Annotated in this window: 55 protein-coding genes and 1 other RNA gene; 29 read left to right on the top strand and 27 right to left on the bottom strand. The window is 39.9% G+C overall.

Features of this window, described 5'->3' with window-relative positions; all coding sequences use genetic code 11:
- Positions 1-81: 81 nt before the first annotated feature.
- Positions 82-2,436, top strand: coding sequence for an aerobic respiration two-component sensor histidine kinase ArcB (gene arcB / locus ACFOHL_RS06800; protein ID WP_376919461.1), 2,355 nt, complete (start codon positions 82-84; stop codon positions 2,434-2,436).
- A 77-nt stretch (positions 2,437-2,513) separates the two neighbouring features.
- Here arcB and mgtE read toward each other — a convergent pair whose 3' ends face one another.
- The 12 genes from mgtE to ACFOHL_RS06740 form a co-directional block, all read right to left on the bottom strand.
- A complete protein-coding gene (gene mgtE / locus ACFOHL_RS06795; protein ID WP_376919460.1) occupies positions 2,514-3,875 on the bottom strand; it encodes a magnesium transporter in 1,362 nt (453 codons plus the stop codon).
- A 77-nt stretch (positions 3,876-3,952) separates the two neighbouring features.
- Positions 3,953-4,225 (bottom strand): HPr family phosphocarrier protein, encoded by a 273-nt coding sequence (locus ACFOHL_RS06790; RefSeq protein WP_376919459.1) that lies wholly within the window; start codon positions 4,223-4,225, stop codon positions 3,953-3,955.
- Position 4,226: 1 nt separating this feature from the next.
- The gene (gene rapZ, locus ACFOHL_RS06785; RefSeq protein ID WP_376919458.1) at positions 4,227-5,096 is read right to left on the bottom strand and encodes an RNase adapter RapZ; all 870 of its coding nucleotides are present in this window, start codon (positions 5,094-5,096) and stop codon (positions 4,227-4,229) included.
- Between the two features lie 31 nt (positions 5,097-5,127).
- Entirely contained in the window at positions 5,128-5,571 is a 444-nt protein-coding gene (ptsN, locus tag ACFOHL_RS06780; protein ID WP_376919457.1) for a PTS IIA-like nitrogen regulatory protein PtsN, read from the bottom strand.
- Between the two features lie 7 nt (positions 5,572-5,578).
- Entirely contained in the window at positions 5,579-5,866 is a 288-nt protein-coding gene (gene hpf / locus ACFOHL_RS06775; protein WP_376919456.1) for a ribosome hibernation promoting factor, read from the bottom strand.
- Between the two features lie 26 nt (positions 5,867-5,892).
- Positions 5,893-7,410: an RNA polymerase factor sigma-54 gene (locus ACFOHL_RS06770; RefSeq protein ID WP_376919455.1), complete on the bottom strand. Its 1,518-nt coding sequence runs from the start codon at positions 7,408-7,410 to the stop codon at positions 5,893-5,895.
- Positions 7,411-7,486: 76 nt separating this feature from the next.
- Positions 7,487-8,215 carry an LPS export ABC transporter ATP-binding protein gene (lptB, locus tag ACFOHL_RS06765; RefSeq protein WP_376919454.1) on the bottom strand — a complete coding sequence of 243 codons (729 nt, stop codon included), beginning with the start codon at positions 8,213-8,215 and terminating at the stop codon, positions 7,487-7,489.
- Positions 8,212-8,820 carry a lipopolysaccharide transport periplasmic protein LptA gene (gene lptA / locus ACFOHL_RS06760; RefSeq protein ID WP_376919453.1) on the bottom strand — a complete coding sequence of 203 codons (609 nt, stop codon included), beginning with the start codon at positions 8,818-8,820 and terminating at the stop codon, positions 8,212-8,214. The genes lptB and lptA overlap by 4 nt, the downstream gene beginning before the upstream one ends.
- Positions 8,792-9,349, bottom strand: a complete 558-nt coding sequence (gene lptC, locus ACFOHL_RS06755) for an LPS export ABC transporter periplasmic protein LptC (protein ID WP_376919452.1) — start codon at positions 9,347-9,349, stop codon at positions 8,792-8,794. Before lptC ends, lptA begins: the two co-directional genes overlap by 29 nt.
- A 3-nt stretch (positions 9,350-9,352) precedes the next feature.
- Positions 9,353-9,907, bottom strand: a complete 555-nt coding sequence (gene kdsC / locus ACFOHL_RS06750) for a 3-deoxy-manno-octulosonate-8-phosphatase KdsC (protein ID WP_376919451.1) — start codon at positions 9,905-9,907, stop codon at positions 9,353-9,355.
- Positions 9,907-10,866 (bottom strand): KpsF/GutQ family sugar-phosphate isomerase, encoded by a 960-nt coding sequence (locus ACFOHL_RS06745; RefSeq protein WP_376919450.1) that lies wholly within the window; start codon positions 10,864-10,866, stop codon positions 9,907-9,909. The genes kdsC and ACFOHL_RS06745 overlap by 1 nt, the downstream gene beginning before the upstream one ends.
- Positions 10,867-10,871: 5 nt before the next feature.
- The gene (locus ACFOHL_RS06740; protein WP_376919449.1) at positions 10,872-11,828 is read right to left on the bottom strand and encodes a calcium/sodium antiporter; all 957 of its coding nucleotides are present in this window, start codon (positions 11,826-11,828) and stop codon (positions 10,872-10,874) included.
- A gap of 381 nt (positions 11,829-12,209) precedes the next feature.
- Here ACFOHL_RS06740 and ACFOHL_RS06735 point away from each other — a divergent pair, with 381 nt between their 5' ends.
- Genes ACFOHL_RS06735 through murA form a run of 7 tightly spaced genes read left to right on the top strand, consistent with a single transcriptional unit; the run spans position 12,210 to position 16,844 of the window.
- Positions 12,210-13,007, top strand: a complete 798-nt coding sequence (locus ACFOHL_RS06735; RefSeq protein WP_376919463.1) for an ATP-binding cassette domain-containing protein — start codon at positions 12,210-12,212, stop codon at positions 13,005-13,007.
- 3 nt (positions 13,008-13,010) lie between these two features.
- On the top strand, positions 13,011-13,787 hold the full coding sequence (gene mlaE / locus ACFOHL_RS06730; protein ID WP_376919448.1) for a lipid asymmetry maintenance ABC transporter permease subunit MlaE: 777 nt from the start codon (positions 13,011-13,013) through the stop codon (positions 13,785-13,787).
- Between the two features lie 7 nt (positions 13,788-13,794).
- Positions 13,795-14,319: an outer membrane lipid asymmetry maintenance protein MlaD gene (gene mlaD, locus ACFOHL_RS06725; RefSeq protein WP_376919447.1), complete on the top strand. Its 525-nt coding sequence runs from the start codon at positions 13,795-13,797 to the stop codon at positions 14,317-14,319.
- Positions 14,320-14,322: 3 nt separating this feature from the next.
- Entirely contained in the window at positions 14,323-15,006 is a 684-nt protein-coding gene (locus tag ACFOHL_RS06720; protein ID WP_376919446.1) for an MlaC/ttg2D family ABC transporter substrate-binding protein, read from the top strand.
- Positions 15,006-15,311, top strand: coding sequence for an STAS domain-containing protein (locus ACFOHL_RS06715; RefSeq protein ID WP_376919445.1), 306 nt, complete (start codon positions 15,006-15,008; stop codon positions 15,309-15,311). Before ACFOHL_RS06720 ends, ACFOHL_RS06715 begins: the two co-directional genes overlap by 1 nt.
- 10 nt (positions 15,312-15,321) lie before the next feature.
- Complete coding sequence (locus ACFOHL_RS06710; RefSeq protein ID WP_376919444.1) at positions 15,322-15,570, top strand: BolA family protein; 249 nt, start codon at positions 15,322-15,324, stop codon at positions 15,568-15,570.
- A gap of 11 nt (positions 15,571-15,581) precedes the next feature.
- Positions 15,582-16,844: a UDP-N-acetylglucosamine 1-carboxyvinyltransferase gene (gene murA / locus ACFOHL_RS06705; RefSeq protein WP_376919443.1), complete on the top strand. Its 1,263-nt coding sequence runs from the start codon at positions 15,582-15,584 to the stop codon at positions 16,842-16,844.
- Positions 16,845-16,858: 14 nt separating this feature from the next.
- Here murA and ACFOHL_RS06700 read toward each other — a convergent pair whose 3' ends face one another.
- From ACFOHL_RS06700 to ACFOHL_RS06690, 3 genes are all read right to left on the bottom strand, one after another.
- Positions 16,859-17,923 (bottom strand): S1C family serine protease, encoded by a 1,065-nt coding sequence (locus ACFOHL_RS06700; RefSeq protein WP_376919442.1) that lies wholly within the window; start codon positions 17,921-17,923, stop codon positions 16,859-16,861.
- Positions 17,924-18,056: 133 nt separating this feature from the next.
- On the bottom strand, positions 18,057-19,397 hold the full coding sequence (locus tag ACFOHL_RS06695) for a DegQ family serine endoprotease (RefSeq protein ID WP_376919441.1): 1,341 nt from the start codon (positions 19,395-19,397) through the stop codon (positions 18,057-18,059).
- Positions 19,398-19,470: 73 nt separating this feature from the next.
- Positions 19,471-19,911: a ZapG family protein gene (locus ACFOHL_RS06690; RefSeq protein ID WP_376919440.1), complete on the bottom strand. Its 441-nt coding sequence runs from the start codon at positions 19,909-19,911 to the stop codon at positions 19,471-19,473.
- A gap of 144 nt (positions 19,912-20,055) precedes the next feature.
- On the opposite strand from ACFOHL_RS06690, the gene zapE reads away from it, so the two are divergent.
- From zapE to rnpB, 6 genes are all read left to right on the top strand, one after another.
- Positions 20,056-21,156 carry a cell division protein ZapE gene (zapE, locus tag ACFOHL_RS06685; RefSeq protein ID WP_376919439.1) on the top strand — a complete coding sequence of 367 codons (1,101 nt, stop codon included), beginning with the start codon at positions 20,056-20,058 and terminating at the stop codon, positions 21,154-21,156.
- 158 nt (positions 21,157-21,314) lie between these two features.
- The gene (locus ACFOHL_RS06680; protein WP_376919438.1) at positions 21,315-22,037 is read left to right on the top strand and encodes a YebC/PmpR family DNA-binding transcriptional regulator; all 723 of its coding nucleotides are present in this window, start codon (positions 21,315-21,317) and stop codon (positions 22,035-22,037) included.
- A gap of 225 nt (positions 22,038-22,262) precedes the next feature.
- On the top strand, positions 22,263-23,633 hold the full coding sequence (locus tag ACFOHL_RS06675; RefSeq protein ID WP_376919437.1) for a hypothetical protein: 1,371 nt from the start codon (positions 22,263-22,265) through the stop codon (positions 23,631-23,633).
- Complete coding sequence (locus ACFOHL_RS06670) at positions 23,630-25,618, top strand: sulfatase-like hydrolase/transferase (RefSeq protein ID WP_376919436.1); 1,989 nt, start codon at positions 23,630-23,632, stop codon at positions 25,616-25,618. Before ACFOHL_RS06675 ends, ACFOHL_RS06670 begins: the two co-directional genes overlap by 4 nt.
- Positions 25,619-25,666: 48 nt before the next feature.
- Entirely contained in the window at positions 25,667-26,785 is a 1,119-nt protein-coding gene (locus ACFOHL_RS06665) for an SMP-30/gluconolactonase/LRE family protein (RefSeq protein WP_376919435.1), read from the top strand.
- A gap of 82 nt (positions 26,786-26,867) precedes the next feature.
- An RNA gene (gene rnpB, locus ACFOHL_RS06660) (RNase P RNA component class A) lies at positions 26,868-27,232 on the top strand.
- Here rnpB and ACFOHL_RS06655 read toward each other — a convergent pair.
- Together ACFOHL_RS06655 and ACFOHL_RS06650 are read right to left on the bottom strand one after the other, a co-directional pair.
- Positions 27,227-27,871 carry a response regulator gene (locus ACFOHL_RS06655; protein WP_376919434.1) on the bottom strand — a complete coding sequence of 215 codons (645 nt, stop codon included), beginning with the start codon at positions 27,869-27,871 and terminating at the stop codon, positions 27,227-27,229. The genes rnpB and ACFOHL_RS06655 overlap by 6 nt on opposite strands.
- Before the next feature lies 1 nt (position 27,872).
- A complete protein-coding gene (locus ACFOHL_RS06650; RefSeq protein ID WP_376919433.1) occupies positions 27,873-29,009 on the bottom strand; it encodes a sensor histidine kinase in 1,137 nt (378 codons plus the stop codon).
- Positions 29,010-29,356: 347 nt separating this feature from the next.
- Between ACFOHL_RS06650 and ACFOHL_RS06645 the strand changes: the two genes are divergently transcribed.
- The gene (locus ACFOHL_RS06645; RefSeq protein WP_376919432.1) at positions 29,357-29,947 is read left to right on the top strand and encodes a hypothetical protein; all 591 of its coding nucleotides are present in this window, start codon (positions 29,357-29,359) and stop codon (positions 29,945-29,947) included.
- A gap of 58 nt (positions 29,948-30,005) precedes the next feature.
- Here the strand turns inward: ACFOHL_RS06645 and ACFOHL_RS06640 are convergent, their stop codons facing one another.
- Positions 30,006-30,404 carry a TerB family tellurite resistance protein gene (locus ACFOHL_RS06640; protein WP_376919431.1) on the bottom strand — a complete coding sequence of 133 codons (399 nt, stop codon included), beginning with the start codon at positions 30,402-30,404 and terminating at the stop codon, positions 30,006-30,008.
- Between the two features lie 219 nt (positions 30,405-30,623).
- On the bottom strand, positions 30,624-32,045 hold the full coding sequence (locus ACFOHL_RS06635; RefSeq protein WP_376919430.1) for an undecaprenyl-phosphate glucose phosphotransferase: 1,422 nt from the start codon (positions 32,043-32,045) through the stop codon (positions 30,624-30,626).
- A 454-nt stretch (positions 32,046-32,499) separates the two neighbouring features.
- Between ACFOHL_RS06635 and ACFOHL_RS06630 the strand changes: the two genes are divergently transcribed.
- The 5 genes from ACFOHL_RS06630 to ACFOHL_RS06610 are packed head-to-tail and all read left to right on the top strand — an operon-like array spanning position 32,500 to position 38,027.
- A complete protein-coding gene (locus tag ACFOHL_RS06630; protein WP_376919429.1) occupies positions 32,500-33,705 on the top strand; it encodes an outer membrane beta-barrel protein in 1,206 nt (401 codons plus the stop codon).
- Between the two features lie 25 nt (positions 33,706-33,730).
- Positions 33,731-34,264: a polysaccharide biosynthesis/export family protein gene (locus tag ACFOHL_RS06625; RefSeq protein WP_376919428.1), complete on the top strand. Its 534-nt coding sequence runs from the start codon at positions 33,731-33,733 to the stop codon at positions 34,262-34,264.
- Positions 34,265-34,288: 24 nt separating this feature from the next.
- Positions 34,289-36,547 (top strand): GumC family protein, encoded by a 2,259-nt coding sequence (locus tag ACFOHL_RS06620; RefSeq protein ID WP_376919427.1) that lies wholly within the window; start codon positions 34,289-34,291, stop codon positions 36,545-36,547.
- Positions 36,544-37,272, top strand: a complete 729-nt coding sequence (locus tag ACFOHL_RS06615; protein ID WP_376919426.1) for a tyrosine-protein phosphatase — start codon at positions 36,544-36,546, stop codon at positions 37,270-37,272. Before ACFOHL_RS06620 ends, ACFOHL_RS06615 begins: the two co-directional genes overlap by 4 nt.
- A 5-nt stretch (positions 37,273-37,277) precedes the next feature.
- Positions 37,278-38,027 (top strand): VpsP family polysaccharide biosynthesis protein, encoded by a 750-nt coding sequence (locus ACFOHL_RS06610; RefSeq protein WP_376919425.1) that lies wholly within the window; start codon positions 37,278-37,280, stop codon positions 38,025-38,027.
- Here ACFOHL_RS06610 and ACFOHL_RS06605 read toward each other — a convergent pair.
- The 4 genes from ACFOHL_RS06605 to ACFOHL_RS06590 all read right to left on the bottom strand — a co-directional run bounded on the left by ACFOHL_RS06605 (position 38,014) and on the right by ACFOHL_RS06590 (position 42,760).
- On the bottom strand, positions 38,014-39,141 hold the full coding sequence (locus tag ACFOHL_RS06605) for an O-antigen ligase family protein (protein WP_376919424.1): 1,128 nt from the start codon (positions 39,139-39,141) through the stop codon (positions 38,014-38,016). The genes ACFOHL_RS06610 and ACFOHL_RS06605 overlap by 14 nt on opposite strands.
- 330 nt (positions 39,142-39,471) lie before the next feature.
- A complete protein-coding gene (locus tag ACFOHL_RS06600; RefSeq protein WP_376919423.1) occupies positions 39,472-40,068 on the bottom strand; it encodes a hypothetical protein in 597 nt (198 codons plus the stop codon).
- A gap of 83 nt (positions 40,069-40,151) precedes the next feature.
- The gene (locus ACFOHL_RS06595; RefSeq protein ID WP_376919422.1) at positions 40,152-42,071 is read right to left on the bottom strand and encodes a bifunctional diguanylate cyclase/phosphodiesterase; all 1,920 of its coding nucleotides are present in this window, start codon (positions 42,069-42,071) and stop codon (positions 40,152-40,154) included.
- 23 nt (positions 42,072-42,094) lie between these two features.
- A complete protein-coding gene (locus tag ACFOHL_RS06590; RefSeq protein ID WP_376919421.1) occupies positions 42,095-42,760 on the bottom strand; it encodes a transglutaminase-like cysteine peptidase in 666 nt (221 codons plus the stop codon).
- A 145-nt stretch (positions 42,761-42,905) separates the two neighbouring features.
- Between ACFOHL_RS06590 and ACFOHL_RS06585 the strand changes: the two genes are divergently transcribed.
- The 7 genes from ACFOHL_RS06585 to ACFOHL_RS06555 all read left to right on the top strand — a co-directional run bounded on the left by ACFOHL_RS06585 (position 42,906) and on the right by ACFOHL_RS06555 (position 49,514).
- A complete protein-coding gene (locus tag ACFOHL_RS06585; protein ID WP_376919462.1) occupies positions 42,906-44,789 on the top strand; it encodes an acyltransferase family protein in 1,884 nt (627 codons plus the stop codon).
- Positions 44,782-45,480: an SGNH/GDSL hydrolase family protein gene (locus tag ACFOHL_RS06580; protein WP_376919420.1), complete on the top strand. Its 699-nt coding sequence runs from the start codon at positions 44,782-44,784 to the stop codon at positions 45,478-45,480. Before ACFOHL_RS06585 ends, ACFOHL_RS06580 begins: the two co-directional genes overlap by 8 nt.
- An 89-nt stretch (positions 45,481-45,569) precedes the next feature.
- A complete protein-coding gene (locus ACFOHL_RS06575; protein ID WP_376919419.1) occupies positions 45,570-46,451 on the top strand; it encodes a glycosyltransferase family 2 protein in 882 nt (293 codons plus the stop codon).
- A 68-nt stretch (positions 46,452-46,519) separates the two neighbouring features.
- Positions 46,520-46,966: a hypothetical protein gene (locus ACFOHL_RS06570; protein ID WP_376919418.1), complete on the top strand. Its 447-nt coding sequence runs from the start codon at positions 46,520-46,522 to the stop codon at positions 46,964-46,966.
- A complete protein-coding gene (locus ACFOHL_RS06565) occupies positions 46,966-47,454 on the top strand; it encodes a glycosyltransferase (protein ID WP_376919417.1) in 489 nt (162 codons plus the stop codon). Before ACFOHL_RS06570 ends, ACFOHL_RS06565 begins: the two co-directional genes overlap by 1 nt.
- A gap of 10 nt (positions 47,455-47,464) precedes the next feature.
- Positions 47,465-48,292 (top strand): hypothetical protein, encoded by an 828-nt coding sequence (locus ACFOHL_RS06560; protein WP_376919416.1) that lies wholly within the window; start codon positions 47,465-47,467, stop codon positions 48,290-48,292.
- Between the two features lie 7 nt (positions 48,293-48,299).
- Positions 48,300-49,514, top strand: a complete 1,215-nt coding sequence (locus tag ACFOHL_RS06555) for an O-antigen ligase family protein (RefSeq protein WP_376919415.1) — start codon at positions 48,300-48,302, stop codon at positions 49,512-49,514.
- Positions 49,515-49,520: 6 nt separating this feature from the next.
- Here ACFOHL_RS06555 and ACFOHL_RS06550 read toward each other — a convergent pair whose 3' ends face one another.
- The 4 genes from ACFOHL_RS06550 to ACFOHL_RS06535 form a co-directional block, all read right to left on the bottom strand.
- On the bottom strand, positions 49,521-50,483 hold the full coding sequence (locus ACFOHL_RS06550; protein ID WP_376919414.1) for a glycosyltransferase family 2 protein: 963 nt from the start codon (positions 50,481-50,483) through the stop codon (positions 49,521-49,523).
- On the bottom strand, positions 50,480-51,775 hold the full coding sequence (locus ACFOHL_RS06545; RefSeq protein WP_376919413.1) for a hypothetical protein: 1,296 nt from the start codon (positions 51,773-51,775) through the stop codon (positions 50,480-50,482). Before ACFOHL_RS06545 ends, ACFOHL_RS06550 begins: the two co-directional genes overlap by 4 nt.
- Positions 51,772-52,731, bottom strand: coding sequence for a polysaccharide pyruvyl transferase family protein (locus ACFOHL_RS06540; RefSeq protein ID WP_376919412.1), 960 nt, complete (start codon positions 52,729-52,731; stop codon positions 51,772-51,774). The genes ACFOHL_RS06545 and ACFOHL_RS06540 overlap by 4 nt, the downstream gene beginning before the upstream one ends.
- A 227-nt stretch (positions 52,732-52,958) precedes the next feature.
- The gene (locus tag ACFOHL_RS06535) at positions 52,959-53,564 is read right to left on the bottom strand and encodes a hypothetical protein (protein WP_376919411.1); all 606 of its coding nucleotides are present in this window, start codon (positions 53,562-53,564) and stop codon (positions 52,959-52,961) included.
- 616 nt (positions 53,565-54,180) lie between these two features.
- On the opposite strand from ACFOHL_RS06535, the gene ACFOHL_RS06530 reads away from it, so the two are divergent.
- Positions 54,181-56,076: an acyltransferase family protein gene (locus ACFOHL_RS06530; protein WP_376919410.1), complete on the top strand. Its 1,896-nt coding sequence runs from the start codon at positions 54,181-54,183 to the stop codon at positions 56,074-56,076.
- Positions 56,077-56,271: 195 nt separating this feature from the next.
- Positions 56,272-56,544: an IS66 family insertion sequence element accessory protein TnpA gene (gene tnpA, locus ACFOHL_RS06525; RefSeq protein ID WP_376919409.1), complete on the top strand. Its 273-nt coding sequence runs from the start codon at positions 56,272-56,274 to the stop codon at positions 56,542-56,544.
- The last annotated feature ends 14 nt before the right edge of the window (positions 56,545-56,558 follow it).

Raw genomic sequence — 56,558 nt, 5'->3', positions numbered from 1 at the left:
TTAATACGCGGATCTCCGATAATTTTCAGGTGCTAAAACCTGCAAGTTGAAGTGGAATGGGTATAAAAGGAGCTATTGAGCATGTTTCTAAAACAACCGCCTGAGTCCTGGGCGATTAAGTTTGCACAATTCATCGATAAGATGGGAACGGCAAAGGTGAGCATCTTGTTTGTTGTGTTCACCTTGTTTTTTACCATAGTGGGTAGTTACATAATTCGCGCGAGCCTAGGTAGCGATATCGAATTAGATGATTTTGTCAGTGCCATCGTGTTGACCTTAGTGAGCGCACCTTGGGTATTGTATTTTTTCAGTGAGTTGATCAAGCAATTAGAGCATTCTCGGATTAATTTAGAAGAGGCCGTCTCGCAACTAGAACGTCTGAGAAGGCACGACGTTATTCTTAACCGCGAACTGCAGAACAATATTCGACAGCTCAACTATGAAATTGAGCAGAGAAAAAATGCGCAATTAGAACGCGAGAAAATGTTTACTGAACTGGAACGCCAGATAAAAGAAAAATCGGAACAAGAGCTAGAGGCTCGTCGTTTGTCTACATTGACTCGCTCTATTATCGATGCTTCGCCAGATTTAATTTACTACCGGAACGAAGAAGGTAGGTTTGCTGGTTGTAACAAGGTAGCAGAGCAGCTTACCGGTAAAACGGAAGAAGAGTTGTTTGGTTTAACTCCTCACGAAGTGTATGACGAGGATCTGGCAAGCCAAGTTGTTGCTTCTGACCAACAAGTTCTTGAGAGCAATACCAGTATTACAGAAGAGTTATGGTTGCGCTTTGCGGATGGGCGTAAGCGATACTACGAAATGCGAAAGGTGCCTTTCTATGATGGTGATGGTCATAGACTTGGACTATTGGCATTTGGTCGAGATATGACAGATCGCCGCCGTTCACAACAAGCGATTGAGCAAGCAAGTAAAGATAAAACTAAGTTTATCGCCACCATTTCTCATGAGCTTAGAACACCCTTAAATGGGATTGTTGGCCTGAGTCGCATGCTGCGTGATACTGAATTATCCAGCGAGCAATTTGAATGGATCAGTACAATATATGCCAGTGCTATCACTTTGGGTAACATTTTTAACGATATTATTGACCTTGATAAGTTAGATCGAGACAAAGTCGAAATTCAATTGAAAACGGTTAATTCTGCTAACTTTATCAATGAAATTGCTTCAATAATCCGCTTACTTGCGGCTGATAAAAACTTGAACTTTGAGCACACTATTGTTGAGCCTTTACCCCTTGCTTTTGAAGCCGATGGGACACGCCTACGCCAAGTACTATGGAATATGCTGTACAACGCGGTCAAGTTTACTCAGAAAGGTATGGTAAGTTTGACCGTTTCTGCAGAACAAAGCTCAGCATCACTAGCGACAATGAAATTTACAATAAGAGACACAGGCATCGGTATACCGAAAGAAGACCTAGATAAAATTTTTGCCATGTATTACCAAGTGCAACGTGATGATTTCCAGTCCGCAACGGGTACGGGTATTGGCTTGGCCATATGCAAGCAGATGGTTGACAAGATGGGTGGCGATATCAAGGTCAATAGTGAACTTAATGTGGGAACCTGCTTTGAAATAACGCTACCAGTTACTGTTTCAGAGCAACGACGAGAGTCAGAAGAGCTTAAAGTGTCCGGACTCAATATATTGTTGGTTGAAGATATTGAGCTAAATGTCATGGTTGCAAAAGCTCTGTTGGAAAAACTGGGGCAAAAAGTCAGTGTTGCAATGACTGGTCAAGCGGCAATTGATATGGTCAAAGAGTATGATTATGATCTTATCTTACTTGATATACAGTTGCCCGATATGACCGGTTTTGATGTAGCAAGAACCTTACTTGAGGAAGATTTGGTATTACACACACCGATCGTAGCGCTCACTGCAAACGTGATCAAGACTCGCGAGGAGTATTTGCAAAACGGCATGGATGACGTAATAGCGAAACCGATAAAGAAAAGTCGAGTAATTAAAGTCTTCAATGAATTGTTTGCTGAGGACTATCTTTCTCAACAAACGCCCGTTATCGCAGATGAAGTGGCAATTAAAGAATCCGCGCCTCAAGTTATTGACTCAGAGTTGTTGACCATGTTGATTGATACCATCGGAGACACCATGGTCTTTGCTAGTTTGAATGTGTTTCAGGAAAAGATTCCGGAATACATGGAATTGTTGAAGGACTCACTGACTGCGGAGGACAAAGATGAGGTGTGCTCGCAAGCTCATAAAATAAAGGGAGCAGCTGGATCTGTTGGTCTGTCTAGGGTGCAAGCAACTGCAAATCATATTCAACAAGGTGATCATCCAGCATGGTGGGAGAATGTGCATGAATGGGTTGAGCAGCTCGAAATGGCGATAAGCCAAGATGTTGAAGTGTTGACGATTTGGTTAAAAGAGCAGCAAATAGACGATTAGTGTTTTTGCTGTCGGCGCAGTCAACTAAAATTTACTAAGAGGCACGCAATCAACCGTAGCTGCACGATTTATCTTTTTTATATTAAGAACACAGTTGCTGTGCCTAAAAATGCAAATATACCCACAACATCCGTGATTGTAGTCAAGATGACACTACCTGCTAATGCCGGATCGATTTTTAGTTTTTTCATTATTATGGGTAATGTAGCACCGGATAATCCGGCTGCAATCATATTCATCATCATAGCAAAAGCAATGACTCCACCCAGAACAAAATCCTGTTTCCATAGCGCAATCACGCTAGCAATAAGGATTGACCAAATCAGGCCATTTAAAAAGCCAATAGCTAACTCTTTTCTCACGAGCCAAAGGGAGTTACTTGTACTCACATGGCCCAAAGCCATGCCGCGTATAACCAAAGTCAAGGTTTGATTACCTGCCACCCCTCCCATGCTTGGTACTATCGTATTGAGTATGGCGAGTACGGCTAATTGACTGAGTGTGGTTTCAAAAAGATCACTGACTGCTGCGGCCAGTAAAGCGGTAATTAAATTAACACCCAGCCAAACCGATCTGCGTTTTGTACTTTGACCAACGGGGGCAAAGGTGTCCTCTTCGTCATCTAAACCTGCCATACTCATCATCGAGTGTTCGGCATCTTCACGAATAATATCTACAACGTCATCGATGGTTATTCTACCCACTAGTTTGTTTTCTTCATCAATGACGGGGGCAGAGAGCCAATTGTATCGCTCAAACATTTTCGCTACGTCGCTTTCCGCCATATCGACGTTCAGTGCTTCAGGCTCATCATCCATAATTTCATGCACGTTAACGTCTGGGTGACTGGTGAGTAGTCGAGACACTGATACTGTACCCAACAAAAGATCCTGTCGGTTGACGACATATAGCGTATCTGTGTTTTCGGGCAATTCAGCTTTTAATCGCAAGTAACGCAACACTACATCGACGCTGACGTCAGCGCGCAAAGTAATGGTGTCGGTATTCATGATGAAGCCAGCGGTATCTTCACCGTAAGAAAGTGCTTTTTCCGCACGTACTCTATCCTGCGCGTCCATTGACGCGAGAATAGATTGCAGTACATCCTCTGGCAGTGTACTGAGTGTCTCTGCCAAGTCGTCGGTATCCATATCCTCTAGCGCGTCTACGACGCTAGATGGAACCATTTTACTGATTATCCCGTTACGGACGTCTTCTGAAAGTTCTTCTAGAACATCACCATGAAAATCTGCATCGAGGAGCTGCCATAATTCTTGACGTGTTTTTGCTGGGCTAGATTCAAGTAAAAGGGCAACATCACTGGCGGGAAGTTCGAGTAACATTTTTCGAACACGCACAAAAGCACCTGCGTTAAGACGATAGGCGATAGCGTTCAGTCTTTCTTGCGTGTTGGTGATAAGTTCTGCGACTTCAGACATAGAAACCCTTTCTTTTCCCTTATCTGAGTATACCACCGAATCGGTGACAATTGTGTGAATCTTTGATTTTTAAGAATTTATTCGTCTTCGTCAAACTTATTTTCAATCAGTTTTACGACTGCATCCATGGCAGACTGTGCATCATCACCCGAGCACACGATATCAACGGTTTTACCTTGCGAGCTTTCAAGCATCATCAATGCTAATACACTGTTTGCGGGTGCTTGATTGTCATCTTGGATAAGTAGTATTTCGGCAGAATGCTGGTTAGCTAGTTGAACAAGCTTTGTCGCTGCCCTAGCATGTAAACCCAGTTTATTGACTATTGTTACCGAGCGTTCAAGCTTCATACTATTTGTTCTCAAGTTCTTGTTTGACACGTTTCAGTTCACGGTGTTTTATTTGCACGTCACCATGACTCGCTTTGAAAGCTTCTGATAAGCTTTGCGCAACAAACACTGAGCGATGCTGCCCACCAGTGCAGCCAATTGATATGGTCACATAGCTGCGGTTGTTGCGTTCTAGGTGCGGCAACCACGTTGCGATAAAATTTTGGACTTGCCAAATAAACTTCATCACTAAGGGTTGTCCAGACAAAAATACTTCAACAGGTCCGTCCAAGCCTGTTAGGGGACGAAGATCGGGATCCCAATGGGGGTTGGGTAAAAACCTCACATCAAAAACATAGTCTGAATCTTTGGGTAAGCCATATTTAAAACCAAAAGATTCGAATACAATGACCAAATCAGCCGTTTTCTTTCCTAGTACTCTCTCCCTAACTAGCTCCGCCAGTTCATGTATGGATAGCTGATCCGTATTAATTTTTAAATCGGCTTTTTCTGCGACGGGCCTTAATATTTCTTGTTCAGTTAAGATGGCATCCGTAAGTGAGTTACTCAATTTAAATAGCGGATGAAGGCGCCGAGTTTCGCTGTAGCGCTTAATTAATACGTCATCACTTGCGTCGAGGTATATTATCGTGATTTCGCAAAAATCAGGTAAATAGTCGAGTACTTCGCTCACTTCTTTCTGCGCACGAGGCAAATTTCGAACGTCAATACTGACTGCTACTTGTTCGTGTTCATCTGAAATAGCACTAACTAGTGTGGGCAGTAAATGAACAGGAATGTTGTCGACACAGTAGTATCCGAGGTCTTCGAGTGAGCGTAATGCTATTGATTTTCCTGAGCCTGATCTTCCGCTGATGATAAGTAGTTTCACTGATAACCTCTCGCTTGGATTGGGTAAGTTACTAAGCTAGCGCTGCCACAATCTCATTTTTATTTTGTGCGCGTCGAATCGCTTTCACAATTGATTTGTCACTGAGTTTTTGTGCAATTCCCGACAAGGCGCGTAAATGGGAATCTGCTTGTTCTTTGGGTACAAGTAATGCGAAAAAAATATCAACAGGTTGATTGTCTATGGCGTCAAAATCAATAGCATGGTCACTGGTAACAATGATAGCAATAACATTTGAGATACCCTCTATTCGCCCGTGAGGGATGGCAATTCCGTTTCCAATGCCGGTACTCCCCATGCGCTCTCTGCAGAGTAAGCTATTGAGCACGTCTACTTGATTGAGCGAGGGGTGCTGCTTAATAGCAATTTCGCTAATAATTTCAAAAATTTTCTTTTTGCTTTGGCATTCGACCGAACATTGCGTTCGGTCGAGCGAGATTATGTCAGAAATGATCATATTTGACTTAGTGTCGTTTTAGTTTCTCTTTATGCTTAATAACTTGTCGGTCTAACTTGTCAATCAAGCCGTCGATTGCTGCGTACATATCAGTATGCTCCGAATTTGCAAATATTTCACCTCCGCTTATGTGTAAGGTTGCTTCAGCTTTTTGGCTTAGCTTTTCCACATTCAAAATTACATGAACGTTGTTGATGTGGTCAAAGTGGCGTTCCAGCTTTTCAAACTTAGTGTCGACGTAATTACGCAGTGAATCTGTAATGTCTACGTGATGACCAGTTAAGTTAATTTGCATAATGCTAGGTCCTCTTTAGATTGAGTCTAGATAAGACTTTTACGTTGGTTGGAAGGGGGAATGTTTAACGATTCCCTATATTTTGCGATTGTTCGCCGAGCAACTTTAATTCCTTGATCGGCAAGCAATTGGGCAATCTTACTATCACTGAGGGGTTTAGCCGGTGGTTCATCGGCAATGAGCTTTTTGATAAGCGCGCGAATTGCTGTGGACGAGGCATTTTCGCCGGAGTCTGTCGCCACGTGGCTTGAGAAAAAGTACTTTAATTCAAATATCCCCCTGGGAGTATGCATATACTTCTGCGTCGTTACACGCGATATTGTTGATTCATGCATATCTACCATTTCTGCCACATCATTTAATACCATGGGTATCATTTTTTCTGGGCCTTTTTCAAAAAACTCTTTCTGTCTGGACACAATACAATGTGACACTTTGAGTAGGGTTTCATTTCTACTCTCCAGACTTTTAATAAACCACTTTGCTTCTTGTAAATGTGACTTAATAAATTGTGAATCGTTCTGATTTTTTGAAGTTTTTGCTATTTGAGCGTAGGTTTCGTTCACCGCAAGGGCTGGTAAGGCATCGTTGTTCAGTTCCACCATCCAGATACCTTTGTTTTTATATACATTGACATCTGGTACAATGTATTCAGGCTCTTTAGTTGAGATAGCGCTACCTGGTCGAGGATTCAAGGTTTTTAGTAAGCGCATCACCTCTTTTAACTGCTCTTCCTTTAACTTGGTTTTACGCATCAGAGTGCGATAATCCTTGCTCCCCAATAACTCTGCATACTCTTTAATCAAGTCTTTCGCTTCTTCTAGCCATGGCGTACCTTGAGCAAATTGCTTGAGTTGAATAAGCAGGCATTCTTGCACGTTTCTCGCACCTGAGCCGATAGGATCAAGTAATTGAATACGTTTTAGTACGCACTCTACTTCTTCGATTTCTACTTCTTCGTTGTCGAGTGACTCAACTATTTCTTCACAAGAACTTGTTAAGTACCCTGATTCATCAATCGAGTCTATAATGGCTATCGCAATACTTTTATCTACTTCTGTGAAATGGCTCATCTGTACTTGCCAAAACAAGTGATCCTGAATGGAGTCGGTCGTCTCGCCTTGAAAAACAAAATCTTCATCAGGGTTACTTCCGATCATTTTTACCGGCGCTGAGCTGGAGCCAAGATACTCGTCCCACGAACTGTCAATGGGAAGATCATTGGGTAAATCACCATTTTGAAGTGCATCGTGACTGTCTACCGCATCTTCCATACTGACAGATGTATCTGATGAGGCATTGGTTTCCCCATTGGTTTGCGTTTCTGCATTACTGCCGGTAGAACTGTCGTCACCTTTGCTATTAGTCGCATCATTTTGCTCAAAATTTGCTTCGGACAGTTCAAGGAGAGGGTTGGATTCTAGCGCCTCTTGAATTTCTTGTTGGAGGTCAAGCGTAGATAGCTGCAACAGTTTGATAGCCTGTTGAAGCTGGGGTGTCATGGTAAGTTGTTGACTAAATTTTAACTGTAACGAGGGTTTCATTACTTTCCTTTTTTTACATCTAAGCCGAAATTACATCTGGTTACAGAACAATAATTTAAAGCTACCATGCAAAGACCTACATCGAAAATTGTTCGCCAAGATACACGTCTCTAACTTCTTGGTTTGATAATACATCATCTGCACTACCTGAGGCTATTAGAGAACCATGGCTAACGATGTATGCGGTTTCACAAACGTCTAGTGTTTCTTTCACATTGTGGTCTGTGATCAGCACACCAATGCCACGATCTTTTAACTGATATATAATCTTCTTTATATCACTAACAGAAATTGGGTCAACACCTGCGAAGGGTTCATCGAGCAAAATAAATTTGGGGTTTGCTGCTAAAGCTCTCGCTATCTCTACTCTTCGCCTTTCTCCACCAGATAAACTCATGCCTAAATTATTGCGAATATGATTGATGTTGAAGTCGTCCAATAATTCGTCAGCTTGCTGTTCTCGTTGTTGGTTACTCAACTCTTTTCGCGTTTGCAATATGGCCATTAAGTTTTCAAATACAGTTAATTTTCGAAAAATAGAAGCCTCTTGTGGTAAATACCCGATACCATGCCGCGCGCGTTCGTGCATAGGCAATAATGACAGATCATTTTGGTCGATGGATATTTCCCCCTTATCGAGCTGCACAAGACCGACTATCATGTAAAAGGTAGTTGTTTTACCAGCTCCATTCGGGCCAAGCAATCCGACTATTTGCCCTGTAGACACTTCAATGCTTACATCACGTACTACTTGTCTGGATTTATACGATTTTGCGAGGTTTTTAGCACAAAGCGTACTACTCATTTTTCATTGCCTTTGTCTTCGCTATTGTCAAAATCGCCTACGCTAATGACAGTACTGACCGTTTTTTCACTGTTTCCATCTGTGCTTGCGATGATTTTTTGTTCAGTCATGTTGTATGCAATACTATCAGCGGAGACTGTAGAGTCATTTTGAGAAATTTGCGCGTTACCCGTCAGGCTGATCTCGCGTGTCGCCACGTCATATTTTATAGAACTTGCTCGCGCGGATACTAAACTACCATCTTCTAGTTTTTGTTGATATGTGGCTGCTTGACCAATAGCTGAGATGACTTCTTTGCCCTTGCCAGCAGCAGCATTCATTTCTACTCTATCAGCAGTTATTTTTAGGCTGCCCTGTAAAATCAATACCTCGTCCACAAGGACTGATGTTTTGCTTTTGCCGTTGAGCAACTGGTTTCGAGAACGAATTTTAATCGTCTGCTGAAAGTCTGTTGCAATATTGTGTTGCGTTTCCTCTGAGTCTGATTGCTCGTCAGCTTCTTGCGCGACTGCGGCGGTAAAAACAGCGAAAAGTAAGGCAGAAAGGGCTACCTTACTAGTTGTTTTTATGCAGTATCTATTGCGGAAAATACTGGCTTTGAACATGTTGCTTTAACTCGTATTGTTGTGTGGCTAAATTACCTTGGATACCAATGCTTTTCACTGAGTAATTGTCACCGAAAATTTCTACTTCTTGATCCGAAAATAAGGTCTTTTGGTCGAGGTTTATTTCTATGTACTCTGTTTGTATCTGCTTGACGAATTCAGTGGTATTTAAGTTGATAATTTTTACATTGTGTTCTAATTGAATTCTACTGCTGCCGTATAATGTGCCTTCTTCAGCGGTAATACGCCAAGGTTCGCCAGATTCAAGAAACACAGTATATACCGGATTGTCAAAAACCATAAACCCTAGTTGCTGATAATGCTCCATTTTGTCAGCAGACACTTGATGACTGAGTAATCCTTCGTCATCATAAAGCTTACTGTCCAAATTAATAGCTTCATACGTTGGGGTCATCGACAACTCACTGTCAGTTTGACTGGGGGGCTGTTCGTCATCGTATATAATGAACAAGTAAAGACCTAAGACGACAGAGAAAACGAAAGCGACACTCCAACCGACTCTATTCATAGGCTATACGCTCGCACTGTGTTGCTTGTATAAGGCTCCGCGAGCCATTAATATCAAATCGCAAAACTCTCTCACTGCGCCACGACCGCCTGCAAGCGAGGTAACAAAATCTGCTTGACCCAATATATAAGGATGGGCATCGTTGACAGCAACTTTTATCCCACTGTTGTCAAATAGCCCAATATCGGGCATATCATCACCGATACTTGCAACGGATGATTTTGTGCAATTTAATTCGGTCATAATAGCTCTGATGGCTTGGCTTTTATTTTCCTGCCCTTGTACTATGTAATTGACGTTTAGAGAGCGCATTCGCTGTTCAACGATATTTGACTGTCGACCCGTGATAACGGCAACTTTGACACCTTCACTTATCACTGCTTTGATACCATAACCATCTTTGGTATTGAATGCTTTTAGCTCTTCACCGCTATTGCCCATGAATACATAGCCGTCTGACAATACACCGTCGACATCAAGTACCAAGAGTTTTAAATCTTTACAGGCTGTTAAAATATGTGAAGGCACTTTTCCATATAATGTGTCGACTGTATTCATTAGATAACGCCTGTTTGTAAAAGCATGTGCATATTTAATGCGCCAACAGGTTTACCTACTTCATTGGTTACTATTAGAGCATTGACTCGTTTTTCTTGCATCATGTTCACTGCGTCCATGGCAAGTGCACTAGCGGGAATAGTGTAGCCAGGAGTTGTCATTACATCTTCAACGGCAACGGTATGCAAATCTACTTGTTTATCGAGAGTCCTGCGTAAATCGCCGTCAGTAAATACACCTATCATCACATCATCTTTTACTATTGATGTTAAGCCTAGGCCTTTTGATGATATTTCGAATAAGGCTGTTGAGAGCACATCATCGTACTGCGACACAGGTACTGCTGCACCCGTTACCATGACATCGGCTACGGAGAGCAACAAGCGTTTTCCTAACGAGCCTCCTGGGTGAGAAAAGGCAAAGTCTTCTTGTGTAAAACCTTTAGATTCAAGCAATGCGATTGCTAACGCATCGCCTAACACAAGTGTTGCTGTGGTACTGGTTGTCGGCGCTAAACCAAGTGAACAGGCTTCATTCTTAATGTTTAAATCCAAACTAATATCCGCAAATTTAGCTAGGTTGCTATGCTTATTATTGGTAATAGCCAGTATCGGGATTTTTAATCGCTTTATAGATGGCAGTATGTTGAGAAGCTCAGAGGTTTCACCACTGCTTGAAATCGCGACTACTACATCCTCAGTGCCAAGCATGCCTAAATCACCATGATTTGCTTCAGCTGGGTGCATAAAAAATGAGGGCGTGCCCGTGCTTGCCAATGTCGCGGCAATTTTATTGCCGATATGCCCCGACTTTCCCATACCGGTCACCACGACTTTGCCTTTGCATCTTTGTAGTAAGGTACATGCTTCTGAAAAGTCTTCATTTAGAGACTGACTCAATTCGATAAGGGCATTTACTTGGTTTTCAAAGGTACGCCTTGCGGATTCTAGATAGCTCATTGTTCTCACATGAATAAGAAGTATTGGTAAGCGAGAAAGCTAATAACAAAAATGCTACCTTCGATTCTTGATATTCGCCTTGAACCGCGAATATTGAAGCAAAAAATGAATAGCAGCACAGTTAAACCCAGCATGATCATGGAGTCTCTACTTGAAGCTGAGCCGTCAATTTCCGAAGGCATTATCAAACCAGGCATGGCTAATACAGCTAACAGGTTAAATATGTTTGAGCCGATAATGTTACCAAGTGCTAAGTCGTCTTCTCCTTTTAGTACTCCGGCTATACTGGCAGCCAACTCCGGTAAGCTAGTACCTATGGCAATAATTGTTAGACCAATCACCAAATCACTAATCCCAAAATATTTTGCGATAAAAACGGCAGAGTCGACGAGAAAGTTAGCACTTAAGGGGAGAAGTATCAGTCCGACTACCACCCAAAAAACCGCTGCTTGGGTACTAACGCCACTCGGTACTTCGTCTTCAGTTTCAGCTATGAGCGGATCGCCTTTGTCCACTTTAAATGATAGCAGTGCCATCCCAGCGATGACTAAAACGAACAAGGTGATAAGTACAATGCCTTCGATTCGAGAAAGGTAGCTATCATCAATAAAGTAAACGGCCAACAATGAAATAAGCAAGAGAACAGGTAATTCTCTTTTTAAGGTAGTGGATGATACAAGTAAAGGTTTAATAATAGCTGTGAAGCCCAATACTAAAGCAATGTTCGTGATATTGGAGCCGAGGGCGTTACCTACTGCCGTATCTGTTTTACCCGCTAACGAAGCTGTCGCGCTGACTACAATTTCTGGCGCTGAAGAGCCCATTGCAACAATAGTTAGGCCAATAAGCATAGGTGAAACACCTATATTCTTTGCCAGCGCAGAAGCACCATAAACAAATCTATCAGCACTCCAACTTAGTACTAATAACCCAATAAAGAAAATGACAAGATTTGTTATCACGTTTTTTGACTATTTTAAGTATGACTTACCAATTACGTCTAAATATGTTCTAACTAGTAGAAATTCAAGTTAGACAAGCACTTCTTTGAGCTTAACACAAGTTTTGCTGTTGTGATGTCGTTTTTCCGTGCTTTTATAAATGAACGCTTTTTTTGTAAACAAATCGCAATAATTTGGAATTTATGAAGCAATTCTCGAAAAGGCACTTTTACTTACGTAAAAAAATGCAGCCTTTTCTTACAATTTTTAACACTAAATTTCGGTCTATGTACTTGAAATAGGCTAGAATGAATCCATAAACAGCAGCCTATATGAAAAACCGGCCTGTAATTACCTGTAAAGTTACAAACCATTTCCCCGAAGGAACGTGTGCTAAATATTATGACCAACAACCTTATTTCTGTTGAAAATATGACTTTTAACCGTGGAGAACGTGTCATTTATGACAATGTTTCTTTAAAAGTCCAAAGGGGAAAAATTACAGCGATCATGGGGCCTAGTGGTATTGGAAAAACCACCTTATTAAAGTTGATAGGGGGGCAGTTGGCTCCAGACAGCGGGCGTGTTGAGTTTATGGGGCAGGATGTGCACGCGATCAAGCGCTCTGAACTCTACAATTTAAGGCGCAAAATGGGGATGTTGTTTCAAAGTGGCGCGCTCTTCACCAATATGTCTGTGTTCGACAACGTTGCCTTTCCGTTGAGGGAGCACACGCAAATGAGTGAAGCTTTGATCAAAACAGTTGTGTTGCTAAAGCTTGAGGCGGTTGGCTTACGAGGGGCAAGTCAACTTATGCCCAGTGAATTATCTGGTGGAATGGCGCGAAGAGCGGCACTTGCGCGTGCAATAGCACTCGATCCCGAGTTAATCATGTACGATGAGCCTTTTGCGGGACAGGATCCCATTTCCCTCGGCGTCTTATTAGAACTAATTAAATCGCTTAGTAACGCCCTAAAGCTCACAAGTATAGTCGTCACGCATGATGTAACAGAAGTGCTGTCTATTGCTGATTATGTATACATATTGGCAAACAAAACCATCATTGGAGAAGGTACACCTTCACAAATTCAGCAATCTGAGTCAGAACTTGTGCAGCAGTTTTTGGGAGGGAAAGCACATGGCCCTGTACCATTCCATTTTGCGGCTAAAGAATTAAGCGCAGAGTTTTTAGGAAGATAAATAGTGGAAATAATTCAGAAACTGGGGCGGAATACGATCGAAGTATGCGCTTCTGTAGGCAATGCAAGCTTAATGTTGTTTGGTGCGTTAGTAGCCTTACCGAAATGGAAAAACCTGCGTCTAACCATTGAGCAAATGTATGTTGTCGGTGTGCAATCTTTGCTTATCATCATGGTATCAGGTTTGTTTATCGGCATGGTTATGGCTTTGCAAGGCTACACGATATTGGTGAACTACGGTGCCGAAGGCAGTTTGGGGCCAATGGTGGCATTGTCAATACTGCGCGAGTTGGGGCCAGTGGTCACCGCTTTGTTGTTTGCTGGGCGTGCAGGCTCTGCATTGACGGCAGAAATAGGCTTAATGAAAGCGACAGAGCAGCTCAGTAGCTTAGAAATGATGGCGGTTGATCCACTTCGGCGCGTTATATCACCTCGCTTTTGGGCTGGCGTAATAAGTATGCCAATGCTCGCTCTCATATTTTCTGCGATTGGGATATTAGGTGGCCATTTAGTGGGTGTAGATTGGCTTGGCGTCGATGCAGGTAGTTACTGGTCTATTATGCAATCGACTGTTGAGTGGAAAGAAGACGTCGTGAATGGGGTGATTAAAGCCTTTGTTTTTGCTCTAGTCGTGGTTTGGATAGCACTTTACAAAGGGTATTCTTGCTTGCCGACTTCAGAGGGCATTAGCAAGGCGACCACAGAAACGGTCGTGTATTCGTCCCTAGCGATTTTAGGATTGGATTTTATATTAACAGCATTAATGTTTGGAATAAGTTAGAGACACTATGACCAATAGAAAAAATGAATTACTCGTCGGTTTTTTTGTACTATTAGCCATCGCTGCCGCCTTGTTATTGGCACTTAGAGTGGCTAACCAAGGCATGGCCGGAAATGGCGACACCTACCAGCTGACCGCGCGATTCGATAATATAGGTGGGTTGAAGTCTCGTTCATCCGTCAAGGTGGGTGGGGTTGTTGTGGGTAGAGTGTCAGATATCTATTTACATGAACAGGACCTTATACCTGTAGTGGTAATGGATATTTCTTCAGAATATGAACTAACTTTTCCCGATACAAGTACATTATCTATCTTGACTTCTGGACTTTTGGGTGAACAGTTTATTGGATTGCAGCCAGGATTTATTTTCCCAGAAGATATGGAAATGATTGAAGAAGACAAGGTCTGTGAAACCTCGCCTTACAGCGAGTGCCCATACTTGACCGATGGAGAAGAGGTGTTGGATACAAAATCAGCCTTAGTCTTAGAAGATCTAATTGGACAGTTTTTATTTAATCAAGGAAACGAATAAATTATGAAAGCCATAAAAATGTTAATTGCTAAAAAACTACTTATAGTCTCCTTATTCTTATCGTTCTTCAGTTTGCTGAGCCCTTCAGCAATAGCTGAAGAAGTAAGTAAGCTCGATCCCTATAAGATGGTAGAAGATGTTGCGTCAAAAACTTTTGAAAGAATAAAAGTAGAACAAGGCAATATCAAAGCAAATCCTGAGGTACTTAGAGTGATCATGGAAGATGAATTGATGCCTTACATTGATTATCGGTTTTCAGCATTTAAAGTCTTAGGGAAATATTCTCGAAACGCTGACAAAAAAGATTTATTAGAATTTATTAGCGTGTTTCGTCAATACCTGATTACTACCTATGCAGTCGCTATGGGCTACTACGATGATCAGTTGGTGGAGTTTGAACCAGCAAAAGACTATGCAGACCGGACAGATGTCACGGTGCGAGCAGTCATTAAAGATGAAGGTAAGCCTGATATCAAAGTAGCGTTTAAAGTAAGAAAAAACAGAAAGACCAACGAATGGGAAGCGTATGACATGATCGCCGAAGGAATCAGCCTTTTGTCAAGCAAGCAAAGCGAGTTTGAAGGTTTGTTGCGCAAGGGCGGTATTCAGGAGGTCATAACATTGATGAGAGAGAGCATTAGTAAACCTATTGAGCTTGAAAGTGATCAAGAAACGAGCGCTGACTAATGGAGTTTAAAACAAAAGTTGAAGACAAAGATGCTTATCTGACAATATCAGGTGCATTAGATCGTAATTTTTTAGAAAAAGACTTTTGGGTTTCTGACGAAGCACAGACAATCTTGAAGCGAGATATCAAAACCCTCGTTGTAGATATGGAAGGCGTGGATGATGTCGATACTGCTGGTATTGCTTGGATGCTGAACTTAGCTCGAGACGCAAAAACGAATAATGTTGGCGTCAAGTTCTTGCATATACCGCCATCTCTTGTCGCATTGGCCAAATTAAGCAATGTTGATTCACTGATTTCTTAAGGAGTAGTCAATGACAAATGAAGAAGTAGCTAGCTTAGTTAAGGATAAACTAGGCTTACAAGAAGTAAAAGTTAAGAGTGAGGGAACACATTATCAAATTATTGCAATTGATGACCAATTTGAAGGCATGAGCCGAGTAAAAAAGCAACAAATGATTTATTCCCCATTGTCTGAAAAGATTGCTGATGGCACTATTCACGCTATTACAATAAAAACTTTCTCTTCTACCCAATGGGAACGCGAGAAGTTGTTCAATTAAAAAGGTAAGTAATGGACAAACTGGTTATCAATAAAAGCCCTGCTCTGAAGGGCTCGGTGCGTATTTCAGGTGCTAAAAATGCTGCGTTGCCACTCTTAATAGCCAGTTTACTTACTGATACTCCCTGTACCTATACAAATGTACCGAATCTGAAAGACATCAAAACAACGTTGGCCTTGCTGAAAGATCTCGGCGCTGAAACCAGTCAAATTGATACGAACACCGTCGAAATTAATGCGAGTCAGATAGAAAGTGTCACTGCCTCTTATGATTTGGTTAAGACCATGCGGGCTTCAATTTTGGTCTTAGGTCCTTTATTAGCGAAATATGGTAGAGCCAATGTATCACTCCCTGGTGGCTGCGCTATTGGTGCTAGGCCAGTAAATTTGCATTTATCTGGTTTGGAAAAAATGGGGGCAAAAATTGATGTAGAGGAAGGATATGTCAGAGCCTCTGTAAATGGCAAATTACAAGGTGCTCGCATATACATGGATATAGTGAGCGTCGGAGCAACAGAAAACTTGATGATGGCCGCTGCTCTTGCTACGGGTACAACGACCATTGAAAACGCGGCACGTGAACCCGAGATTGTCGATTTGGCCAATTGCTTGAATGCAATGGGCGCAAATGTAAGTGGGGCAGGGACTGACTGTATTAGTATCGAAGGCGTTGAAAAGCTTTCAGGTTGTGAATACAGTATTTTACCTGATCGTATTGAGACTGGTACCTTCTTAGTGGCAGCGGCGGCTACAAAAGGGCATATCATTTGCGAAAATGCCGCTCCTCATTCCTTAGATGCAGTAATCAATAAATTAGAGCTCGCAGGGGCAAAAATAACCCTAGGTGATGATTGGATTGAATTAGATATGGAAGGTCGGGCGCCTAAAGCAGTAAATATCAAGACCGTGCCTCATCCAGGCTTCCCAACTGATATGCAGGCGCAGTTTGTTACCTTAAATGCAGTGGCTGAAGGCACAGGCGTCGTTACTGAGACAATTTTTGAAAATCGCTTTATGCATGTTCCCGAACTTCAACGCATGGGAGCAAATATTGAGTTACAGGGTAATACCGCCATCACTCCCGGTTCTTCACGCCTAAAAGGGGCGCAAGTAATGGCGACTGACTTAAGAGCATCAGCAAGTCTAATAATTGCAGGATTAGTCGCTGAAGGTGAAACAATTGTGTCTCGCATATACCACTTGGATAGAGGCTACGAAAACATAGAAAGTAAGCTTGGTAAATTAGGTGCTAATATTAAGCGGGTAGCGGATTAAGAGTAAGCGGTGATTTAGCTGCGAGCCACTAATTGAGGGTTTAACTTCCCAACCACTGCTTTTACTTCGATTAACTCGCCATTCCTGTTTATTTGCAATGTGATATTTGTGCCGGGTTTACTCTCGGCAATTACATCCATGATTTCTAAATCAACTAGAGGCTTGCCATCAACCGCTAGGAGTATGTCGTTGATTTGGATACCAGCGTATGCTGCGGGGCTATTTTTATCTATTTGCTCGACTAAAAATCCTGAACCGTCAAGTAAGTCTTGACCTGATACACCCAACTGCCCCCTTGTCACAGTACCACTTGTGATGATTTCGTCCATAACGCGTTTTGCTAAGCCGTAAGGTACGGCAAAATTAACGCCGTCAACCTTTGTGTTACGAGATTGAAAGCTAGCATTAGTGATCCCTACGAGATAACCATTGCTATCGATTAATGCCCCTCCTGAGTTACCTTGATTTAAGGCTGCGTCTGTCTGAATAAAATCAAAGTAATTCGCTAAGCCCTTGCGTCCTGTGCGACTAACAATACCTGAGGTAATGGTTTGCCCTAAGTCGAGTGGATTACCTACCGCCATCACTATGTCTCCAACTCTAAGTTCTGGTGATTCCATTTGTGGCATAACGACTAAATCTTGGGCATCTATTTTTAGTACTGCTAAATCAGTAACTAAGTCGAAGCCAATTAGCTGAGCAGGGTAACGTCGGTTGTCTTGTAGTTGAACATAGGTACTGTCTGCGTTTCTGATGACGTGATAGCAAGTAAGCAAGTAACCCTCGTTCGACATAATAACGGCTGAGCCTAAGGATATTCTAGAGTAGGAACGATTTCTGAAAATTCCTGTATTCTCAATGCTTTGACTATATATGTTGGCAACAGCAGGGGCACTGTGCGCCAGTGCTTCGTAGTAGGAGAGCCTTGGTGGTACTGGCTTTTCACGACTCAAAATGTTGATGTTTAGCCCTTCTCCTTCGCGAAACTGCGGAAAAAATATGAGCAAAATCGCCGCGACAATACAACCCAACAGAATAGGTTTTAACAAGGTGAGCAATATTTTATGAGATATAGTCATCAGTTTTTAATTTTGCTTATATTCAAAGAGCAAGTATAGCAATTTGGTTTTGACTATTGTAAGCGAATAGCGGGAATAAAAAAATCCCCAAGTTCAGCACTATGAACTCGGGGATTCGTGTTTAGTGAATCTTTTAGCGGATAATAATGAACAGCGAGCTACTGCCTCGTTTTACATTAAGTGCAATCACACCTTCACTGTCTTCTACTCTTCTCGAGAATTCCGCAATGCTGCTGACTCTGCGTCGATTTACACCAACAATTACGTCGTCTGCTCGCAGGCCAATTCTAGCTGCAGGCGAGCGTTCAGCCACTTCTGACACAATCACTGAACCTTCCGCACTCTCAAATACTGCGCCTTCAAGTGCTGGATGTATTTCTTTTGCTTCTGCCAGTATGTCTTCTGCAGCTCCAAGCACTACGTCAAACTCAAGTTTTTCGCCATTTCTGAATATTTCTAGTTTGACTTCTGTTCCTGCGCCTAAACTACCTACTTTACCTCGCAGTTCAGAGAAGCTCCCTACCTCATTGCCATCGATACTGACAATAATATCGCCAGATTGAATACCTGCTTTTGCCGCTGCAGAACCGTCAGTGACTTCGTTTACAAATGCACCTTTATTTGTAGGTGAATTCATCGCTTCAGCTAGACCTGCATCAAGATCTCCACCTTGGATGCCCAGCAATCCGCGGCGAACTTCGCCAAATTCTATAATTTGGTCAATGAGGCTTTTCATCATATTGCTTGGGATCGCAAAACCGATACCCACGTTCCCACCGTTGGGACCAAAAATAGCGGTATTGATACCAACTAGTTCACCACGAAGGTTGACCAAAGCGCCGCCTGAGTTACCGCGATTGATAGCTGCGTCGGTTTGAATAAAGTCTTCATAGCCACCAATATTTAAGCCAGAGCGGCCTAGCGCACTGACTATGCCGGAGGTAACAGTTTGGCTTAGACCAAAAGGATTACCAATAGCTACAACAAAGTCGCCCACTCGCAACTTATCTGAATTTGCTAAGGGTAGTTCTGCTAAGTCTTCAGCGTCTACCTTGAGCAAGGCAATATCACTTTGTTCATCCGCGCCTAGTTTTTCTGCTTTGAGTTCGCGGCCATCGGTAAGTTTGACAATTATTTTGTCAGCGTTATTGACGACATGGCTATTGGTTACCACATAACCTTCTTTTGCATCAATAATGACACCTGATCCTAACCCTCTAAAAGGACGTTCTTGTTGTTGCTGTTGAGGGTTACCAAAAAAATACCTGAACATTTCAGGCACCTGTTGACGAGATGTTTGTGTGCCTTCTACAGAAATACTGACTACTGCTGGGGTCGCTTCTTCTAGCATTGGTGCCAGAGAAGGCACGTCTTTTTCAGAAAAGAAGGGAATGCCAGCTGACGCACTGGCCGTTACTATGATCGAGCACGCCGTCACGGCGGCAAACAGTAATTTTCGGGTGTAGATATTCATTTAAGACTTTACTCCTGATACTAAATACCATCTAAAGACTAGAAGTTAGGGTCATTAGTTCAGAAACCAAGAGTTACTTGATTACTTTTTCTTCTCTTTCTTTGCCCACAAACAGACCAGATGAATCATTGGCGAAGTCTCTGGGTTGTGCGTTTTCAATTTCGCTTTTTGGTGGTTTGTTTACTTCAACACTACTGTTACGTAAGAAAATACTAGCCTGTTCACCGTAAAAATTAGATTTTTCGCCTCGTTGTGATGGTTGGCTAAGCGAGGTTTCATAACTGAGTATGGAGTTATTTAAGTGTTCTACTTGCTGTTTAAGCGTATTGATTGCACTCTTTGTGGTAGTAATGTGAGATTGCGCTTGCTGCGCTAGCAAAGCTTTTAACTCTGCCTCGGAACTGGCCATTTGTTGTGATTTGCTTGCGGCTTGGTTTTGACTAATTTTCCAAGCAACGGCTGCACCTACTAACAAACCGATTATTAAACCTATTAGTACACTTATAGCGTCCATCGTTAACTCCTTGATAAGCTGTTGCCCGAGATCATTCAACATTAGCCGAATTCATGCAAGTGGATATTATGTAAATTTGTATGAAGTGAGTATAATCGAGCCACGCTTGTTTTGTGTTTATGAAAAAGTTTTAGGTAAGTTAGTATGACGCCATGGGAAAAGTATCAGGACGATTTAACACGGATAGAATTTCAATACGACCCCGCGCAAGAGCAAGCGGTTAAAGAGTTACAAAGACTTTATGATGAGTTAACGCAACCTGCAAAAAAAATAACTTGGCGGGTAAAACTTGCTTCAACCTTTGGCAAGGGTATGTCAAAACCATCCATTCAAGGCATATATTTTTATGGTGGTGTGGGTCGCGGCAAAACATATCTGGTTGATACTTTCTACGATTGCTTACCTTTTGATAATAAGTTACGCGTGCATTTTCATCGTTTTATGCACCGCGTGCATAACGAGCTAAAAAAACTCGCCAAGCAAGCCGACCCACTTAAGGTTGTAGCGAAGCAGCTAGCCGCTGAAACGCGAATCATATGCTTTGATGAGTTTTTTGTGTCGGATATTACCGATGCAATGATTTTAGGTACCTTGATGCAATGCTTGTTTGAAGAGGGGATTGTGCTTGTTGCGACGTCGAACATTGTGCCTGACGATTTGTATAAGAATGGTCTGCAAAGAGCGCGATTTCTGCCTGCGATAGAACTAATCAATCAAAATACGCGAGTGGTCAACGTCGACAACGGTGTTGATTATCGGTTAAGAACCTTGGAACAAGCTGAGATATACCATTACCCTCTTGATGATGCTGCGCAACAAAATTTAGATACATATTTTATGCAACTTGCGCCAGAAGAAGGGCAAAGCAACACTGTAATCGAAGTCGAAGGGCGAGATATCCCGGTGCTGAAAGTATCGGAAGGAATTGCTATGTTTGACTTCTTTGCACTCTGTGATGGACCACGCAGTCAGACAGACTATATTGAACTGAGTCGTGAATTCAATACGGTATTGCTGGCAAATGTCGCGCAAATGGGAGAAAGCACAGATGATATTGCGCGCCGATTTATTGCCATGGTCGATGAGTTTTACGAGCGTAAAGTTAAACTGATTATTTCAGCAGAGGTGCCTTTGGAAAAATTGTATTCAACAGGACGTTTGTCATTTGAATTTAGGCGATGCTTGAGTCGTCTGCAAGAAATGCAGTCACATGATTATCTGTCGTTACAACACTTAGCGGGCTAGCGCACAAGCTACTCTTAGTGCAGCTTAAAAGGCTGCAACAAAGAGTAGATATGCTATGATTGTACATTAAACCCTTTAGGCAGGGCTTGCGCGCGGTTTTTGATGATCGGCGAGTTAGTTAAACGTCTCCGCAGCGGGATAGGAAATAAGAGAAAGCAATGGGAAGAAAATTTGAAGTAAGAAAAGTGGCAATGGCAAAAACTGCCGCCCAAAAAACCAAAGTTTATTCTAAATATGGTAAAGAGATATACGTTTGCGCTAAGAACGGCGGTGCTGATCCCGAAGCAAACTTGTCATTGAGACGCTTAATTGAAAAAGCGAAAAAAGACCAAGTGCCAGCGCATGTAATAGACAAAGCTGTCGACAAAGCGGCAGGCGGAACAGGTGAAGATTTTGCTCCTGCGAGATACGAAGGCTTTGGTCCTGGTGGTTGCATGGTTATCGTTGATTGCTTGACCGATAATGTCAATCGAACAATTACCGATGTTAGAAATTGCTTCACTAAAACAGATAGTAAACTTGGCGCGCAAGGCTCTGCTGCGCATATGTTCGATCATCTTGCTATTTTTGGTTTCAAAGGTGATGACGATGAAGTCGTGCTCGAAGCCCTCATGGAGGCTGATGTTGATATTCATGATGTAGAAGTCGATGGTGGCGAAGTCACGGTATTTGTGCCTCATACCGAATTCTTTAAAGCAAAAACCGCTCTCTCTGAATCCTTCGACGGTATTACTTTTGACGTGGAAGAGATCACCTTCGTACCGCAAACAGAAACTGAAATTAATGAAGAAGCGAGACCCATGTTTGATAAATTCATGGACATGCTAAATGATTGTGAAGACGTGCAAAACATCTATCACAACGCAATCCTAAACGATTAAGTATACTCGCTCTTTGCTAAATATGCCCTAGCTCTGAGGAGCCTAGGGCCTCCCTCCAATGGCAGCTTACGGTTCCTGTCGACCACCAACAAAAGTATGGCTTTCCCATAAAGACCCTAGGGAAAATAAATTCCTTTACGCACAACTCAATTTACATAATATTTTTGTTAATTACATTTTGTTAACGTAATTTCATCTCTACAAACATCCTCAATGGTGAAAGCCATGTCTCATCAACCGTTTAATCTTATCTCGCGCAGAGCATTTATGCGTTCGTCCTTGGGGTGTGGTTGTTTATTTTTAGCCTCGGCATATACCCAACCAGCCCGAGCCCTTACGCTGCAGCCCTCGAGGCATGCATTATATTTACCTGACAAGCCCATGATAGCCGTTGATCCGAGCAATCCACGTTGGTTGCGTTGGACCAATGGAAAACCCTTTTTTATGAGTGGTCCTGGCGATCCTGAGAGTTTCTTGTTTCGTGGTGAGCGGCAGTCAAATGGTACTTATGAGGGTGATCAAATTGCACTCATGAATAAAGTGGCAGAAGCAGGCGCGAATTGTTTGTGGTGGGTGGGCATGCGAAGTCACGGAGGTGATGGAGGGCCGTTGGAAAACATGTTTGTAGATGGCAATCCGGACAAAGGTATCAATCATGCGGTACTTGACCAATGGGAAGGATGGTTGGCTCATGCCGAAAAACTCGGTTTGGTGGTTTCATTTTATTTTTATGATGATCAGGTGGAGGTTGAGCTTGGCGAAAACAGCTTGTCTTGGCAGCTCGATGTGTCGGGTAACTTGCATCCTCAAGAAGCACAGATGATAAATGAAGTCGTCAAGCGTTTCTCTAAATATGGAAACATTATCTGGGGAGCGATGGAAGTCGCAGACAAAAGAGGAGCCAGATTTATTCCTCATCTAAAAGCATTTTCTAAACATATTCGCGATGTCGATCCGTACTCACACCCTATTGCGATGAGTGTGGGGTTTGCCGGTGATAGTTTCGCCGATTATGCCAACGATCCTAATATTGATATCTACAGCATCATGAAACTAGAGCGTTTAAGTGCAGATGAAATTAATCAACGTGGGCTCGGTTACTACGCAGCGGCTGAAGGCCGTTACGTATGTAATTTTGCGGAAACGCATGGTTACGGTAAAGGTGAAACCGCAAGAATAAAGAATTGGGCAACCGCTATGTCAGGATGCTACCTACAGGTACATGGGCATCACGTTCACAACAATACTTTGCAGGATCTCAAAGACTGCGCGTTGGTGAGCAAATTTTTTGAACAATGTGACTTTTACTCGATGCAACCCAACAACCGACTCGCGCGAGACAAGACCAAATACGTCATGGCAGAAATAGGAAAACAGTACATTTTGTATGCTAGAGAATCAGATAAGGAAAGTACGCTCGCTTGTCTTGAAATACCTGATGGTGATTATCAAGCGTTGTGGGTCGATTGTATTTCTGGTGAGTTTTATCGAGAAAGCATGGCCCTTAAAAAAGCCAAGCGAGGCATGACCAGAATCACTAAACCCAAGCATTTTGGCGCGGAAGTCGCCGTGTATTTGCTGAGGGAATCAATATGAGATTACATCTAACGCAATGCATCATATCAGGGTGCAAACAATCTAGTGGTAAAAAGGCCTTAAGGTCTGGGTTCAAGGTAGGGTTAATTGTTTGCAGTTTATTCTTACTAGTATCAAATGCGGCAGCTAAACAACCCAATGTGCTTCTGATCATGGCAGACGACTTGGGCTTTGAAACGGTAGAAAGCTATGGAGGACGCTCATATAAAACGCCAAATTTGACGCGTTTAGCCCAAGAAGGGATCCAATTTAATCAAGCTTATGCAACGCCATTGTGCACCAACACTCGAGTACAGTTAATGACGGGGAAGTATCAACACCGTCATTGGACAGGCTTTGGTTTATTGAATCCAGATTTGAAAACCTTTGGTCATCTGATGCAAGAAGCCGGATACAGCACCGCTATTGCTGGAAAGTGGCAGCTCCAGAGTTACGATCCACCTGAATATCCTGGGGCGGAGAAGCGCCGCGGGATTGGGATGAAAATACAAGAGGCAGGATTTGATGAGTACAGCTTATTTCATGTTGCGCATACCGAAGACAAAGGCAGCCGCTATGCCTCACCTAAAATTTTTCAAAACGGCCAATTCATAAGTAATACTGAAAATAGCTATGGCCCGGACATTTGGGTAGACTTTATCGCTGATTACATGACGCGCAAAACAAATGAAGAGCGTCCTTTTTTTATGTACTACGCAATGTCTCTTCCACATGGACCAATAAATCCAACACCGCACAGCGAGGATTGGAAGGATAAGAGTAAACGTCACCTACAAGCATTAAAGTACTTTCCAGACATGGTCGAATATGCCGATTATTTGGTAGGGAAACTCATCGATAAAGTTGACGAGCTTGGCATCCGAGAAAACACTATCATTATTTTTTATAGTGACAACGGCACGCAATGGAATATCTTGTCTGACTTGGATGGAGAGTGGGTACAAGGCGGTAAGGGCTTGACTAACAATCTGGGGATTAAAGTGCCGATGTATGTGAGTTGGAAGGGGACATCACCAGAGGGAAAAACAAACAATGATCTCGTGGAATCAACGGACTTTTTCCCCACTTTGTTGGATATTGCAGGAAAACCGGGTTTAGCTAGCAATGAAAAAGTAGATGGGATCAGCTTTTATCCCCAAATGGTAGGGAAGAAAGGAAAAACACGAGATTCAGTCTATGTGCACTACGAGACTCGGCCTGGTGTAGAAAAAGACCGTTTTCATTTAGAGAGACTGGCACTTGATAAAGATTTTAAGCTCTATCACGATGGACGCCTGTATAAACCAAGTGAAGACATTTACGAAGAATGGGCGATTCTACCGGAATACGATAGCGCAGCATCGTATGCCGCTAGGGTAAAGTTGCAAAAAGTATTAGACAGTATGCTGCCCTACCAGATTTTCGACCCCGATGCAGTGCCTCGCGAAGATACGTGGCTTTCATATCAACAGGGGTTTTCTTTTGACGACAACAGTGCATGTATCGTGATGGAAGCAGAAAGCGTCGCTTACCCACGAGATGAATCTTGGATTGCTCAAAATAGTATTTCAGGGCATACAGGTAGTGGGTATATACGGGCTTTGCGTGAACAACATGAGCAACCTACAAAGGGCATCATGACTTTTGTGCTGAATATCGCAACGCCAGGGGAATGGATTATCGATGTACGTCACAGGCATGATCACTATGACAGTGCTAAAGAAAACGGTTTTTGGATGAAAATTGGCGATCAAGCATGGAAAGCGTATCACTCTGATCAAAGTGAAAAAGCAAAAGGCTGGGAGTTTGGTATTCATGAGCACAATAAACCGAGCCTACCAGTTAGTGCTCATCTCAACATGAGCGCACAAAAAATTCAGATTGCGCCCATGTTTGAACATTTTAAACTTGATCGTATTGTCGCGTATAGAAGTCACCGCACTGACTGTGCATACAACCTTTCCACACCACAAGCTAAGTTTCATCCTTGGTTTGATTATAACTAAAGGACAAGACGTACTCATATTTATGCCTTTGATACGAGGATTGAGGCTATGAAAAATTTATACATTTTCTTATGTGTAGCAGTAAACACTTTTGTTCTGTTCGGGTGTGCAAATTATATTGTTGATACAACAGAGGGAGTAAAAAACATCCCAAGTAAGCATGCAAACGACGCCAATTTAGTCAATAAATTTGATGGGCGCGAAATGCTAGCAGTGGGAGAGCATATCGGGTTTATCGAGATATTATCTCCCAAGGCAAAGGATTACTTGCGCGCCGATACACCCATTGTAATAGAGGCAAATAACTTCAATTGGATAGAGGGGCCTGTCTGGGTAGAAGCAGAAAACTTCCTGTTGTTTTCTGATGTCCCCGAAAACAAAATTTACAAGTTCAGCCCAGAGAACGGTGTATCGCTGTATATACAACCCTCTGGCTACAACAAACTTTATCCCAATGATGAAAAGAAAGGCTCAAACGGCTTAGCTATCGATAATAGTGGGCGGTTAGTGTTAATGCAGGTGGGAGATCGCAGAGTAAGCAGAATGACAGCTACGCTGAGTGACCCGCGTGCTGATTATGAAACGATTCAGTCGCACTATAACGACAAGCGTTTTAATGGCCCTAATGATATTGTTTTTCACAGTAGTGGCATGTTTTTTATGACTGATCCGCCCTATGGCCTTTCTGGAAAGTTAAGCGATCCAAAGAAAGAACTGCCGTTTCAAGGGGTGTTTCGAGTCGAGCAAAATGGTGAGGCCATATTACTTGACGATACCTTGAGCTTCCCTAATGGCATTGGCTTGTCTCCTGATGAGCGAATATTGTACGTGGCGGTTTCAGATGGACGTAAACAGTTTAAAAATGCTGCTATTCACGCTTATGATTTGAATTCTATTGGTGATGTCAGCAATAAACGTGAATTAGTAAACGGAAGTCACTTGATTGATTTACCCGGAGAACAAGGCAATTTTGACGGGATGGATGTGCATTCCAGTGGAGTTATTTTTGCCACGGCTCCCGGCGGTGTATGGCTAATAATGCCGACAGGAGAAGTGATCGCTAAGATCAGGACAAAGCAGAAAAATGGTAACTGTACCCTAAGTGCCGACGAAAAAATGCTCTACATCGCAGCCGATGGCTACTTATTGAATGTGGCATTAAAATGAAACGCGCATATACTTTAAGTATTTAGCGATGATAGAGAACTATTCGTGGGAGACTAATCAGAATTTTGTTATACTCTGCGCCGAAGTCAGCCAGACAATCGCTGCTATTAGGATATTTGTCTTAGTAGGGGAGGAAAGTCCGGGCTCCATAGGGCAGAGTGCCAGATAACGTCTGGGCGGCGTGAGCCGACGACAAGTGCAGCAGAGAGAAGACCGCCATGTTAGCCGTAAAAAGCGCTTGGTAAGGGTGAAAGGGTGCGGTAAGAGCGCACCGCGTCACTGGTAACAGTTGATGGCCAGGTAAACTCCACTCGGAGCAAGACCAAATAGGTTTCCTTCAGGTGCGGCCCGCACCGGAAACGGGTAGGTTGCTTGAGCCAGTTAGTGATAGCTGGCCTAGAGGAATGATTGTCCAAGACAGAACCCGGCTTATGGCTGACTTCAAATCAAACCCTGTTCGATAGCTTTTAATACGGCCCGCGTACGATCCCTTACACCTAACTTCGATAAGATACTCGATACCTGATTTTTTATTGTTCCCTCAGAACGAAACAGGCTGGAGGCCATTTCTTTGTTACTACAACCCGCTGCGATAAGACGCAAGATTTCTATTTCGCGTTTGCTCAGGGCTTCAGGTAATTGAGCCGAATCAAAATTATTTGCTACGCCTTGCAATCCCTTAAGTAGTTGCTCGGTAATAGTTGGCTGTATCAATGTGTCACCCTTGTGTACCTTGACTATGCTTTCCACAAGTGTTTCCAAAGATACGTCTTTTAATAGGTAACCTTTTGCACCCGCTTGAATAGCTTGGATAACTGATACGTGATCATCAAAAGTGGTAAGTATTATTGCTGGCGTGTTCAATCCTTTTTGTTTTATGGCTTTTAGAGTCTCTATACCGTTCATTTTAGGCATTCTAATGTCGAGCAAAATCACGTCGACCTCAAGGCCTTGGGAGATAGAGTCGAGCGCCTCTTCTCCATTACATGCTTCCGCTGTCACCGTGACTTGATCTGACAAAGAAAGCAGACTCTTTATGCCTTGGCGTATCAGCATTTGATCATCAACTAGGAGTACTCGAATCATCTTACTTTACCGGCACAGTGAGCGTAGTTAAAAAGTGCTGAGTATTGACGTCAAAATTGATTTCACCGTTTAGGTTCAAAACGCGCTCTTGCATCCCTCGTAAGCCATTTCCCAATGTGATGGTTTTGGGCAAATAGCCATCATTGCTTATTTGCATTTTTACGGAATCGTTATCCTGAGAAAGCGTGACCTGCATTTTTGTTGCTTTTGCGTGTTTTAGGGTATTCGTAATGGACTCTTGAATACATTTGATTAGGCAATCGGCAATTTCAATATTGTCGAGTACGACATTGTTGTCTACGGATGCCTGAATATCTAAGCTAGGAAGATGACTTTTGATCATATCAATTGTGGTTTCTAAATCGACTTTACTTTTTTCTCTAATGTCACTGACTGCGTCTCTTACATCGCTCAATAGTAATTTCGATAATTGGTGGCATTGATCGATATTGTCTTTGACGCTACCACTGGTTTTTCTACTCGCAACTTGCAGATGAATAGACAAAGCGGTTAAGTGATGGCCCAGCAAGTCGTGAATATTGCGGGCTATTCTAAGTCTTTCTCCTTGCTCAACAGCTTGCTTTAATAAGGTTTGCGTACTGATTAGTTCTCTACTTGCTCTTTCTGCTTGTTCCTTGGCTTGTTTTTCTTTTTTCAAGGCATTGATCATAATGAATGAAAATAAATTAAAACTCCAAAATAGTATTGCTGAAATGACGACGTTGTTGAATTGCCAGTAGTAGGTATAGATCAAATACAAAGGGGTAGACCACAGAGCGACGACGATTAGCCCGACTTTGAAACTAACAAAAAAGGGTAATATGCCACAAATCAAACCCATCAATATACTATTGTAGGTAAAGGGCACCAAAAAATAGATGGCGATGACAGTGACAAATAATAGGGCTAATCCAAAGCCACTCATTCGTTTATTTTTCACTAGGTTTTCTTCGGTAGTGAACACTATCCAAACGAGTAAGTAAAAAACGTACAGCGCGATGATTCCGAAAAGTTGTATGGCTGGGATCGTATGATGCTCAATGAGTAAAAACACTGAGGAACCTGAGACAGCTAACCACGTTAAGATACCGGCAATATTTTCTGCAGCGATATAGGGTTTGCAAAGCTTTGGTTTCATGCCTGTGAGTTGCTATTTTTTAGTGGACGCATGCAAAGAGTAACACAGGCACTTGCAGCATAGGTATAGGTAAAAAGTCACGTTAAATCTAATGACTAATGGCACTATGGGGCACAAATATTTACTCCTAAGATCGCCTCTCTATTGATTGTTGATATGGCTACGTTAGGGAAAATAGCCATCAAAATTTGTCTATACGAGGAGTTTATATGGTAGTGCTGCATTCGTTATTATTCTGGTCTCATATACTATTTGGTAGTTTGGCGTTGATTCTATTTTGGGTGCCGGTTTTTACACGTAAAGGATCTTTGCCTCACCGAAATTTAGGCACGTACTATAAGTACTGTATGTATTTAGTTTCCTTGGCTGGTGGCTTGATGTCTGCAATGGTAATTGTTTGGCCAACAGTCATTAAAGCCAACTACATTGTCGGCAATAATGCCGCTTTGATTGTGGAAAACATCCGGGTTTTTTGGGCATTACTGGGCTTATTGTCACTGCTTACGTTTGTTACCACTCGACATGGTATTGCTGTTTTACACGTCAAAGAGAATCGCTCCAAACTGAAACGTTGGTCATATTTAATGCCGGTCGTTGTACTCTCTGTTCTTTCACTGGTAGTTTTTAGCTTGGGTATATACAAAGTTAAGCCATTGCATATGGCTTTTGGTGTCTTAGGCGTACTGATTGCACTGGGTATCATTCGCTACACTTTCAAAGCAGAGATATCGAAAAAAGAATGGTTGTTTGAGCATATTGGCAGCACTATTGGCTCTGGAATTGGTATTTATATTGCATTTTTAAGTTTTGGTGGAAGGAGGATTTTGCAAGTCGGTGGTTGGGAAATTATGTTTTGGATCACACCTTTTGTTATCGGTATTTCTGCTTCATTTTTGGCAACTAGAAAGTACCGACGACAAATTGAGGGTGAAGCATAAAATCAGTCAAACAATATTTGCGAGTAGAAGGAGAGAATATACTCTCCTTTTTTACCATTTATGCGACAAGTCCCCGACCAAGTATGCGGTTCGACAACAAAGAGAGCAGTTCTAACTCTTCCTCGCTGCGCTTACCGTCAACTTCTGTTATTTCCATTGCCACTTCAAAGGCTCGCGCAGGATCAATGTTTAGATCTTTTCCAATTGCTCTCAAATATTGACTGGATTGCTGAGTATCTATTGCCTGACGTGACTCATGTATTGCTTGACTAATAAAAGCAGGGAGCACGACACCACTTCGCCACGGGATGTTTTCAACTAAATTACTGAGATAATCTTGCTCCGTTAGGGTCACTTTGCCATCGATTTGATAAAGCAGAACGGTCATCCGAATAAGCGCTTCATTAAATAATTGTTCTTGTTCTAATTGATCCATAAGTTTTGTCTCGATTACCATGGGCACACCCTCTTTACGGTATATATGACTTAATAGACCGAATATCGTTCACAAAAATTTTACAGAATAATTGAATAGATATTTCCATCTCTTTGGTCGAAGAGACAACAGGCAAACAGAAGAGTTCAAATTGTATGGGTGTGTTGAATTGAAAAAGCCTTTAAATTTGACAGTGCAAGGCTTCAATCGACGAAATAAAAAAGGTGGATTACTGAAATTCTAATAGGCATTTTTGTTTATGAAACCCTTGAATACCGTGGCGAAAATTATTTTTACATCAAGCCAAACTGACCATCGATGAATATAGTCTAAATCGTATTCAACTCGCTTAACCATTTTGTTGACAGTCTCAGTTTCCCCCCTAAATCCATTTACTTGTGCCCACCCAGTAATACCGGGCTTCACTTTATGCCGTAACATGTATCCTTCAATGAGTTTTCGGTATTGTTCATTGTGCGCAACTGCATGTGGACGAGGGCCAACAATAGACATACGCCCCTGCAAAACATTAATAAATTGCGGTAGCTCGTCTAAAGATGTCCTTCTTAAAAAGCCTCCGAAGGGTGTAATACGTGCATCATTTTTTGTTGCTTGTTTAACGACATCACCGTTGTCTTGCACCGTCATTGACCTAAACTTATAAACTTTGATTTTTTTACCGTCTAAGCCGTATCTGAATTGTTTAAAAAATACAGGTCCTTTTGAGGTTAGTTTGACACCAGCGGCAATAATTAACATGGGGATACTTATCATTGCTAGGATAATCGTAGAGAAAACAATATCTTCGATGCGTTTAAGTACATTGTTAGCGCCTTGAAAAGGCGTATCAAAAACACTGAGCGTTTGCACTGAGCCAACAGTTTGCCAACGCGCGTTCAAAAGATTGTAAATAAAGAAGTTGGGTATGATGTATACGTTACAGGTAGTGTCACTGCACTGATTCAGAATTTGCATTATCCTTGCTTCAGCACTCATTGGCATAGCTACGTATATGTAATCAATCTTACCTTCTTTTGCCGCTTTCACGACGTCTGCAATGGTACCAGCAACTTGGTTTTGAAATTCGTGAGGGAGTCGTTTGTCATCCCTATCATCAAAAATACCAAATAGTTGAATACCCAATTGATCATTATCTATCAACTGGTTCATTAAATTAAAACCAGAAGACGTCGCGCCAATTATCGCTGCACTGCGTGTATTCCGCCCTTTTTTTCGAACTGAAAACAATATTTCTCTAAATATTAAGCGCCATGACATAAGTGTCGGGAAACAAAGTCCAAGCCATGTTATGAGTAAATTTTGAGGTAAATTTAGAAGTGTAGGGAAGAAAAAAGAAAACAATATTATCGCTAAGAATGTTATCCCCCAAGTAATTGCTGTCATTTTTAAAAGGGTGGTAGTTGATTGTGTGCGCCATGAGCGATATAAATCTAATGCTTCAGCAAAAATATTAAATAAAATAATACCAACTAGCAGCATTATAGATGTGTCTGGTTTTATTGGAAAATGGTTGTTAAATAAAAGAAAATAGTATATGAACGTTACAGAAACTAAGTCGGTTAGTCGATAAAGCGTGGCAAAACTGCTTTTGTTTGATTGAATGATGCCCGCTCTATTACTATTGTTAATCTTATTCTTCACTCTAAAATTTCCTTTGTGTAACAGTCGGTAATCCTATATTAGATACTATCCAATCCAACCCAATTATCCATTGGGAATCTGCGATAACTAACCTAAAAAACTAATAGCGTTAGTTATAATATCCAAAATAGTTATTTACTGCACTAATATAAACGATAATTTTACTAAAAATGCTGTTTATGTAGCAAATGTGTAAATTCCGTTAATAATTAACTGTAAGTGTATCTAATTTGCTACGGGTGAGGGTATATAACATAAATTTTTTAATTCCTGTTTTTCAACTGGAACAACGTGCTGTATACTCTGCGTAGCTTAATGATGAGAAAAGTTGTGTAAAACCTCAACTATTTTCATTTGGTCTCGAAATCACTAATTGTCGTAGTTTTTTTGATTTAGATAATAGATGACAGCGACACAATATTAATAACAAGTGTATCAGTATTAAAGGATTATCATGCTTAAGAAAATAACTACTATCTTAGTTTTAGCAATGAGTGCCGAAGCGGCTTCTCAAGATGCTTTCCAACCGAGTAGTACACCGGTTGGTAGTTTTGATTTTACACCTACGATAGATCTGGGATTAAGTTACGACGACAATGTAACGAGAGTATCAAGTGACCAAATTGATAGTTGGTCTCGTCTAGTCGCTCCCCGCTTCAGACTTGTGACATCAACGGGTGTTAGTGATCTATCATTTCAGTATCGCCTCGTAAATGAGGACTTCTTCAGTAGTGACGCTGATAACTATAATGATCATTTTTTATCGGGTTCAGCCAATGTGGAATTGGACGCCAGAAATAGAATTATTGTTTCTGCTAGTTATGAAGATGGTCACGATGATAGAGATTCAAATTTCTCTATTGGATTAGGCGACAGTTTATTAGAGCCTGACCAATACAAACGTAGTGCGTTTGACGTTAAGTATAGTTATGGCGCGTTGAATGCAGATGGGCGCCTTAGTTTAAATCTTAATGTTGTTGATCAGAACTACGATTTGAATACGCCTCGTTACCTCGCAAGAGATAGAAAATTTTCTACTATTGGTGGCGTGTTCAATTATGCTGTAGCTCCGAGTGTAGACATGGTTATTGATTTGTCCCGTATATATGTGGACTACAAGTTTGCATTGAACACCTTAAACCCTTTAGATAGTAAACAAGACTCTTTATTAGTTGGTATTGAGTGGGCAGCTACGGCAAAAACGTCAGGTTTTGCTAAGTTGGGCTATCAAACGAAAGATTTTGATTCAGCAACGCGTGAAGATTTTAGTGGCGTTGATTGGGCTCTTGGTGTTTTGTGGGAACCTTTGTCATATTCTTCTATCGAATTCACTACCATGTCTGACACAAACGAAACTAATGGCGAAGGCAATTTCATTCGCCGCAATGCGCATAGTGCTGAATGGAAACACAGTTGGTTAGAAAGATTGCAATCTGGCGTGAGACTAACCTTATCTAATGATAGGTATGAAGGCCAGTTAATAAATGGACTCGATGTTAGAACAGACGACGTTCTTGGCTTAAGAACCTCAATTGATTACATAGCACGCAGGTGGTTAAAAGTGTCGCTAGCGTATTCATATAGCGAGAGAGATAGTAATCGAGATGTTATCGATTTTGATAAAAATAAGATTAGTCTTACTGCGTCGGTTGGTTTGTAATTTCTGTGACTTATAGGGGGATTATATGAAATCACTTGTATCAAAATTAGTTGTTCTAGTGTTTTTTTGCTTCTCAAGTGGAAAGTCGATGGCCAATTTAGGTGAGTATACGCTTGGGGCTGGTGACCTTGTGAATATCACAGTATTTGGTGAAGAAGATTTGTTTGTTGAAACACGAGTATCTAACGTGGGAGTGATTAAGTACCCCTTTTTAGGAGAATTACAGCTAATAGGTAAGACTGTAAATGAGGTCGAGAGAATAATTGATGAAGGATTAAGGGGGGATTATCTTATTAATCCTACAGTATCCGTCTCTGTTATTGAATATCGCCCGTTCTTTATAGATGGGGAAGTAAAGAGACCTGGAGGTTATTCATATCAGCCAGGTTTGTCTTTTGACAAAGCGGTGGCGCTTGCAGGTGGCTACACAGAAAGAGCAAATAAAGCAAAAGTAAATACCAAACGAATTATAGATGGTAGAGAAGAGTCATTAGAATTATCTGTTGGAGATATCGTTTTACCTGGCGATATTATTACCATTCCGTCCCGTTTTTTTTAATTTAAGTAGTTATTGAGAGTTTGCATGTCAATTAATCACGCGCAAAAAATAGAAAATAAAGGCACCGTCGATGATATTATAGATTTTGGGCAATATTTTCAGACAATAAAGCGGTATTGGTGGAGAATAACAGGGTTGTCTGTATTTTTGACGTTGCTCATCACTTTGGTTTTGTTGTCATTGACTCCAACCTATCAAGCTAAAGTGTCACTATTGATTGAAGCTGAACAAACTAACATCAACCCAATCGAAGAAGTATACGGCCTTGATTCTACAAGAAAGGAGTACTTTCAAACTCAATATCAAGTGCTACGGTCGAGGCAGATTGCTCAACGAGTAGTTGAAAGGATGTCGCTTCACGAACACGATTTGTTCAACAAAGAAGTTATACTCGCTAATAAAAGCAGCTTTTCTAAATGGTTCGAAAATTTCAAATATAAAATCAAAGCTAGTTTGCCTTTTTTACCTCAGGTTGAGAGAAAAACGCTTACTTCAGAGGAGCAATTAAAATCTCGTATTGGTTATGCAACATCTTTGCTCATGCAGAGTACTGTTGTCGCTCCTATCAAGAATACTCAAGTTGTCGAAGTTTTTGTTGAGTCAGCGAATTCAAAACTTAGTGCAGATATTGCAAACACAATTGCAGATGTATATATCGAAAACTATTTAGAAGCGAAGCTCGAAATGACTGGCAAAGCAACCGCCTGGCTAAATCAAAGCTTACAAGGTTTAAGAGATAAGCTAAATAGTTCAGAAGAACAATTGGCGGAGTTTGATGAACAAAATCTTATCGTTAATATTGATGGGGTCGTTGGGTTAAAAGCTGATGAAGTTCAGCAGTTAAGCGACCAATTACTTGATGCTCAACTTCAACTACAAAGGGAAGGTGTTATTTTCGAACAAATAAATCAGAATGGCGCTTCAATTGAAGATTTGGCTGTTTTGACCGAAATTCAAAACCACCCAGCGGTACAAAATGTTAAAAGAGAAGAGGTTAAATTACAGTCTCGAGTCTCTGAGCTGCAAGAAGTATACGGGCCAAAACATCCTAGAATGATATCTGCGGTCGCAGAATTAAACTCAATTAAAGATAGTTTAGATCAACAAATTTCGGGCTTGGTATCCAGTATTAATACCGACTATGGAAATTCTAGAGCAAAAGTCAGCGCACTACAAAGTGACTTAGAGTCTGCTAAAAAGGAGTTAAGACGGTTGTCTAGTATTGACAATCAAAGAAGAGTATTACAACGAGATGTAGATATAAACCAACAGTTATATGATTCATTTTTCACCCGCTTAAAAGAAACCGATCAAGTAGGTGGGTTTGAGACAGCCAATGCAAGAGTACTTGATGCTGCGATGCCACCTTCTTCTCCATCTAAACCTAAAAAGAGTGCAGCAGTTGTTGCTGCTTTTGTACTGAGTTTTGGATTTGGTGCTGTATTAGCGTTAGTTTTAGAGGCTCTAAATAGTGGTATTCGCTCTGTCGATGATGTCGAGCGAAAGTTAAATCAAAGAATGTTAGGTATTATTCCTTGGGAGCCACATAAGAAAAAAGAAAATTTGTCACTAAGGCACTTCTTCGATCCTAAACATCACTCATTTAGCGAATCTGTAAGGACACTTCGTACTAGTTTACAGCTACTTAATATCGACAAGCCTTCGCAAACAATACTAGTAACCTCCAGTGTACCCAAAGAAGGTAAAAGTACTGTTTCCATCAATCTGGCATTTGCATTGGGGCAATTGAACAACGTGTTAATTTTAGATACTGATTTGCGCAGACCTTCAATTGGTAAGCAGTTTGAGTTGCCAGGCTTTCAGCCAGGTTTAGCAAATATAATCGCCGGTACACATAGCTTAGAAGAGTGTATTGTCCATGATGAAGAATCAAATGTTGACATAATTGCGGCAGGAACTTTACCTCCAAACCCTCAGGAGTTATTAGCTTCTGACAAATTCAGTGCACTTATGGAACACTTGCGTCGTAAATACGACCATATTGTGATTGATAGCGCCCCCACACAGGCAGTGAGCGATGCTATTGTAGTATCAAAACACTGTGATTCTCTTGTTTATGTCGTAAGGTCAGACAGCACAAGCGCTAAAGTCATTAATAATGGCTTATCACGATTTGTTGAGATTGGACATCGTATTGATGGTGTAGTTTTAAATCAAGTTGACATCAAAAAAGCGAATAAAACCGGTGGTTACGCAGGCTTTTATGACCAGTATGGCTATAATAGTTATAATAGCTATAAAAGCAAAGAACAAGTAAGTTGATAGATTTACACAGCCATATTATTCCTAATATAGATGATGGCTCTCGTTCTTTAGATGAAACGATTTCTCTATGCTTGCAGTCAGTAGATGCCGGTGTTACTCATATGTTGTGTACGCCTCACATGCATTTTGGAAAGTTTGACTATTTTATTGATGATATTGCACATGCATTTAATCTTATGGTTAGTGAGGTAAAAGAGCGTAACATTAATTTGAAACTTGCTTTTGCAGCCGAAGTAAGGATTTCTCATGAAATATTAGCTCTTCAACAAGAAGGGAAACTACCGTATATAGGATTATATAACAATAAGGCAGCGCTTTTGTTGGAGCTGCCTCACAGCCATATTCCTCCAGGGGCAGATAAATTGATTAAATGGCTGTTAAATAAAAACGTTCAACCGGTTATCCCTCACCCTGAAAGAAATCGCGAAATTCTGACTAACTTCAAGAAATTATTATGGTTGAAGCAGATTGGATGCGTTTTTCAAATTACAGCCGGTTCATTGACTGGACGTTTTAAGCAAGAACCATACGAAATGGCATGGCGTATGTTAGACCAAAATTTAGTCGAATACGTAGCATCAGACCTACACTCTATAAATCGACGTCCAAACGACATGGGTGATGCATATAAGTTAGTTGAGAGTAACTTGAGTGCATCGCTTGCTCGAAAATTATTTTTGGAAAGCCCAGGCAAGATTACATCTGATATTAAGTGGCAGTAGTGTATATGACTTATAGTACTCTCAAATATCAGTTAATTAAAATTAAACAGCTTCTGGGAATTGCAGACACTAGAAAGGTATGGAAACAGTCTCTGGGAAGTTTTGTCTTGTTTGTCAGCGCTATAGGATTTGTAAACGCTTTTAGATTTGGTGGTGCGAGTTTAGATTATTATTTTGTGCGCAACAGTATTGAACTATGGCAAAAAGAGGCGAATATACAGAGTGTTAGTTTGTTTGATACAGCCGAGTCTTCTGTATCGAGAGCGCAAAAACTACATTTTTCTCATCCTTTGTATACTGATATGAGAGGGCAAGTAATAGAGTGGGGGGTTGTTGCAAACTATCGCTCAAGTGAGTACTTAGAACTAGCTGAATTTATGTATCAAAAGTCAATTAGCATGAGGCCGTCATGGCCCGTCTCGTGGGCATCTTTGGCAATGGTGAAATGGCGTAAAGGTGAATTTGACGAAGAGCTGCTAGAATATTTGTCAACTGCAAGTAGGTTAGGTCCCATGAAGCCCGAAGTACATCGCGTGTATTCTGAAGTTGGGCTTCACTTATACCAAACTAATAATCTAATGTTTATTCAAATACGGGATGAGGTCATTAACCGCCTAATACTTGGACTAAGAGATACAGCAAGCAGAAAAAGTGTGTTGGATGCCATAGCTCGGACTAATAGCAAAAGAACGGCCTGTATTTGGGTAAATCAAAAGGATGCTTTTGTTTACAATAAAGTACTTAAGTGTCCGTGATACTCTTTCTTTTCCTCAAACGTAAACTGTTTGAAATCATCGCTAGAGCGATAAAAATAATAAAATAGCAGCTATTCGCAAATGCTTGCATTGGAAAATCTACCATCATATGGATCCCCATCCCTATCATCGCCATACTCGATGCAAAGCCTACACCTCTAAATATAGAGTTTTTTCTTACTTTCATGGCTCTTAAGCTCTTATACAAGGTAAAGCCGCAAATCGTGGCTAGAATGATGGCTCCCATAATTCCGTACTCAATGATAAATTGCAAATAGTCGTTATGCGCGTGATCATAAAAAGCATGTATCTTTGATTCTTGATAACTAGGGAAAATACTATAAAAGCTGCCTCCGCCGGATCCAAAAAAAGGAAAATCTTGGATAATTTGTGATGCTTCTCTGACAACTTCATCCCTACTTTCTTGTTCAAAACTTGTCTGGGCTAGACGTTGTTGAACCCTATCTAAGCCAAAATAAGTACTAACAATCAACAAGTCTATGATAAATATACTTACTATTAGTACAATTAAGCCTTGGCTGCGATTCTTAATAAGTAATAGAGCCAATACACCCGTAATTGCCATCGATACAAAAAAAGCAGTATTTCCCATTCTAGAGCGTGACATTACCAACGCTATTACCATTATAGCTAAACATATTCGGATGATTGCTTTACTACTAAGCATATTAGAAGCGAATACCCTCAAAAAATCTTTTGGTGACGCTGTTCGTTCTTTTTCTAGAGAGGTTACAATTAATCCTAACCCAGCGCATAAACACAGCATTAGAAAGTTTGCATAATGATTCCTATAGACAAAAGAGCCAGTTGCGCTACTAGTAACTTCAAATCCAAATACAAGGCTGGTTTTAGTATTCAACAATACTTCTAATATCCCATATATTGCTTGGAATGTTCCACTTGCAACCATTACTGTTAATAATAATTTAATCCTTATTTCAGACTTGAGTAATTGTAAAGTTGTAACTAAAAGGCAAAACATACTCAAAAGTTTGATGAAGTTTATTGTGCTTTGACCAGTATCTATCGAAACGTAATAAGAAGATGCATTTGCTTGTTTATATAAATATAGTGATTCTGGTGAAATAAGCATTAGTATTTGCTCATTTAAAGGCAGTATTTGAAATAAAGAGTAGATTATAAATCCGAGGAAAAGCAAAATAATACTAAGGTAGTTATACACGCCAGAGTGTTTGGTTTTGATTAATGTGAACGTGACATAAAAGCTAAGGGAAAATATTACTAACTGGAAAAAGCTCCATGCCCATGGGCGATTTGCTCCCAATGGTATTGGTAGTAAAAAAATCACACCTAAGAGTATATAAAATGGGATATTCAATCGATTTTGTATTGTGTTGCGTTTTAACAAATAATTTAATCCAAAAAAAAAGCCCCATATATGGGGCTACATATATAATTAGGCTTAGTTCGTCGACGCTGTTGTATCACCACCACCAGCACCACCAGCACCAATACCAGTCCCTAGAGGCACAACTGCTACTATAGGGGAGGCCGCTGCACCGCCAGCAGCAGTTGCGGTTAATATACTAGATGGATCTGCACCCGCTTGAATTGCCGCTAATGATACATCTTCAAGGCTCATAACACCCGCCAAAGATACTCCATCTACGACCTCTTGTGCATAATCAGGATACATTGCAACACCAAGAGTGATGATTTGGACAGCTTTTTCTGGTGATATCTCAGTTAATATTTTAGTAACTTCTATTAAGCTATTCACGCTAAGCATTTCAGTGTAGAACGCTTTTGCTAGATCGATGTCGAATGCAACTACTGACTTTGCATCGGCACTGATAACTGTTGCCTCTTTTTTAACAGAGTTTTCCAAAGTGTCATCGACAGCAGCTTCAACAGATGCTCCGTTATCAACGGACTCTGCTATTTGCGCGTGTAATCTATGCCCAGCTTGACTTTCATCACCAAAGATGGCTGCGCCTTCCTGTGCTATACCATTTATCGCGAAGGTTGTTAGAATCAAAATCACTAGTTGTTTGAACATCATTTTTTCCTTAAATTCACCGCAGTACCACTTAACTGCTGGTATATTTTAATCGTTGCTTATTTAGTACGCAAATGGTTTTTTCACTTCGGCTCTTCTATAAAGTACCCTTGGAATAATTCTACTCCGGATGTTTTTAACCATATTAGCTCCTCTTCCGATTCGATCATTTCTGCTATCACAGAAATGGATAAGCCTTTTGCTATACTAGTCAATGAGTTAACAAATAGTTGGTTTTCTTTTTTTAGATGAATATTCCTTGTAAATCTACCGTCTATTTTCAAGTAGTCTGGCCTTATATTTGATAGGTGGGCAATGCCAGCTAATTGTGCCCCAAAGTGCTCTATAGTTATTTTTACACCAAGTGCCTTTAAGTTTTTACAAAAAGTTTGCATTAAACTAACATCTTGAACTAGCGCCCTTTCTGGTATTTCAAGCACTAACTTGGGGCAAGTTGAACCATAACTTGTCAACATCTCTGTAAACCAATTATTAAACTCTTCATTGAGTAAAGAGAATCGTGAAACATTTAAACCTATTTGAGAGTCACTATTTTTAGCGGCTTTTAGTAAGTTAACAACAATAAGCTTGTCTATTTCTAAGGAATACCCAAGCTTAATAGAAGCCGATATTAACTGGTTCATTGGCGATGATATGCTGCTCCGTTTATCCGGTAGACGCGCAAACCACTCTTCGTACAAAACGTCGCCATTATTTCTTTTTATCGGTTGGCAGACAAACTCTGCTGTGCGGTTAGTAATTATTTCTTCCAACTTTTCGCGCCACACGTAGTTTGAATGGCTAACTGTTTCTGTTGCACACATATGCCACCTAGCATCTTCTGCATATGCAATTGTGAGTGCAGAATCCGCTTGTTCAAATATTTTTTTCTTATCTGACGAACGTTCAAAGCGAGTAATACCAATATGAGCAAACCCGTTTTTATGCTCGGATTTTTCTAAACGCCGTGTCTTTTGAATAATGGTTTTAGCCACTTGAGATACTAGTTTTTCATCTATGTCTTCAAAAATAATCGCAAATTCTGCGCCATTTAATCGATAGATTGATTGATTCTTATAGTCTTTTGAAGTTTGACTTCTTATAACGTCAACTAACTCTATTAGGTAATTGTCCCCGATATCCCCCCCAAACTGTCGGTGAATTTCTCCAAGACTAGAAGCTTTAATAATGAAAAGAAATCCATGAGATAATACAGACTGTTTTGATGTGTAAACGTCCAAACTCATTTCGAAAGCTCGTCTATTCCCGGTTTTTGTAAGTGAATCTTCATAGGCATAGCGTCGATATTCATCAATCTGTAACGTCATCTGTTTGAACATGGCGGACAAAGCTTTTGACATTTTATTCAATGCGAGAGTGATTTTGGACAATTCGGGAGTTTTCGGTTGGGTTTGTATTATAGAAAAATGCCGATTACTTATGTCATTCGCTTGACGTATGAGCGCTCCTAGAGGTTTTGTGACAATATTTTGTACTAACAGCGATAAGAATAACATTGTTACAATAAGGGCAACTGTAAATATGAATAAACTATGTTTTGCATTTGAATATAATTGTCGATATCCAAGTCCAAGGTTACTGGTAACAATGAGCCTCCCTTTAATAGTCCAACCGTCGTTTACAGTCGTTTCAGCAGACGGAGCAATAAGCGGAAAAGTATGAATAAACCACGTAGGTACTGAATTTTGGGTTTGAGTTTGTTCAAGTGAAAATATCGTTTCATTGTTGTTATCTAACAGTACTATTGCCTGGTAATATCCTCTATCAAAAATAGCTTGCAACATCGTTTCGACAATTGGAGAACTCTCTTCGTCGCCAATGTATGGCGTTATCGAAAGGCCTAATGAAGTTGCAGTGTCTTGGGCATGTGATTCCAGTTGTTGTTGAATGTACACTCGGGTGTTTTGCGCATTAAATAAGAAAGTTCCAACAAACACTAAGGTAAGAATAATAAGGAAGCCAGTAGCAAGTTGTTTGGACAATGACATTTTTTTTCCTCTAAAAATCAATCAGATGACTTTCCAAGTTCAGACATACGCTTGTTTAAGTCTTCCCACAGTTTATTATTGTTGTTTCCACGCATTTTTCTACCTTGTCCTACTGACTTTGCTAACCAAAGGCCTTCGCCGTTGAAGCTATAGACTGGAATTAAGTCGGTTCTCTTAGATGCAGGTAGAATTCTTTTGTTTATGTTGTCTAATACGAGTGGTATCGAATTTGCTTGCTCATAGTATGCTAGCACCATATGAGCTTGGCGGGTAGGTCGTGTTGCAGTAACATACATTAATCGGAGTTTTTCTTTTGGTACTCCGCTGGAAATTAGCGTAAAATATTTGGCAATGGTAAAGTCTTCGCAATCTCCGGCATTAGTACCCAAAAACTCTATTGGCGTCGCCCAATAGTCTCTTTGACCCCAATGATTAATGTCGTGTACAAAGTTAACCCGATTAAAGAAATTATTGACATTATGAAGTTTATCCTCGACCGATAAGGGTTTGTTATTAGATATTAATCGTTCCCATTGTTTTACTCTGTCGTGAGCCCGCGCTCCATAATGTCGCTTTACGTCAGTTAATAATTGTTCTGAAAAAAGTAGGTCAGAAAACGTTTTTCGCAACGCAAATGGGTGCAATGAGAGCATCAGAATCATAAGTATTTTAATTATGTGCATCAATTACGTTGGTTATTGAGTTTTGAAAAATTTAGGTGGTTTCTTAGGTTAACGGAGTGTTGTCATTAAACCTTAATTTTTTCCTATATACTTGGTGGTCGGTTGATTTGTTAATTTGGACACTTACTCCCTTTGTTGGTTTGGTGTGTGTACGTGTAATGAGGGTAATTTAAAAGTGTCGAGTGTAATTTTATACAGGCCCGATATTGACGGTTTGCGGGCGTTAGCAGTGCTATCTGTTATAATTTTTCACCTTGAGCCCAGCTATCTTCGAGGAGGTTTTTTGGGTGTCGATGTGTTTTTTGTGATCTCCGGATATCTTATCACTAGCATAATATATAAACAGATTAACAAAGATACATTTTCTTTCTCTAGTTTCTATGTAAAACGCGCCAAACGTATATTACCCCCTATGTTCTTTACGCTTTCGCTGACTACTATATTTTGCTACATAGTATTGTTGCCATATGATTTTTATAAGTTTGGCATAACACTCATCAGTGTTATGTTTTTCGCCTCCAATGTTCAATATTCCCTTAGGACTGGGGATTACTTTTCTGGAGATTCTTCCGAATGGCCATTACTACATACGTGGTCACTAGCCGCAGAGGAACAGTATTATTTTGTATTGCCGCTTCTTTTACTTGGTATTCTAAAATATAGAAAAAATCTTCTGGTTACTATGTTGATTCTATTCAGCATTCTTAGCTTTTTGATAGCTGAATATATGTCTAGTCAAAGGCATTTGGCGTCCTTCAGTTATTATTTAATCGTATCCAGAATGGGAGAGATGTTAGTCGGTTCCGTGTTAGCGGTTTGTCAAGCAAATGGACATATTAAAGCGTTTCGCTCTAACATTTTAGCTTATGGTTCATTAGCACTAATTTTATTGTTAATGGTTGTTGTTAATGAGACGACTCGTTTTCCCGGGTTGGTTGCCTTGGCTCTCTGTTTACCTGTAGCCATAATTATCAATTCACAAAATACTCATATAAACAAACTTTTCGCGCTTAGACCTATTGTGTATGTTGGTCTTTTATCATATTCGCTGTACCTTGTTCATTGGCCTGTAATGGCCTTGAGCCGATATTTGTTGAATTCAGGTGACGGCGACTTTTCTTTCACTTTGACGACTCAAGCATATATTGTTGTTTTAATTGTTATATTGAGCTTGTTTTCATATTATTTAATTGAAAAACCGTTGCGCCAGAACAGTCTACAAACAAAGTCTGTATTTGCTTTCTATTTTGCTGTGCCTAGTTTAATTTTTATTGTTATCGGTGGGTTTATTATTACTAGTAAAGGTGCTCCTGAGAGAATAGATACTCAGGAAGTAAGAGCTGGTTTGCAATATAGCCATATAGATAAGTCAGTTTGTCCGTCGCTAGTTAACTTGGGCTGTAAGCTAGGAGATGTTGGTTCAAGCAAACGTATTGTATTTTATGGGAATAGTCATGCGGAGCATTACGCTGAATATTTGTCACTTATTGGAAAAAATACAGGGCAAGAAGTTTCTCTATATGCTTCAGGTGGATGTAATTTGCTTCAAAATACAAGCAAGTGCAATGATGTGACTAATACTTTTATTAAGGAAAAAGGGGATGCCGAATCCATAGTAATAGCTTATCGATGGGATAATTCATACAAAAATACCGTTCTTTTAGCAAAGCTGGAGGCGTTGTTATCTTCTCTGCTTAGTCAGCACAAAAGGGTTGTAGTATTGGCTCAGCCTCCCTTGTTGTCGTCGAGCCCCTCAAAAATATCAAATTGTCTGCGGTTGAATGTTAAATGTGGCGCTCCTCCTTATTTATTGAGTTCATATCCGGAATATAACGGAGTTATTGAACGACTTGTCAACAATGTTGGGGCAGAGTTCTTTGATCCATATGCATACGTAAGCGACAAAAGTGCGTTGGGTGATGGCGTCAGACTATACTATTCTGATGCTGATCACCTCTCAGTTTATGGAGCTCGATGGTTATACAATGAGGGAGAAGAGAAGTTAATTCAGATTTTTCAAAATGAGTAAGTTTACGTCACTTAAATGGGGTATTTTTGGATTAATATTTTGCTTTGTAATTATTAGCGAAGGTAGGAATATTTGGTTTTTCGTTAGTGGAGAAGCAAGAAAATTTAAAACTCCATATATCGAGCAGGCCGAGCATTATAAGAATCACAAAACACGACTTGAATCTCGAGATCATTCAAGCAGTCAAGACGCCATATTTTTGGGCGATTCAATATTGTTTAGTGTTGGCGAAGACTATTTCTATGAGTGTTGCAAGTTAGACATTTTAAATAGCAGTATTCCTAGTGAAACGTCATTAAGTCTACTTCAGCGTATACAAGAAACACAAGTTTCGTCGAGCGCTATGTTGTATGTTCATATAGGTACAAATGACATTGGTAGGAATATCAAATTAGAGACGGTTATTAACCAAATAGAGACAATATTCTCGTTATTGGAACACAAAGACATTACGATAATCTCTGTGATACCGTCTAACAATTTTCAACGTAACAATAACAAGATTAAGAATTTAAATGCTAAAATGTTAGCGCTTGCAAATAACTTAGGATATAGATATTTGGATGTTTGGCCTGCGTTATCATTTAAAAATAAGCTTCGAGATGAATACTCCTTGGATGGTCTTCACTTGAACGATGAAGGTAGGCTCGTAATGCAAGAGATAATAGCAAACGATATAACCACTCGATAATTGCTACATCGCACTCATATGCTTTGTTAATAGCAAAGTAACTGTAACTTTAGACTTAAATTAGTCGTCTTAATATTAGTGGGACTAAAATGGAACAACATAATGTATCGGTAGTTATTCCCTCAAAAGATCGCGCCAACGTGTTAGAAAGAGCCATACGCAGTGCTTATGGACAGACTGTTCGTGTTGATGAAATAATTGTTGTCGATGACGGCTCTAGTGATGGTACTGAATCTTTAATTAATGAATTAACTACTGAATTCCCGTCGCTAAAATACGTAAAAAATCCAGTAAATAAAGGTGCTCCCTTTTCTAGAAATAGGGGTGCTGAAGAGAGTTCGGGTTCACTTATTGCCTTTTTAGATTCAGATGATGAATGGATGCCGGAAAAGCTTGAACAACAAATAAAAGTAATGGAACGTCATAATACCCACGCAGTCTTTACTAACTTTGAATTTCATCGGCCTCAGGGAATACAGCGCGGAAAAGTCAAAGAGGTAATAGAAGAAAGTGATTTATTCGGAAGGAATATACTTGGTGGTACTAGTAGTGTTTTGGTTCGAAAGGATGCATTCATCTCTGTTGGAGGGTTTACAGTTGAGCTGAGGAGCTGTCAAGATTGGGATCTTTGGATCAAACTTGCTGCGTTGGGCAAGATGTATTGCATCGATCAGCCGCTAGTCAAATATCATTTAGATGGCGGCAATAGAATATCTGCAGACCCTAGTAAAGCTCTCGATGGACACAAGCATATCTTTTCAATGGTAGAGCCTAAAATAGCTAATTTAAAAGCCAAACAAGCTAACAAAATTAAAGCTATGCAAAAACATCGTATGGCAGAAGTATATGTTAAAAATTTGGGGATGAAATCGAAAAGCTTTTCATCAATGATTGAAGCGATTAAGCTGTGGCCATCATTTGGACAGTTTTTTAATTTTTGTAAAATTATTTACTTTATCGTTTTCAGATAAAGTTAGCACACTATTATTTAGGACAAGCTTCAGTCTAGTCGAACAAACGAAGGGTGCGGTGCGGTAAAATGGCAAAAAAAATATTGGCGATAGCCTCTGGGGGGGGACATTGGAAGCAACTGATGTTACTCAAACCCAGCTTTGAAAATTCAGAAGTCAAATTTGTAACCACGTTATCTGGGTTACCTGAACAAAATAATATTAGTAATTATTCAATAGTAAAAGATTCTAATAAAGATGAAAAATTTAATCTTATCATTACATTTTTTCAAGTCTTATGGGTTATTTTGAAGTTCAGACCTGATGCGATAGTTACTACTGGCGCTGCGCCAGGGTTGTTGGCGATTATCTGCGGTAAATTATGCGGAGCTAAGTCTATCTGGGTTGATAGTATTGCAAATGCGGAAGAGTTGTCGTTCGCTGGACGTAAGAGTAGGAAGTTTGCTGACATAGTGTTGAGTCAATGGGAACATTTAGCAGACGACAAAGTAAAATATGAGGGGTCTGTGTTTTAATGGACGACTTAATATTTGTCACAACTGGTACCCAGTTTCCTTTTGATCGTTTGCTGAACACGGTAGATAAGTGGGCTGAAACAGCCAAAAACGTAAAAGTTGTTGCACAAGTCGCTAAGACTAATAGTAATTTTGCAAATATGGAAACTCATACTTTTTTATCTCCTAAGGAATATGAAAAATTAGTAAGTGAGGCAACGCTTATTATTGGGCATGCTGGTATGGGAACCATAATAACGGGCTTTGAACAACGAAAGCCTTTAGTTTTAATGGCTCGTAAGTATAGTTTACAAGAACATAGAAATGACCATCAGCAGTCGACTACTGACAAATTTACCGGTGTCGAGGGCGTTTATGTTGCCGATAATGAACAAGAACTAACGGATTTGCTAGGTTGTTATAAAAGTTTGAAGCCAGCCGTAGGTGAGAAAATAGAAAACCGCCGTAAGTTAATAAATTTCATCTCGAATGAAATAGCTATGCTCTAAGGGAATTTCAATGAAGTGTGTTCTTTTCACTACAACGATATTGACATCAAAAAGTATAGATTTTTTGACGAGGTTGCATGAGTCCGTAAGGCATAATTCTGAAATAGGCACGTTCAATATTGTGCACGTTTTGCTGATTCAAAACCCAGATCAATTAGCGATACCAAATCTTGAGGAAACTAGCCGATACAAACTACTCATTAAGCAAACCTCTACTAAGCATTCTTTATCAGATGCGAGAAATAAAATGCTTCAAACCGCTACTACGAACGAATTGATATCACCTGAAGACATTGTCGCTTTTCCTGATGATGACTGCTGGTATCCAGGCAAGAGTTTATATTCGATTTATTCAGTATTTGAAAAATATGCCTCTATTGGTTTACTGTTTTGTAAGTATCGTAGTTGCGATCATGAGAGCTTGGATAATGTTCAGCTTAGGATTCACAAGGCGTCAGGGAAAGACGTAGTCAGAAACGCTTCTTCCAATACTATTTTTATAAGAGGAGGAATTGTAAATGGTATTGGTTCCTTTGATGAAAATTTAGGCGTAGGGGCAATACACAATGGTGGGGAAGATTTAGATTATGCGCTTAGAGCTTATCACGAAAGCGAAGATGTTTTGTTTTTGGATAAGTATATAATTGGACATCGTGATAAAATAAAAACGTTGATGGCTAGTTATTACCGAGGAAGTGCAATAGTACTGTTTAGGAACATGTTCATGTCTGGAGGCCTTTTTTTAGAAGCAGTTAGAAAATTTATGATAGGATGCTTTTATGTGTTGAAAGGCGATATGCACATCAAAGAAATATGGACGGCAATCAGAGCACGATAAATGTAGTATGCAACTAGTAATTGAAAAGAAAAAAATTTTTGTTAGCCTTTTTATTTTTGCCATCATTTTTTTGGTGTTTAATACTCGAGCATTTATCCCTGTTGATGGGATAAATGCTGTCGAAAAGTTATTTTTTTTATTTGCAGGAGTGGCGTTTTTTTTCCGACCTTTCAATAAGGATGTGGCGCTGCTTTTATTCTTATCAGTCTTAATAATCTTAGTTTGTGCCTTGTTCACGAAAAACCCTAATTTCTCTTGGGCAACATGCGTAAAATCAATGACTCAGGTGATTATAGTTTATCTGCTTTGTGCCGGTAAGATTTCGGCTCAAGAGAAAGAATTATTGTTAAAATTTTTTGCATGGCTTCCAGCGTTTATTCTAACGCTTGGGGTTGTATATCATCTGACTAATATTAGGCCGATGTTCACTGTAGAGTTTTTGAGCGGATTACCGCGATTAGGGTTAACAATGAAGCCTGCGTTTTTGGGAGGTTTTTCTGTTGCATGTATATACGCAGCCTTTAAGTGTGCAAACTACTACGGATACAAGTATTTTTGGTTGGTGGTCTTAAATGTATTAATTTTATTGGCTTCCACAGCTCGAATTCCCTTAGTCATGTCTTTTGTGCTTTGCGCATATGTGTTTTTTGCAAATTTTAAAGGGCAAAAAAACCTAAAAATGTTTGCTGTATTATTTGGTGTTTTCTTTGGCGTTGTAATTGTTGTAGTTGCCGGTGATTTGATATTGGGCAGACTTACACAAACTCATATGAGTGGCAGGGAAATTATTTGGGAACATTTAAGAACTGTTTCAGCAGAATACCCTAATTTTGGCGTTGGATTTGGACATCAAGTTGAATTTATGACGAGGGACGTGACAATTCTGACTGGTGGAACTATTGGGGCACATAGTGAATTATTAAGGATAAAAGTAGAGTTGGGGGTTATCCCGAGTATTTTATTCTTTGTACTTTTTGCTTTAATGTTAATCCTCGTCGCTTTCAATAAGTCATGCACCGACAAAAATGAAATTTTGATTGCGGGAGGATTATTCTTTGTTTTCAGTTATTTTGATAATGCCTTGGCAACACCTTCGTTATTTTTATACCTTATACTAGTGGTATTAGTTAACTCAAATAGAAATTTACATGAACGGGATGCGCATAGAAATTTGGGTGATGGATTTTATTTACATAGAAATAAAAATGTAGGTATGTCCTAAAACTGATTACCTTTTTAGAAGGTGCTTAATTTTTACTAGTAAAGTAAACATTGGTGAACAAAAAAGGTGTATCTTTGATTTGTAAGTAATAACGTTCTCAAATCTAGACGCTAACTTCAGTTTATATGATAAAGTATTTCTGTTCGGATGAATGTTTTTTTCAACGCTAAAGCCTTTCCTGAGTAATCTATTTAGATACTCTACTAATGCTTCAGACATAAGGTTTTCGTTTGTTAAATATTTATGTAAAACGTCCACAGTAATATAATAGCCATCTGCATGTGGTGGTGTTTTAGCTGATGTGGTGATAGAGTTTTGCCTGATTCTTCGCTGAAAGAAACGATCTTGAATAACTTCCGTGTGTTTACTTAAAACGACTAATAGCGTAGTGAAGTGATTATCTTCATGCAATATCCCATCAATAAAACGTAGCTCATGATAAGTGGAGAAACGATACATATAGCAACACGATTGACAAACATAAGTCCCTTTAAACAGAGAATCACTGAATGCTTCTAAACCATTTGTATACTTTGCTTTTGGCATGTTCCTAGAGTAGTCATACTCACGGATAGTCTCACCAGACATGCCGTCGCAAAATGCACTGCCGTTGAACAGCAACAGATCTGCTCCACTTTCTTCAAGACTTGAGACGCACTTTTCTAGGGTAGTGGGTAGTATCCAGTCATCACTATCCAAAAAGTAAATGTATTTTCCCGTTGCGTTGTTTAAACCCGCATTTCTTGCTGCTGATAAGCCACTGTTATCTTGGTTGATGATAATTAGCTTTGAGCCAAAATGCTCTTTATAAGATTCGACAATTTCTAGCGATGTGTCAGTTGAACCATCATTTATGGCGATAAGTTCGTAATTAGAATAAGACTGCTTAGTCAATGAAGAGAGACATTGAGCTAGGTATTTTTCTACATTATATATAGGTAATATTACTGAAACTTTTGGTTTATTCATACAATAGCCTTCTTACTCTGAGTGACTTTGTTACTATAGATAAATGTTGAATATACTAGCGATGGGGCAAGAGCTAATAGCGATAAGTAAAAAAGCCCCTCTACGTCTAGAATAGGCGTTATGTAAAAAGCCAAACACACCGAAAGCGCATTATAAATAGACATGTAAATGAAGGGTTCTATCTTATATGCTCTAACAAAATTATTAACACCTGTCATGTACAGAATCATTAGATAAAAACCAAAAATACTAACAAGGTCATGGACTTGCAGAATTTTATCAAATAAATAAAACGAGGGGAAAATAGATTTAACAACGAAGAATCCTGAGTAACCTAAAACTAATACCATTAATGAGAAAGAAAAATACTTTACAAAAATACTATAGGCTTGCTCAAATTTATTGTTTGCAATGTTGTTTGCGATCATTGTTCGCTGGTTCATAAGGAAAGAATTAGCTACGTCATAACCACCCTTGGCCAAAGCAATTGATAAGCCTATTAGACCACCGATTTCTGCACCATAAAGTTTAAACCCCAAAAGTGTGAATCCGTTCCAAAAAAAGTATCCAAAAAACCAGACGACACTAGTTTTTCCTAAAAGTGGGAATATACGTTTGAATTGCGTCTTGAAACTATAGTCTGAAAGTTTTAATTGGATTTCATCTATAAACTTAGTACGGAATGTATACAAAATAGAAATGAAGACGAGGACTGATATAGCTTGGCTGATCGCTAAAGAAAATAATTCTAAGCCGGAGTATATGCAAATCCAAATAGTCACTGACATTGATAAAGAAGAGAACAGTCTCGCTTTGTTTAGAAGGACCTGGTGCTGCATACCGTCGAGGTAGCTATCCAACACATTTGAGAATATACGTATTGCAACGCAACATATTAGTACGATATACGGGAGCTCCCATTCTATGTCACCTGAATAGTCTGCATAATATAGATACCCTAGTGGAATTAAGACTACTGTATATAGTATTGTAAGACAGGCATACCACTGAATAGAGAATTTGAGCAAGTGTCCACAAAGTTCTGCGGACATCTGGGTGAGATTTTTATTTTCGTCGTACTTACAATCATGACTGTAATATTGTTTAAGAACAAAGCCAACACCGACTTCAAATAACTGAGCCATTACAACAAAACTGAAAAACGTAAAATAGAAACCCATTTCTTCAGTGGAAAGCATTGAGCTAACCATTATGATAGTGATTGGACCGCCCAACACTCTTATCAAGGAAGTAAAAAAAGAAAGAGCGGCAACTCTATCCGATTTTTTCATTCTTCTTTAGCCTCAACAAGTACGTCAATCAGTTTGTTCTCTTTAATCCATTGATTAAAATATCCCATATTTTTTCCATATGAGTTATCCATTAATTTAATATTTTTACCTAGCAGGAACGAGAGAATAAATCCATGAAGTCTATCTGTATACACCACATTAAATGAATTAAAATGGTTAATTGATCTAAAAACCAAACTATCCGAGTGTACTTTCCAAGAATTGATCAAACGGTCAGAAAGGCGTTTATATGGTTGCAATTTTAGTATCCATTTGTAATGAATCTTGTCCCATGGAGTAAGTAAATTACACCAGTCAAATGAAGGTTTGTTTATTGGAACCTGAAAAGTCACTTTTTCTACGTCGACTCTACGAAGGTTTAGAATTCGTGGAGACCTAACTTCGGTTGATTCGACTTCAGTAATATCTATTAGCGGGTGGAGACTATGTGCCATATCTGGCATTAGTTTACAATTTGGGGTAAAACCTTGAGCAATATCAAAACTTTTCTTGTCCCGGACAAACATGTGAAAATCTGAGTGAGAGGAAAATATATCTTTACTCTTTTGCAGCTCAACTTCCGAAGAAAAGTGTAATGTCTGAGGTAACCCTATTATTCGTTTATTAGGAAATGCTGTAATTACACGTTCTCTTAACCGCTGATGAGCAGGATATATGTCACCGAAATTTCCACCGCCATGAAAAACAATAATTTCACACTTTTCTAAGGCTTTAAAATTCACATTGACATCAAAAGCTCGATAAACAACATTGATGTTGTTTTCTTTAAAAAATGCTTCAGTACCCGCATATATTAGTTGATCTCCAACATTAAAGTGGAGAGGTATATCTATGTAACCAACAGACTTATCTGTGCACAATTCAGCAATATAACCATGCATAGCCTTAAGTTCATTAAGTTTCTCATTCCAAGCTTCTTGATAAGTCTGTTCCATAAAAGTTCCTATTAACTGGAGAATAAATATAAGTGTTAGATGCAGGCAAGAATAAACTCAATAAGATGGGTATGCAATACAATCTACTTATTGTGTTTAGGCCATGAAGTTTTCAAAAAAACTTTTTATTCAAATGTTTACAATGCAGCTTATTTGAAATGAGAACTAACAAATTTTTGACAAAAAAAACCAGCCCATAAAGGACTGGTTTTTTAAAATTTACCCTGTCACCTTCTTCGCACCAACAAGCTAGCAATCATTATTAAAAATAATCCTAAGGTCGAAGCGGTATTTACCGCATTAACGCCTGATACTTGAAGTGGCTGGAAGTAGGTCGATGTGGCATCCCATTTTCCATCGCGGTCGTTAATAAAAATTATATTATTAAAAGTACCTGTAAAATAGTCACCTAAGTTTATTGTAAACTCAACAACAGAATCTAAGTCAGCAGCTGTATACGTATTAAAATCCTGAATACCAAAAAACTGCGTTCCACCAAATTGGAAGAATCTGTTTTGAGACGCAGCATCGAGATTTGTATATGAAGTATTGTTGTCGAAACCAATACCATGGATCTCGCCTAGCACTGTAGAAGAAAATGCAATATTTAATACACTGTCTGCAGTTATCTCATAAGGGCCTTCCAATGCAACCCAGTTGTTTCCGTCCTGAACTACTTTACCGTCTGCAGTAACTTCTGCAGTACCGGTGAAAAATTGATTTTCGTATTTTACTAAGTTGTCTGATATGTTTAACTCTATAATATTAGCTGATGCGCCAGAGGACACTACCAATCCGAATAAAAGTGTCACCAATTTAGATGATAATTTCATTGTTTAAAATGCTCCTTATACTTCAAAGATACTAGACTTCACTACATGAGATGTCAATACACTATCGTAAGAAGGTTATGCTTTATGGCGAACTATTTTTACGCAAGCTTTTGTGGGTATATATATTACAAATATCCCTCAAAAATACTTATCTATTACAAATATCCCTCAAAAATACTTATCGATCAAATTTTCAACTAAGTAAGTTTATCATCTCAATTCAAGGAAAGCATTTATTGTGCCATTCTTTAAGTTTATGTTTTTTACGTATAAATTAAATATGAATAGTAGATTGTCTATGTGTTGTAAAGAATATTGACTATAAAGTATTAGAAGGGCATATGCAGATGTATCACTAATCGCTGGCCTAATGGTCGATAAAGCGATCTATCATTTACCGCTTCGTCGCCAACATTTGACAAAGTTGAAGCCTATAAAATAGGACAACGTTAGTTTTGTTGTCGTTGTGTTTGATTAATCAAACGAAAAAACACACCAGTTCATATAGTTCGAAGTAAAGTTCTCTGATTTAGATTAAGTTGCTTGCAGTAATAGAATCAACTGTTTATTGTAGGGCGGTTTTAGTATGTTTATTTGAGTAATTAGGGAGTGATTGTTGAATTTCCGATATGATATCAATGGGCTAAGAGCTGTTGCTGTGCTGGCAGTAGTTATATTCCACTTCAACCCGACATGGTTACCTGGCGGTTTTGCTGGTGTAGACGTATTCTTTGTTATCTCTGGTTTCCTCATGACGAGTATCGTTTTTAGGGGACTGGAGAAAAATAGCTTCTCTATTTTTAAGTTTTACGTAGCGAGAGCAAATAGGATTATACCTGCGCTGGTACTCTTGTGCTTTGTTCTGACGATTTATGGTTGGTTTTTTCTTACACCTACTGATTACAACGTTTTGGGTAAGCACATAGCTGGGAGTGTATCTTTTTTATCCAATATCGTTTATTGGACTGAATCAGGATATTTTGCAGCAGCGGCATATGAAAAGTGGTTATTGCACACATGGTCTCTTTCTGTAGAGTGGCAGTTTTATGTTATCTATCCCATTGTTTTACTGCTGCTTGCAAAGGTTTTTAATCTGAATACTGCGCGGCTACTTATTCTTATAGGTATGATTTTTGGATTTATATTGAGTGCTTATGCTGCACCTATATGGCCCGAGCACTCGTACTTTTTGCTACCTACACGCGCATGGGAAATGATGGCTGGTGGTGTTGCATATTTATACCCAGTTAGCACGTTAAAAAACAGATCCAAAGTATTATTTGAGCTGCTCGGTGTTTTCTTGATCGTTGTTTCATATTTCATTGTGTCAGAGCGTGACCCATGGCCAGGTTATATGGCGCTCATTCCTGTATTAGGGACATATTTAGTCATTGTTGCAAACCGTCAGAACAGCCCTTTGACAAATAATGTTGTTTTTCAAAAAATAGGAAGTTGGTCATATTCAATATATCTATGGCATTGGCCAATCGTAGTTGCTGGCTACTATTATGGGATTGAAAACTGGTGGGTTTATGGGATTCCACTCTCGGTAATTATTGGTTTTTCTAGTTATAAATATGTTGAGTCCTTTAGGTTCTCATCTTTTAGCAATGTTCGACAAGTCTATTTGGTAAAACCATTCTGGTTTTCTGTTTTGATGATAATGGTTAGTATGCCTATTCATTTGAGTGGCGGTGCGGACATACCTCAAAGACTTGCGGCAAATTCCAAACAAGCTGCATTCATAGAAAAATATCAGGGTGAAAATTATCGTACTGAGTATTTTTATGAAGAAATGAGACAAGAATGTAATTTTTTTGACGGCAAAAACGCAAACGATAGTATTGCGAAATCTTGCGTCTCTAAAAAGGATGTCGAGGTTGAACTATTTGTTTGGGGAGACTCTCACTCCCAAGCTCTTTCTCATGGTCTCTCGTACTCTCTCAACACTAAAGCATACTATCAAGTCACTAGCTCTGGGTGTCAACCCTCACTAAAAAGTGATGAGAGAACATCTGGTCAGTCTAAAATTGCTTGCGATAGGGCAAACAGATTCGCGTTTGATGCTGTAGTGAACCTTAATCCAAAAGTAGTGCTTTTTGCACAGCGAAACGAACATGATAAAAATGAATACCAACAAATTGTGAATGCATTACGGGAAAATGGCGTTACATCAAGTTTTGTTTTAATCGGCCCTGTTCCACAATGGCAGCCTTCGCTACCTCGCACAATTGCATTACGTTACATGGATCCTAATGAAACCCGTTTCTACGATTTTAATTTTGAACATGAGTTGTTAAGAGTCGACAACTATTTGTCAGAACGTTACGCAAATAATGCTGACATTCTTTATATTTCACTTATCAACGAGTTATGCAATGATGATGGCTGTTTGGCAAAATTGGATGGCGATAACACACCACTTGTTTGGGATTACGGTCATTTGTCGTATAGCGGCTCAAAATATGTGGTGAAGGAATTCATTTATCCTTTGATTCGACCACTTCTGTAGTCTTGTCTGTCCTCGGTAGTCATATAATGTATTCGCGAATAATTTAATTAAACGGTTGGTTCAAATTAGTGCAATTTAGAAAAGATATAAATGGTTTAAGAGCGATAGCAGGTAAGCGATCAAAATAGACCGTTCTTCTTTTACTAAGTTGAGCCCCTAAAATGAGGTCATTGATTAAGATAGGAGAAAATATCAATGACTAGACGTAACCCTCAAGAATGGCAGCAACTCATCGACGCACAAGAAGCTAGCGATATGACCATCGCCCAGTTTTGTCACGCGCATAACATTAATCAGTCCACATTTTATTTGCAACGTAAAAAACGACAAGCACTTGCATTGCCACAAACATCCGAGCAATGGTTGCCGATTGGATCCCTGTCTTCACAACAGCCAGATACGCGCCAGTGGCAAATTGAATTGAGCTTACCCAATGGTGTGGTTCTGAATATGAGTACCGGCGGATAATGCTCACGGCCAGT

The sequence above is a fragment of the Agaribacter flavus genome (assembly GCF_042646125.1).
Taxonomy (GTDB): Bacteria; Pseudomonadota; Gammaproteobacteria; order Enterobacterales; family Alteromonadaceae; genus Glaciecola; species Glaciecola flavus.
Note: the sequence above shows the minus strand (reverse complement) of the source record. Positions and strands in the feature narration are given on the sequence as shown.

Bases quoted from the DNA above. Each gene is read 5' to 3' on its own strand.
- ACFOHL_RS06550 (WP_376919414.1), bottom strand. From the start codon at position 50,483: ATGAATAAACCAAAAGTTTCAGTAATATTACCTATATATAATGTAGAA.
- ACFOHL_RS06790 (WP_376919459.1), bottom strand. From the start codon at position 4,225: ATGAAGCTTGAACGCTCGGTAACAATAGTCAATAAACTGGGTTTACAT.
- ACFOHL_RS06625 (WP_376919428.1), top strand. From the start codon at position 33,731: ATGAAATCACTTGTATCAAAATTAGTTGTTCTAGTGTTTTTTTGCTTC.
- ACFOHL_RS06580 (WP_376919420.1), top strand. From the start codon at position 44,782: ATGAGTAAGTTTACGTCACTTAAATGGGGTATTTTTGGATTAATATTT.
- ACFOHL_RS06650 (WP_376919433.1), bottom strand. From the start codon at position 29,009: ATGAAACCAAAGCTTTGCAAACCCTATATCGCTGCAGAAAATATTGCC.
- arcB (WP_376919461.1), top strand. From the start codon at position 82: ATGTTTCTAAAACAACCGCCTGAGTCCTGGGCGATTAAGTTTGCACAA.
- hpf (WP_376919456.1), bottom strand. From the start codon at position 5,866: ATGCAAATTAACTTAACTGGTCATCACGTAGACATTACAGATTCACTG.
- ACFOHL_RS06555 (WP_376919415.1), top strand. From the start codon at position 48,300: ATGCAACTAGTAATTGAAAAGAAAAAAATTTTTGTTAGCCTTTTTATT.
- ACFOHL_RS06560 (WP_376919416.1), top strand. From the start codon at position 47,465: ATGAAGTGTGTTCTTTTCACTACAACGATATTGACATCAAAAAGTATA.
- ACFOHL_RS06540 (WP_376919412.1), bottom strand. From the start codon at position 52,731: ATGGAACAGACTTATCAAGAAGCTTGGAATGAGAAACTTAATGAACTT.
- lptC (WP_376919452.1), bottom strand. From the start codon at position 9,349: ATGAATAGAGTCGGTTGGAGTGTCGCTTTCGTTTTCTCTGTCGTCTTA.
- ptsN (WP_376919457.1), bottom strand. From the start codon at position 5,571: ATGATCATTTCTGACATAATCTCGCTCGACCGAACGCAATGTTCGGTC.
- ACFOHL_RS06670 (WP_376919436.1), top strand. From the start codon at position 23,630: ATGAGATTACATCTAACGCAATGCATCATATCAGGGTGCAAACAATCT.
- ACFOHL_RS06575 (WP_376919419.1), top strand. From the start codon at position 45,570: ATGGAACAACATAATGTATCGGTAGTTATTCCCTCAAAAGATCGCGCC.
- mlaD (WP_376919447.1), top strand. From the start codon at position 13,795: ATGACCAATAGAAAAAATGAATTACTCGTCGGTTTTTTTGTACTATTA.
- lptA (WP_376919453.1), bottom strand. From the start codon at position 8,820: ATGTTCAAAGCCAGTATTTTCCGCAATAGATACTGCATAAAAACAACT.
- ACFOHL_RS06715 (WP_376919445.1), top strand. From the start codon at position 15,006: ATGGAGTTTAAAACAAAAGTTGAAGACAAAGATGCTTATCTGACAATA.
- mgtE (WP_376919460.1), bottom strand. From the start codon at position 3,875: ATGTCTGAAGTCGCAGAACTTATCACCAACACGCAAGAAAGACTGAAC.
- ACFOHL_RS06605 (WP_376919424.1), bottom strand. From the start codon at position 39,141: ATGCTTATTTCACCAGAATCACTATATTTATATAAACAAGCAAATGCA.
- lptB (WP_376919454.1), bottom strand. From the start codon at position 8,215: ATGAGTAGTACGCTTTGTGCTAAAAACCTCGCAAAATCGTATAAATCC.
- ACFOHL_RS06680 (WP_376919438.1), top strand. From the start codon at position 21,315: ATGGGAAGAAAATTTGAAGTAAGAAAAGTGGCAATGGCAAAAACTGCC.
- ACFOHL_RS06735 (WP_376919463.1), top strand. From the start codon at position 12,210: ATGACCAACAACCTTATTTCTGTTGAAAATATGACTTTTAACCGTGGA.
- kdsC (WP_376919451.1), bottom strand. From the start codon at position 9,907: ATGAATACAGTCGACACATTATATGGAAAAGTGCCTTCACATATTTTA.
- ACFOHL_RS06590 (WP_376919421.1), bottom strand. From the start codon at position 42,760: ATGCACATAATTAAAATACTTATGATTCTGATGCTCTCATTGCACCCA.
- tnpA (WP_376919409.1), top strand. From the start codon at position 56,272: ATGACTAGACGTAACCCTCAAGAATGGCAGCAACTCATCGACGCACAA.
- ACFOHL_RS06710 (WP_376919444.1), top strand. From the start codon at position 15,322: ATGACAAATGAAGAAGTAGCTAGCTTAGTTAAGGATAAACTAGGCTTA.
- ACFOHL_RS06675 (WP_376919437.1), top strand. From the start codon at position 22,263: ATGTCTCATCAACCGTTTAATCTTATCTCGCGCAGAGCATTTATGCGT.
- ACFOHL_RS06570 (WP_376919418.1), top strand. From the start codon at position 46,520: ATGGCAAAAAAAATATTGGCGATAGCCTCTGGGGGGGGACATTGGAAG.
- ACFOHL_RS06545 (WP_376919413.1), bottom strand. From the start codon at position 51,775: ATGAAAAAATCGGATAGAGTTGCCGCTCTTTCTTTTTTTACTTCCTTG.
- ACFOHL_RS06770 (WP_376919455.1), bottom strand. From the start codon at position 7,410: ATGAAACCCTCGTTACAGTTAAAATTTAGTCAACAACTTACCATGACA.
- ACFOHL_RS06535 (WP_376919411.1), bottom strand. From the start codon at position 53,564: ATGAAATTATCATCTAAATTGGTGACACTTTTATTCGGATTGGTAGTG.
- zapE (WP_376919439.1), top strand. From the start codon at position 20,056: ATGACGCCATGGGAAAAGTATCAGGACGATTTAACACGGATAGAATTT.
- ACFOHL_RS06620 (WP_376919427.1), top strand. From the start codon at position 34,289: ATGTCAATTAATCACGCGCAAAAAATAGAAAATAAAGGCACCGTCGAT.
- ACFOHL_RS06720 (WP_376919446.1), top strand. From the start codon at position 14,323: ATGAAAGCCATAAAAATGTTAATTGCTAAAAAACTACTTATAGTCTCC.
- ACFOHL_RS06655 (WP_376919434.1), bottom strand. From the start codon at position 27,871: ATGATTCGAGTACTCCTAGTTGATGATCAAATGCTGATACGCCAAGGC.
- ACFOHL_RS06600 (WP_376919423.1), bottom strand. From the start codon at position 40,068: ATGTTCAAACAACTAGTGATTTTGATTCTAACAACCTTCGCGATAAAT.
- ACFOHL_RS06695 (WP_376919441.1), bottom strand. From the start codon at position 19,397: ATGAATATCTACACCCGAAAATTACTGTTTGCCGCCGTGACGGCGTGC.
- ACFOHL_RS06610 (WP_376919425.1), top strand. From the start codon at position 37,278: ATGACTTATAGTACTCTCAAATATCAGTTAATTAAAATTAAACAGCTT.
- ACFOHL_RS06630 (WP_376919429.1), top strand. From the start codon at position 32,500: ATGCTTAAGAAAATAACTACTATCTTAGTTTTAGCAATGAGTGCCGAA.
- ACFOHL_RS06565 (WP_376919417.1), top strand. From the start codon at position 46,966: ATGGACGACTTAATATTTGTCACAACTGGTACCCAGTTTCCTTTTGAT.
- ACFOHL_RS06645 (WP_376919432.1), top strand. From the start codon at position 29,357: ATGTATTTAGTTTCCTTGGCTGGTGGCTTGATGTCTGCAATGGTAATT.
- ACFOHL_RS06665 (WP_376919435.1), top strand. From the start codon at position 25,667: ATGAAAAATTTATACATTTTCTTATGTGTAGCAGTAAACACTTTTGTT.
- ACFOHL_RS06690 (WP_376919440.1), bottom strand. From the start codon at position 19,911: ATGGACGCTATAAGTGTACTAATAGGTTTAATAATCGGTTTGTTAGTA.
- ACFOHL_RS06745 (WP_376919450.1), bottom strand. From the start codon at position 10,866: ATGAGCTATCTAGAATCCGCAAGGCGTACCTTTGAAAACCAAGTAAAT.
- murA (WP_376919443.1), top strand. From the start codon at position 15,582: ATGGACAAACTGGTTATCAATAAAAGCCCTGCTCTGAAGGGCTCGGTG.
- ACFOHL_RS06700 (WP_376919442.1), bottom strand. From the start codon at position 17,923: ATGACTATATCTCATAAAATATTGCTCACCTTGTTAAAACCTATTCTG.
- ACFOHL_RS06640 (WP_376919431.1), bottom strand. From the start codon at position 30,404: ATGGTAATCGAGACAAAACTTATGGATCAATTAGAACAAGAACAATTA.